The sequence below is a fragment of the Nostoc sp. genome (assembly GCF_036916975.1).
Classification (GTDB): domain Bacteria; phylum Cyanobacteriota; class Cyanobacteriia; order Cyanobacteriales; family Nostocaceae; genus Nostoc.
The window spans coordinates 1-57671 of record NZ_JBALFF010000094.1; the positions used below are offsets into that span (position 1 = coordinate 1).

A 57671-nucleotide genomic window follows, 5' to 3' on the forward strand; every position below is an offset into this window, starting at 1 on the left:
AAACCATCAAGCTATAAAGCTCTTTGCTTCAGGCACTTATTCAATATAACCAACCTACCTTAATCTGTCAACTATTTTTCCCAAATATTTTGGGATGGCTTTTTCGTCTGCTGAAATTGCCCACAGTGCGGGGTTCTAGGCAACAATGGTTTATGCACTGTGCCAAGTCAGGAAGGAGCAAGGGTGAATTTTCAGTCCGTTATTGCTTTATTGCATCAGTTTTGGGGCGATCGCGGTTGTCTCATCGCCCAGCCCTACGATATTGAGAAGGGGGCTGGTACTAAGAATCCGCAGACATTTTTAAGAGCTTTGGGGCCGGAACCGTGGGCTGTTGCCTACGTTGAACCATGCCGTCGCCCGACAGATGGGCGCTACGGCGAAAATCCCAATCGCTTCCAACACTATTATCAGTACCAAGTTCTGATTAAGCCGTCGCCAGATAATATTCAGGAGATTTATCTGGATTCGTTAAGGGCTTTAGATGTTCGTCCTGAAGACCACGATATTCGGTTTGTAGAGGATAACTGGGAAGATGCGACGGTCGGAGCTTGGGGCACTGGCTGGGAAGTATGGTTAGATGGAATGGAAATTACTCAATTTACCTACTTCCAACAGTGTGGGGGTATTGATTGCCGTCCGGTGTCGATTGAGATTACTTATGGGTTAGAGCGGCTGACAATGTATCTCCAGCAAGTAGAGGCAATTACTAAGATTCATTGGACGGACAACATTAGTTATGGTGATATTTATCTTCAGGGAGAGATTGAGCAGTGTACTTACAACTTTGAAGCGTCAAATCCTCAGTTACTACTGACATTATTTAATTTGTATGAGCAAGAAGCTACCCAATTGACGGAGCGAGGATTGGTCTTGCCTAGCTTAGATTATGTAATGAAGTGTTCACACACGTTTAATCTGCTGGATGCTAGAGGTGTTATATCGGTGACGGAGAGAACTCGCTATATTGCCAGGATTCGCCATTTGGCTAGAAAGGTGGCTCATTTATATATTGAGCAAAGGGAGAAGTTGGGTTTTCCTTTGCTAAAAGATACTGTGAGTTCAACAGTAAGCCCAATATCCTAAAGGGTGCGGATAAATAAACTAAGTACAGCTTTGGCTAAAATCGTAGCGTTTTTTAACGCAAAGGGACGCAGAGGAAAGCGCAGAGGTTCGCAGAGTTTTTTTAGAGGATTCGCTAAGATCTTGCAAAATTTTGTACTAAGTATAAATTTGTGTAAAATGTTAACATTTTTACACGCAGAGTCTTGCCAAATTAAATTCGCTACGAGTTTGTGTTCTGTTTATCCATGCTGCGCTGAGGTTTAAGGTAGGTATATCTTTCACTATTATACGGCTTTTGCTAAAGGACAGAAATACGGTTAAATATTGAGTCTAAAAGATTAAAGCTACAAGGATAAGGCTCGCCTGTGCGGGCTTTATTTGTACTTGATAGGCTATATTTCACCACAAGGATAAAAATTTTTCGCTGTTGCTGATTACAGAGATGAAAAACTCACGCAGAGGCGCTCCAAGCGCAGATAATAAAAGTTTGGAATATATTATTTTTCAATTTCATAGCCAAATTCAACAATGTTGATTTTTCTCTATTGCAGCCATAGCTATTTTTAAGTCATCTGCAAATTCGGGTTGTCAGGTGCTTTTACAAAAAATCTTATGATTCAAACCAGTGGTGTAATTATTTGTCTTGGCTACATTTTTGGGTTGCTGTTTACAGCAGTTCCTTGGGGTGGTGTGTGGGTTTTGCTTCTGGGGATAGTGGGAGCAATGATCTTCAGAAGACGCACTCTCTTGCGACAATTTGCTCAGAAATCTGAAAATGCTGGAAGCAAAACAAAGGCGGTGCCTAATACCTGGCAAACTATTCCCCATCCTCGAATATGGTTAGCTGCTGGCTTGGTGGGATTATTGGCAACTATATATTTTCAATGGCGTGTGCCGCAACCAGATGCAAAAGATATTAGTCAGTTCGTCCCGGCGGGAAATAGCAGTAATCAAGAGCAACTTGTAATTGTTCGTGGCGAAGTGGCGAGTAATCCCCGCTTAACTCGCAGTCAACGAGGACAATTTTGGTTGGAAGTGACTCAGCTAGATGAGGTTAAAAATGAAAAGGGTTCAGCAGATGTCTCAAAAGGGGTGACAGGGAAATTGTATGTGACAGTGCCTATTCTTCAAGCTACTGGGTTATACCCTAGTCAACAAATTGCTGTGACTGGGATTTTGTACAAACCAAAGGCGGCTTCCAATCCTGGTGGTTTCGATTTTCAAAAGTTTCTCAAGCAAGAAGGAACGTTCGCGGGTTTGATTGGGCGACAAATAAATGTTTTGGATCAGGAACGTAAATGGGGATGGTGGCAAATCCGGGAACGAATTGTCCGATCGCAAGTTCGTTGGTTGGGTATCCCAGAAGGACCTCTTGTCAGTGCAATGGTTTTAGGTAGCAAAGCTGTTGATTTACCTTACGATATCCGCGATTTGTTTGTACAAGCCGGATTAGCTCATGCTTTAGCAGCTTCCGGGTTCCAAACTTCTTTGATTTTGAGTGTGATCTTACAGTTAACAAGGCGTGCAAAAAAAGCAACCCAATTTACCATTGGTTTTTTGGCTTTAATTATTTTTCTGAGTTTAACTGGTTTTCAACCTGCGGTTCTCAGAGCCGTAATTATGGGTTTTGCAGCATTAGTTGGTTTGCTATTAAAAAGGAAGGTAAAACAGTTCGGATCATTACTATTAGCGGCAACTTTATTATTAGTGTTTAATCCTCTATGGATTTGGGATTTAGGTTTTCAATTGAGTTTTTTAGCAACACTGGGATTAATCGTAACAGTACCCGCATTGGTCAATCGTCTAGCATGGCTTCCACCTGCGATCGCAGCTTTGATTGCTGTTCCCCTAGCTGCCACTATTTGGACTTTACCTGTGCAACTTTTTGTCTTTGGGGTTGTACCATCTTATAGTTTGTTGTTGAATGTGGTTAGTACTCCATTAATTTCGATTATTAGTATAGGTGGAATCATCAGCGCTTTAGTAGGTTTAATTTGGACTCAGGCTGGAAGTTTTTTAGCTGCGGTATTACATTACCCGACTGATTGGCTAATTAAGCTAGTGGAATTTTTTAGTAAGCTGCCAGGAAATTCTGTTGCTGTAGGGAGTATATCTACTTGGCAGCTTTTGGCGATTTATCTACTGATTATGATGGTTTGGCTAGTTCCTTGGTGGCAAAAGCGGTGGTGGTTTGCTAATTTGATTGCGATTGCTTTAGTATTCATCCCCCTTTGGCATTCTAAAAATACATTGTTTAGGATAACTGTATTAGAATCTGGTACGGAACCAATTGTAGTTGTTGAAGATAGAGGTACTGTAACTGTAATTAATAGTGGCGATGAAGGTACAGGACGCTTCACAATTCTACCGTTTTTGCAGCAGCAGGGTGTAAATCAAATTAATTGGGCGATCGCAACTCATTTCCAAGGCAATGAAAGTAATGCTTGGTTGGAATTACTGCAACGTTTACCTATCAAAAACTTTTATGAATATTCCCCTAAACCAGAAAATTCCATTGCGACTCAGGCAATCCAACAAGAACTACAAAAGTATCAAGGAGCTTACCAAGCGTTAGAAGTTGGTCAAGCTGTGAAAACCGGTTCAATAGTGGCGCAATTAATCAACGATCAATTACCTATTTTACAATTGCAAATTTTAGAGCAAAATTGGTTATTAGTAGGTAATATCAAGTCTCAAGAGGTACAAAAACTAGTTAAGAGTGGTAATTTACCTCGTCCCCAAGTGTTATGGTGCGCCCCTCAGTCATTAAAAGATTTAGTTATTGCTCTGCAACCACAAGTAGCGATCGCTTCTTCTGCCAACTTTGATACAAAAGCTTTATCGGAACTAAATCAAAGCCAAACCAAACTATTTTTTACAGGACGAGATGGGGCTATTCAATGGACGCCTAACGGTGAGTTTGAGGCATTTATTGAAGCTACAGAAAATAAGTCTTCTGTCTTATAAGAAACTCAAAACCAAGTAAATTTAAAAAAATAATATTTATTTTTAAGCAAGACTAACTAAAGATAGATGTATAGTCATTCGCAAGGAAGTAACCTCTCAAAAGCTCTGATAAAGGTCATTTTACTAGTTTTACAATATTGCTGAACATATTCCCGATATAGTCCAAATAGTCCATTAGATGCTTGCTGGCATGAAAGTTTTCGGTACTTTATAGTTCCATATATTTGTGGAGAAAGATTTGACTTAGAACAACTAAAACAAATTTTAGATCCCAAGCGCCAGGGTTATGCGATTGGCAACCCACGATCGCCAACGTCTATTGCGAGAATTAGGCGATCGCGGTATCTTTGACGCAGAAGCATTTAAACGACTTAAGTTAGCAGCTGTTCTCTTAATGACAGCGATGGGTATACCAATGCTGTGGATGGGAGAAGAGTTTGGCGAATATCAGCAAAAAAGCGAAGATGTAACTAAGCCACATAATATTAATTGGTCTTTGTTGTCAGGAGCGGATCTACTACCAGAGCATACTGATGGCTCCTGATTTACTTAGTCTCCTAGAGTGCAATGCGTAGGAGCAAAGATGATTCTACATCCACCTTGATGGCTGTGATATTATGGGAGACTGCTACATACATTTAGAAAAACTAGAAATTGAATCGATCATGGCTCTGACGCAACTGCGGAAACAAGAAATAATTTCCAACTACCAAGTTCACGAAACCGACACTGGGTCGGCCGATGTCCAAGTTGCCATGCTAACTGAGCGCATTAACCGCCTCAGCGAACATCTCCAGGCAAATAAAAAAGACCATTCTTCCCGGCGGGGACTGTTAAAGCTAATTGGTCAGCGCAAGCGTCTTCTAGCTTATATATCGCAGGAAAGCCGGGAAAAGTATCAAGCTTTGATTGCTCGTCTCGGTATTCGTGGATAGGAATTACCGCTTATGTCTGCTGAAGAATCTGAACGCAGTCGCTTGCCCTTTGAACCAAACAAAAAGCGCCGTAAACCAGCACAGCCACAAGAATCTGGCAAACAGGCTGATAGAAAACGGTCTTACACAAAACAAGAAATGGCTATTCCCCAAGTAGTCAGCCAGCGCATGATCCGCCGGGTAGCTGGGTTCTGTGGTGTACCAACAGCTTTGGGCATTAGCGTCCTGGTTGTCAGCTATCTGCTTGCTATCTATTCTAAAGTCCAACTACCTCCCATCGCCGTGTTATTGGTGAACATGGGATTATTTGGTTTGGGGGTTTTAGGGATAACTTATGGCGTTCTTTCTGCCTCTTGGGATGAAGAAAGAGTCGGAAGTTTGCTGGGTTTGGGTGAGTTCAACACCAATTGGGGACGAATGGTGGCAGTTTGGCGCGAAAGTCGGCAGAAAAACTCATAATTAACGGCGCTCAGGTATTAGATAACTGCGGTATTGGGTAAATGAAGAAGTGAATGTTGAAGTTGAAATTTTATAACTTCAACATTGCTAATTAAAATGATTTAATATTTTTTATACCCTGTATCCAGTTTTTAAGCAGTAAAAATACTGACTGAGCGCTATCTTTTGTAAATAAATTTTGTTTTTAAGTATTCGTAATTAGACTAATAAGTAACAATAAAATTAGTCAATTTACAGAAAATTTTACTCAATTAATAATCAGGAACTTTTTACATGATTATAGTAATGAAAAGTGGTTCTCCAGAGGCGGAAATAAACCGCATTGATGAAGAACTAACTAGCTGGGGGCTAACTCCAGAAAAAATTGTTGGTCAACACAAAGTAGTTATTGGTTTAGTAGGTGAAACCGCCAGCTTAGATCCACTACAAATTCAGGAACTTAGCCCCTGGATTGAGCAAGTGTTGCGGGTAGAGCAGCCTTACAAACGAGCCAGCCGCCAGTACCGCCACGGCGAAGCTTCGGAAGTCGTGGTTAATACTCCTAATGGAGCGGTGGTATTTGGTGAACACCAGCCTTTGGTAGTGGTTGCTGGCCCTTGCTCCGTAGAAAATGAAGAAATGATTGTGGAGACAGCGCGGCGCGTCAAAGCGGCTGGAGCTACATTCTTACGCGGCGGGGCATACAAACCCCGGACTTCACCTTACGCCTTCCAAGGACACGGCGAGAGTGCTTTGGATTTGTTGGCGATGGCGCGGGAAGTGAGTGGACTAGGTATTATTACAGAAGTGATGGATGCTGCTGACCTGGATAAAATTGCGGAAATTGCTGATGTAATCCAGGTGGGGGCAAGGAATATGCAGAATTTCTCATTGCTCAAAAAAGTGGGAGCGCAGCCGAAACCAGTTCTGTTGAAGCGGGGAATGGCAGCTACTATTGAAGATTGGTTGATGGCAGCAGAGTATATTCTGGCATCTGGCAATCCTAATGTAATTTTGTGTGAACGGGGAATACGCACTTTTGACCGTCAGTATACGCGAAATACACTGGATTTATCAGTAGTGCCAGTGTTGCGAAAGCTGACTCACCTACCAATTATGATTGACCCCAGCCACGGCGTAGGGTGGTCTGAGTTTGTGCCTTCAATGGCAATGGCTGCTTTGGCAGCTGGCACAGATTCCCTGATGATAGAGGTTCACCCCAACCCTGCCAAAGCTTTATCCGACGGGCCGCAATCTCTCACACCAGATCGTTTCGATAGCTTGATGCAAGAATTAGCAGTGATTGGTAAGGCGGTGGGACGCTGGCAGCAACCAGCAGTGGCTCTAGCTTAAAATTCAGTTGCAACTTTGCGATCGCCTATCTCAGCATACTAGAAGCGATCGCCTAACTGTCCGTCTGATCTAATACCAATTCACAAAAATCCTGATACATATAGATTTCTCGTAGGGGCATGGCATTGCCATGCCCTTATTTCTACTCAAAACGGTTCACCACAGCGATTACTGTACTTGTGTGGGGAAAGCACCAGGTCGTACAGCTATGTTAAGACTTTGCCCATTGCGACGTAATTCCATACGTAAATCGCCCCCGACTTGGCTATTTTCTACTGCTTTTTGAACACTGCTGGCATCTGTGACTGCTTGTCCGCCAAGCTTTTGGATCACATCCCCAGCCCGTATCCCTGCTTTAGCAGCTGGTGAATTTGGCACAACTTTTACAACTAATACACCTTTATCTTCATTCACACTCAAACCGCTATTGGGATCTGAGTTGATATTTTGTTTTAGCTGAGGCGTTAACCCTACCATCTGAATTCCCAGATAAGGATGTTCTACTTTGCCTGTAGCTATTAGTTGACTGGAAATGCGTTGGGCTGTGTTGATAGGAATAGCAAAGCCTAATCCTTGTGCGCCTTGAATAATGGCTGTATTCATGGCAATTACCTCACCACGGTAATTTAGCAGAGGTCCACCGGAGTTACCGGGATTAATCGCTGCATCGGTTTGAATATACTCTACTCGCTTATCAGGAGCGCCGATTAGATCGCTATTACGCCCGGTAGCACTGATGATTCCGGTAGTTACTGTATTATCTAATCCAAGGGGGTTGCCGATAGCGATCGCCCATTCTCCGGGTAGGAGTTTATCTGAGTTACCCAAAGCTACTATCGGTAGATTGTCCGCCTGAATCTTGACAACAGCAACATCGGTCAACTCATCTTTTCCTAACACCTTACCTTTAAAGGTACGCCCATCCTTGAGGGTTACTGTTACTGTATCAGCACCATCGACTACGTGAGCATTGGTGAGAATACGACCATCAGCACTAATAATAAAACCTGAACCAGTACCCCGTTCTACCCGATTTTGTGGTTGTTCTGGTATTTGAGAGCCAAAAAAGTGTTGAAAAAATGGATCGTTGTTAAATCCATCTGGTATCTGGGTTTTTACGGTTCGTGAAGAGTCAATCCGCACTACAGCAGGTCCCACCTTTTGCACCACCTGGGTAACAAAGTTAGGATCTGTGGTAGCTGCTAATGGAGGAGCAGCATTTACTGGACTCACTGCCAAATTAGATGCACTTTCAGACACCTGCTGAGGGTGTCCAGCCATATAGCCGCCTGCCAATGTCATACCTGATCCCAGCAGCACCAGCGATAGAGAGGCGGCAGCCTTTTTCCAGGGTGCTCGATTACGGTATGTGGCTTCAGCAGTGTTATGTGAAATGCTATTTGATGGGTGTTCTCTGTCGCGAGATTCGTTTTGCATTGCTGTCTGGAAGGATATTTAGATGTATTACTAATGTAGATATAATTTGTGACAGTTTTGTTGCGCAGGTATTGCGTTGTTGTGAAAACTTTGGTATTTTACTGAACCGTATTTGAATTATAGTCATTCGTAGAGGCGCACAGCGCTGCGTGTTCTATGAATATGCCTGAAGGAATAAAAATGGCACAGGGGAAAATCTTACTTAAACCTGGCACTTTATGGACAAGTGTTAAAGAACGGACTGAACATGCTTTGCAATGCGGGGCGTTACTCTCGATTCCGACAGAATTTGAATTTGTTGAACAGGATGGCGTGGGCTTTTTGGTGCGGATTTTGTCTAACCTGAATCGCAAAAAAGCAGCTAAGGAGAACCAGGAAAAACAATCTGCTACTTCTGGTGAAGAGTTTAATCCTTTTTTGCCCTACGAACAAGATTTATTTGTGGCGGATATTTCTGATACCCATGTATGTATCTTGAATAAATTCAATGTTGTTGATTATCACCTGCTAATCATCACCCGCGCCTTTGAGGAACAGGAAAGTTTGCTGACTCTGGAAGATTTTACAGCTATGTGGGCATGTTTAGCTGATTTCGATGGTTTAGTTTTTTACAACAGTGGTAAAACCGCAGGTGCGAGTCAGCGACACAAGCACTTGCAATTAGTGCCACTACCACTTGCACCTTCTGGGCCGCAGATACCTATTGAACCTCTGCTAACAGCAGCACAATTTCAGGAATCGATACCTTCTGGTGCGTCCGCTATGCCAACGGTGGGCTTTACCAACGCAATACCAAAACTTCCTTTTGTACACGCTTTCGCACCATTAAATCCCGATTGGGTGCAGTCGCCATTGGCAGGGGGAGAAGCAACTTTGGAAGTTTATCGGACTTTGCTACATTCTGTGGGAACTGGTGCTTACAATCTGCTAGCGACACGAGAATGGATGTTAATCGTACCGCGATCGCAGGAGCATTTCCAGTCTATCTCTGTGAATTCATTAGGATTCGCTGGTGCTTTACTAGTGCGGAATGCAGCAGAAATGGAGATTCTCAAAGCCCAAAAACCGATGACTATCCTCAAGAGCGTTGCTGTATGCTAAGTTGATGCAATATATACGAAGATATTTGGATCAAATTATATACCTGACTCCGAAACGCAGATATCAAATTTTTTAGGCAATACGCTTGCGTTGAAAAACGTAGACGCTCTCGCGTTTGCGTCTCGTGATGAAAAAGGGGCTGGGAATAACCAGGAGAATAATAACTCAGTACTCCTAACTCAGCACCGACTAAACCATAGCTATTAGCTAACAGCACTTAGCACTTCTGAATGCGGTTATGATTAAAGAGGATAGCATCCAGGCTGGGAGAATAACTTTTTAGCCAAGATACTTTTTGGATTGTAAGCTACTTTTTGAAATCACTTTTATAATGGATATTACTGAACTCTTTGAATTTTCAATTGGATGATGGCGATCGCACCATACCGATCATTATTTAGTATTCACCCACTTTGAGCAAGTGCTTTCTAATACTAACATTGAGACTCTATCCGTCGATGAGTCGGCGGTGGTAGAAATCTGTCTGGATAAATCTAGATAAAGGTATGGATATTGAAACCCACAAGCAAATATCGCGGCCAGCCCCTGGTCTTTGGCAGTTTGAAAAACGGGAAAGTTTTGTTGATGAATTATGTGCGGTGAGCGCTTTATGTCGATTCAGCTTGAATCTGTTAAATCTAAAATGTTACCTCCACAAGCTGAAAAAAAGATGCGCTGCTGGATTCGCAGTCGCCACTTGATTTGTTCGGGTAACTTTTTTATCTTCGAGACATTAGAATATACCACCATTGAAAGATTCTCTCAATGTGTGGCTTCTTTAGGAGGAACAGTAATATCCGTTGAACCCATTAATAAAATTTGGATGGGCGATCATCGTCAAGTCATTTTATATCAGGCAAAAGCTAGTTTGCATACGCCTCATCATACTTTGAAACAATACTGGATAAAATCTGGTAGTGGATACACCAAATTTGATGAGCGTGTTTGAGAGTTACTATCCTGCGGAAATCTTTCTGACAGGCGTCTATACTACAATTCAAAATTAAGTTTTGAATTTTAAATACTCCCTAAGGGGGTTGACGGCTAATTGTTAATGTCTAATTGCTAATTTTTTTATAATGATTAGCTGTTGGTTATTAACAGTTAGCCGTCTAAGTTTGTTAGAGAATATAACTAAAAAATTTTCCAAAACTTGATAAATTAATGTTAGTTGTAAACGACAAACGTTTTAGTACAAGTTAAAAATCTAGCGTAGTTTACCGCCGTAGGCATCGCATGAGATAATTCTATAAAGTGCGTAGACGCGTAGCACCTTATCGCCAAACATCGTCTCAAAGTTTCACCAACTCCAAATCGCGTTTTGCCCGTTGGATGGCTCCCTCTTTTAACTGTTCTCTTAGATTGATTAAGGCTTTCTGAGCAATATAATATTGTACAGCTTCGTTAATGAATTGACTGCGATCGCGTAGCGTCTCCTCTGAAAAATCGCCTTTTTCAATAACTTGATCAATTAGTTCAATTGTCTCATCTGGCAAAGTGATGTTAATCAGATTTAATTTTCTCAAAGCCTTATGTGGTTTGAGTCCTGGTGTATTTAACTCTGATTCAGGCTCGTCAATATTTAGATGCGTTTGCCCTGTCATCAGGTTGACAAGTCAACATTTTGTAGAAGGAAATTCCGAACATTTGAAATGAAATAATCAAAGTAATTATATTCTTTACCTCTATAGAAAATCACAGTGCAACTAGCTTTAATTTCATCCAAAAAAGTTGTCACCTCTTTATAATTTTCAACCCCTAGAACACACCAGTTTATTCTAGACAGTAGAATATGATGAGCATCATCATGTTCCCGCAACTTAGATATAGATAAACTAGAGATGTTATGATAATTATTGACAAAAATGGGATTGCTGATTCTACTTAATACAGCAGTCAAATTAATATCAATATTTCTTTGGACGGTTGTTATGTGGACAACATAAATTAATTCCTGCTCAATTACTTCATAAGGAAATATATTCTCTTGTAATCCAAGTATATGATCTTCATAATACTGTTGAATTTGAAGAATATTTAGAGTTTTCAACTCTTGGTATATATTTTTGACGTAAGATCCATCTTGATTTCTCCAGGCAATACAATTACTGAATGAACGATTTATGAAAATTGGTGGTTTATTAACATCTGGTATTTCTATCGTGTCGAAACTGAAGCATGGTAAATCAATTAAATCATTAACTAAAACCTTGAGATGAAACTTCTTGTAAAGACTATCAAAAATAATTGATTTGTTATTGATAAACTTTAATCCAAATTCATCGAATAGACTTTCTGCAAATTCATAATGAGAGAATCCAGCCATATACGTGATAAAGTTGCTTTCAGAATTAGATAAATTGTCTCTTTCTTTCAATGCTTCTTTTAAAGCTCCAATTGTAGGTTTTTGACACTTGTTAGTGATATCTAAAAAGCTATTCATTATTTTCCTCTACCCTGTGGTAAGTTGGGATGCGATCGCACTGAGAGGATTGCCAAGTAATTTTATTTGGTAATATAGCGCTTCTCGTTTACCTGAAATACATCCGTAGGGGTACGGCAGTGCCGTGTTCCTACACCCCGCGATATAATGTTGTACCGCTTCTGAATGGGAACCGCTATATCTTTACTTACGCACTCTACAAATGCATTGTGATGTGAATTAACGATCTTGAGGAAGTTTTCAGGCTTTTCTTAATTATCGTGCGATGCCTACGGCGGTAAACTACGCAAATAGGCCATGCTGTAGGGAAGATTGCTGTGCGCTTACCAAAAATGTGGTTTTTAAATTACGCATATTTGCGATTTATTATCAATGCGTAAGTCCTATAACTAATAACTTTAAGAAACCTGATTAAAGAGAGCAACGTCTACAAAAATAACCATTCAATCCATTATGAAACCTTTACTAAAACAAACTTTTAACTTCTTTTGGGGTTCACTAACTGCTAAAACTTTCGCAGGTGCTACTGCGATTATATTGTTATGCGCTTTTATGACTAAACCAGTAGTTGCTGAAGTCCCAAGGTTTACCGATGTTGACGCTGATGTTTATGCCAAAGAGATTCAAGAGGCTGTTCAGAAAGGGCTTATTGCAGGCTTTACTTCTAATAATACCTTTCGTCCCACGTTAGGACTGACACGGGAACAGATGATGTCGATGGTAATAAACGCGCTTAGTAAGATACCTGCCAGCCCTTTGACTGTGCCACATGATCCACCAGCAGCAGCAGCAAACTTATTGAAAGTGACCAGCCAGCCTTTCCCAGATGTAAAGGTAACTCGTTGGAGTGCTGCAATGATTGAGTGGGCAAAAGATAACGGGATTATGCAAGGCTATTCTGATGGCACTTTTCGTCCTACGCAAATAGTAACCCGTGCTGAGTTGATGGCGGTATTGCGTAAAGCCGTTCAGTACGCCGAAGACGGGGGAGGAGGTTCAGGTATGATAAACTTGCAGCAGGCGATCGCATTCAGTGATATATCTAATCATTGGGCGCACAAGCAAATTATAGAAATGTCTGCCTACTGTGGTGTTGCAACTCCCGTCAATGAAACTGGAAATGCCTTTTATCCTAATCTTGGGACACAGCGCAATTATGCAGCAGCAGCCACATTACGGATGCTCAACTGTCTTAGGAGGTAAGACCAATTCTGCGTTGTTTAATGTATTAAAAGTAGCCCAGTTTTAAAGTAAATATTTAATAGTAAGGTGCGTTAAGACAGAATTTAACCGAGTACCGTGGGTTTAAATCCCCCGGTTCAAAAAATAAGCAAGTTTTGGGTCGGGGACTGCGAATGCAAAGTTGCTCCTCTACAGCGCTCCGCGCATCCTGCGGCGGGGGAAACCCCAAGACCGCACTTTGCGCTAAATCCCCGTCACAAAACTTAATTACGAATTACGAATTACGAATTACGAATTACGAATTATTTTAACGCACCCTCATTTATTACAATTTCAACTTTTCACCGCGAATCGAATAATCTAACAACTCCATCGGGTGAATAACTGAAATCTTTTTACCTTGTAATTGCAAATGCTTCGTAATTTGCAAAGTACACCCCGGATTAGCAGAAGCAATTAACTCAGCACCAGTATTCAACAAATTCTGCACTTTTTGCCGACCCAATTCTTCAGAAACTTCCGGTTGCAGCATATTATAAACTCCAGCACTGCCACAACACAAAGCTGCATCTATTGGTTCTCTCAACTTCACCCCTGGAATTTGCCGCAACACCTGACGCGGTTGCACACTAATCTTTTGTCCATGCAATAAATGACAAGCATCTTGATAAACTAAATTCAAAGGTTGATCAGTCAGTGGTGAAAGTTTTGCTGTTAAGCCAACAGTTGCTAAAAATTCTTGAGCATCTTTAACTTTAGCTGCAAAATCCTTCGCCTTTTCCCGATATTCTGGGTCACTTTCTAAAATGTGACCGTATTCCTTCAAAGTATGACCGCAACCAGCAGCATTGATAATTACAAAATCGACATTTGTGTTAGCAAAACTATCAATCATCTGCCTTGCTAAAGCTTTCGCCTGTTCTGTTTGTCCTTGGTGTTCGGGAAGCGCCGCACAACAACCTTGAGATTTCGGAATCACAACTTCACAACCATTCGCTGTTAAAACCCGCACAGTTGCTTCATTCACTGGGGAAAAAAACAGCCGTTGCACGCAACCCAAAATCATCCCAACTCGGTAGCGCTTTTCACCTTTAGCGGGAATCACAGTAGGCAAATTATCCTGAAAAGATTTGAGAGTAATTTCTGGCAGAATAGATTCCATTGCTGCCAAACGGGGCGATATTTTATTGAGTAAACCCGTAGCGCGAAAAAATTTAGCGAATCCCAACTTTTGATAAACCAACAACGGAACTAGTAAAATCCGTAAAAGGTTGGGATAGGGAAACAGAGAAAATATCAGTTGACGAAAAAATTGATCTGGTAAACTGCGGGGATAATTCCGTTCAACTTGGTGACGAGTTGCAGAAATTAACTTGTCATACTGCACACCAGAAGGACAAGTACTCACACAAGCAAGACACCCCAAACAAGAATCAAAATGTTCTACAGTTGCCGTATTTAGAGCAATCTCACCCTCATTAATTGCATCCATTAAATAGATACGTCCTCTAGGAGAATCCATCTCCTTACCCAGCACCCGATAACTCGGACAAGTCGAGAGACAAAATCCACAATGTACACAACTATCAATTAACTTTGGGTCAGGCGGATGATTAACATCAAACCCCTTCAAATTCTTTAAACTAGCTGTATTATTAACAGAATTTTCTGAAACTTGCATATTTTTACCTTTCCCCTCTCTATCTCAGCGTTCTCTGTGTCTCTGCGGTTAGTTAAAACTAAATTCCACCCACAAACCGACCAGGACTTAAAATATTCTTACTATCAAACTGTTCCTTAATACGCCGCATCAACGGCAAACCATTGCCCGTGTAGCCCCAAACATCTATTTGTTCTTTAACCGCCATTGGTGCTGACAAGATTGTTAAAAAACCACTATGAGCTTGAGTGCGATCACGCACTTTCAAAACTTGATTTTTACTCTCTAATTGTAACAAACCTAAACCACTACTAATATGAATTAAACCTAACTCCACCTGAGTCAAAATCTCCACGGCAGCAGTAGGTAACACTCCTATTTTGCAGGTAATTACTGATTCTGTAGCAGTAGTATGTATTCGTTCTTGCAATCTCTGCCATAGATTAGCTTCATCACCATCGGCAAAAATTGCCCCATCTAAACCCAACTTTTGCCCTACTTCCAAAACTCTGTTTGATTGTTCCTTAACACTCTCACTAATACTTTGAAAGCGAGCAATTAATCCCAGTCCTTCACCCAAACCTAAGCTAGACACCAATTTAGTCGATAGCAAATCAGCCTGAACTGGTGTTAAAGCTGAACCTCGAAGGATATCAGCCGCTTGAGATACAGCCTCAGCTTTACCCGTTAGTACTACCGTCCCCGATGTCTCTGATAGTGGATACAAGCGAAAAGTTAGTTGACTAATAAAGCCTAATGTGCCATAACACCCAGTAAGCAACTTCATCAAGTCATATCCGGCAACATTTTTAACTACTCTTCCCCCAGCTTTAGCGATTTGTCCATCAGCACGCACAAAAGTAATACCTAGTAACTGGTCGCGCACACTACCATAGCGTTGCCGCAGCGAACCTGTATCACCTGTGGCAACAATACCGCCAATAGTTGCCGATTCTGGTGCAGTGGGGTCAAGGGCGAGAAATTGCCGCGACTTTACCAAAAGCGTTTGCAAATCACAGAATTTCATCCCAGCTTCTACCGTGACAGTCAAATCGCCAACAGCGTGTTCAATCAGTTGATTGATGCGTTCTGTACTGACTACAACATCAATGCTTTTGGCTAAACCACCCCAGTTGAGTTTACTGCCACTACCACAGGGGAGGACGCGCCAGTTATTTGTGTAAGCTGTGGCGATAACTGTGGCTAGCTGTTCTTGGGTGCGAGGATAGACAATACAACTGGGAAGTTTCCCAGAAGCTACAGCCTGTTGGATACGTTTTTGCTGATTGAGTTCGATATTTTCCCAAAGGCAAACAGCATTTTCTTCGCCGACAATAGATGCAAAATCAGAAGCGCAGACGGCTTGCGGCCTGTCGTTAGACATTGCTTTCATTGAGTTTATTTTTTTTATGCCCTACATCTAATTTACTGGCTAACCTGACCAAAAAAGCACATTGCCATTAATCTACGGTGGTTTTAATATAGGGAGCGATGCTTACGGCGGGTTGCGCCAACGCTAGCTTGTAATCAGCGCTCACTGCTAGCCAAACTAAAATAAAGTTGTTTTTCAAGCGATCGCTTAGATAAAAAGCTAACAATTACCGACTCTTCTGGTAAAAAGTTGAGCTTTGTTAAAACTGAATAAAGTTTATGATGCTCTTGTATTAAGAGCGATCGCGCTTAGGTTGGATAAGTGTAATACCTTATGCAATCTATAATTTTGGGAATTTGTTTATAAGCTTTGAAATTACCAGAAAAAAATAGTAGATGAGTGGAATTTCCTCATCTACTACAGCTAGAGTTAGGAGAAAGTTGGCATATTTACAATATATTTTATGTAAATAAGCATAAATAACACTAGTATTAAATGAATAGACTAGATAAGTCTAGGTATAGTCTATTGATTTAAATCTCGCTCTAAAAGTGTAATTTCTGAGAATAAATTTGTGTTGCTTTAATTAATTTTAAAAAAAGGTAGCAGAGGGGTATAAATTACCCATCCGCTACGAGTAAACGGAGGTATAAACTTGACTATTTAATTGGCATGAACCAATTCTTGAGGCGCTGCGGCATCATATTCTACAGCTTTCACAAATTCTTTGAGAACGTCTTTGAGTCTTTGCTCAATTTCCTCATCTAACAGGACGCTGTGATCGGCTTGTCGTTGAACTTGTTTGTCTACCGCATAAATAGTAGCTAGGATATGCCGCGCTCCTAATTCAGATAACACAGGTTTGAGTGCATATTCAATTGCCAATAAATGAGCGATCGTCCCACCAAGAGCAATTGGTAACACGGGTTTACCTGTCAATGATTTTTGTGGCAGCAAATCTAGAAATGTTTTTAGTACTCCTGTGTAAGCAGCTTTGTAGATTGGGGTGGCAATAATTACACCATCTGCCTTTGCTAATAAAGCTTTTGGCTGTTCTAAAGCAGGGCTATCGTAACGTCCAAAAACTAAATCTTCAGCAGGCAAATCTCGAACTGAAATAATGTCTACATGCAAGCCTTCTTGTTGTAAAAGCTTGGCAGTGTATTCGACAAAACCGTAAGTTCTAGATGGATGGGTTGGACTACCTGCGATCGCTAGAATATGAGTCATTGAATTAAACTCCCAATTTCTAAAATGGGTTGACTATGTTTTGTGGTTTTGGTCTTCATAGCTGATGCTGTATTGACCTGATCACTCAGACGTTTGTAGGGACGGCGCAAACTCATACTCTCTACTTAAGCAGGATCGACATTAACTTGATCCACGTCAATACCTTGATTTCGCAATATCTCAGTGAGAAAATCTCCTGATGCTGTCATCATGCCACATTCGGTATGATTAATAACGATGATTTCTTTGGTGCCAAAAAACTGTGTAGTTAACATCGCTGACCGAATAGCATCATCCGTCACTAAGCCCCCGGCATTACGGAAAATATGAGCATCTCCTTCACCAATTCCTAATGCTTTTTCTACAGGTAAACGTTCGTCCATGCAAGCCAGCACCCACAAGCGTTTATTATTAGGTATCCCTAACTGACGACGCAATGCCCATGCTTCTTTTTCTGAGATTTTTTGGTCAATTTCCTCGTGCAACATGGCTGGTAATTTTCTAGTTCTTAATTACTAGGATATGGACGTTGCTCTTTCTTGATGCTGTTGCTTAGGGAAATCTTCATTTGCCACAATCTCGCCAAATGGACTTAAGACATGTTGCTTCTCTACTGCTGGCAGATTCTCTAAGGGCAAATGGGGAAATAGAAGTTCTGCAACTCGATAAGCTTCCTCTAGGTGGGGATAGCCAGAGAGAATAAAGGACTCAATACCCAAAGAAGCATATTCCAACATCCTGGCAGCTACGGTTTGGGGATCGCCGACTAAGGCCGTTCCCGCACCACCCCGTACCAAACCAACTCCCGCCCACAGGTTCGGGCTTATCTCTAATGACTCACGATTACCGTGGTGTAACTGAGTCATTCGGCGTTGTCCAACTGAATCCATCCGGGCATAAGCTTTTTGGGCTTTAGCTATTGCTTCCTCATCTACATACTTAATCAATTGATTCGCCGCATCCCAAGCCTCACTCTCGGTTTCCCGCACAATCACATGTAGGCGAATCCCAAACCGCAAAGTTCGGCCTTCTAGTTGTGCAAGTCTGCGAACTGATTCAATCTTCTCGGCTACTTGCGCCGGTGGTTCGCCCCAAGTTAGATAGACATCTACATGCTTGGCAGCAATTTTTTGAGCAACAGCAGAGGAACCGCCAAACCACAAGGGGGGATATGGCTTCTGGACGGGTGGAAACAGCAGTTTACCATCTTGGATATTAAGGTAGTCGCCCTGATAATTGGCTTGTTCTCCACTAGCGATCGCTCGCCATACTGTCAAAAATTCATCTGTTAATTCATAGCGCTGATCGTGATCCAAATGCAAGCCATCCCCCGCTAACTCTACGGGATCGCCACCTGTCACCACATTAATCAGCAAGCGTCCTTCAGAAACGCGATCAAAAGTCGCCGCCATCCGCGCTGCTACCCCAGGTGATACTAAGCCGGGACGAATCGCCACCAAAAAACGCATCCGTCGCGTTAGTGATACCAGCGAAGATGCTACAATCCAAGCATCTTCGCAAGAGCGGCCTGTAGGTAGCAATGCCCCTGTATAACCAAGGTCATCCACCGCTTGGGCTATCTGCCGGAGATAGGGAAAGCTTACTGCCCGACCACCTGTAGCTGTTCCAAGGTAACGTCCGTCGCCATGAGTTGGGATGAACCATAGTAGCTGCATGAATCCTGTCCTTCTAAACTACGGTAATTCTATCGAATTACCGTTCTTTATTTGTAATTTTTACAGTATCACATATTCCACTTAACCAAGCAAGAACTTTTTTAGAAAACTCCGGTATCCTTATCAAACCAATGTATATTAAGCGGTGTTCAATAAGATAGCGATCGCAAAAGTCCCTATGCCGCTACCAATGCGCTGAGTCGTACAATTCAAGGTTGATGAAGATGATAATTGACAAATAAATAACTAGTTAGTTATTATTTGTCTATGGCTAGAACTCCAACCATCACCCACTCTCAAATCCTTGAGGCTGCCCGTGCAGTCTTCCTTGAACGGGGATTCAGTGCCACCACGACGGATGTTGCAAATCGTGCAGGTATCTCAAGTGCCAGCATCTTCAAGCACTTTCCAACCAAAGAAGCCTTGTTCTTCGCTGCAATGTCTGAAACACCCCGCGATCGCATTTGGGCAACAGAACTCGCAACTGAAATTGGCCATGGTGACACTCGCTCTGACCTTCTAAAAATCGCATTAAGGATTGCATCTTACTCAGGTGAGTTGCTGCCACGAATGATGCTGGCGTGGTCAGTACGACAACCTGGTGAGATCGTCATACCGCCCGGAATAGAACCCGACTTCGCCGCGCTCACTGCATACATCGGGCGTGAGATGGCGCTCGGACGCATTGTGCGAGGCGACCCGACCATTCCGGCTATGACTATGCTGCATACCGTTGTCGGTTTCACCATGAGCCAAACTTTGCAAAACAATGCTGTTCACCTTGACACAAGCAGCTTTCTTGAGGATTTTATCAATTTGCTATGGCGAGGGCTTGATCCTAACGTACAAACAGCACGATGATTTTTTTGGAAAGTTAATAACTAACTGATTAGTTATTAACTTTGCTTCTATAAAACGCCCTTGAACTTTCATCAGATCCTTACTCAACTCTAAAGAGCAACCATCATGACTACAACCCACCAGAACATTTCTCTTGAACAAGTTGATATGAGCTCACCTAGTTTCAGAGCCAATCCGTTCCCGACTTTCAAACGCTGGCGAGATAGCCGATCCATCGTTCCAGTTCAAGCGTTTGGGGAACGCGCCTGGATCATCACCCGCTACGACGAAGTGCTGGCTGCTCTCGCAGACGAACGCCTCGTCAAAGACCGTAGTAATGCTCAAGATCCCAATAAAAAGCAACAAAAAATGTGGATACCGGGATTCCTCAAGCCCCTCAAGAGCAATATGCTCGACTCGGACATACCTGATCACACCCGCTTGCGTTCTCTGGTGCATCAGGCGTTCATGCCACGACTGATCACGCAAATGCAAACCCGTATTCATCGCCTCGCACACGAACTAATCGATCGCGTCCAAGCCAAAGGCGAAATGGATTTAATTCAGGACTTTGCGTTGCCAATTCCAATGGTTGTAATCAGCGAAATGCTTGGTGTTGCAGAACAGGATCGCGCAGCCTTTCATCGTTGGTCAAACGTCATGGTCAAAGTCAGTAAACCCATTGACGGTATTCTTGCTATCCCCAGCCTGTACCAACTTGTTAGCTTTCTACGCCAACTTTTGGACGAACATCGCCTAAATCCGCAAGATGACTTAACCAGCGCTCTGCTGCAAGCTGAATCAGAAGGCTCGAGATTATCCGAAGACGAATTAATTGGCATGATTGCGCTCTTGCTAACTGCTGGTCATGAAACTACAGTTAATTTAATTGGTAATGGTGTGTTGGCATTACTAACGCACCCAGCAGAACTTGAGCGCTTACGTAACGAACCTGCACTGATGAAATCCGCAGTCGAAGAAATTGTGCGCTACACACCTCCAGTATTGTTCGCCACAACACGCTATGCCCGTGAAGACCTGGTGATAGCTGGCACACTGATTCCCAAAGGTGAGTTAGTGCTTGCTGCACTTGGATCGGCTAACCATGATGAATCAAAATTTTCAAATCCAGAAACCCTAATACTAGATCGACAAAACAATAAACACGTCGGTTTTGGGTCTGGTATACATCACTGCCTTGGCGCACCTCTGGCACGGCTTGAGTCTAACATTGCGTTTCAAGTGCTGTTTGAGCGTTTGCCAAATATTCGACTCGCTATCAATCCCGAAAATCTGCGTTGGAATTCTAGTCTGATTATTCGAGGCGTGAAAGCAATTCCTGTCAAGTTCTAAATTGACCTACTATACTCAGTTTATCAGGACTAATTCAGAGCGTAGACGCAAAGCGGCTTGTCGTCACACATCGCTGATTATAGTTATTAATGTAGGGAATCCCGTACTAAAGTTGATTGCCCAGTTAACCTAAAAATAGAAAATAATAAATATATGGACAAACGATATTTTTTACAGGCTAGTGCAGTAATAGTCGGCACAGCATTATTATCAAGGTATATCAATTGGGGGTCAGAAGCGATGACAACTTCTAATAGTGGATTTGAAATTACCAAACCTGAAGAAGAGTGGCGCACGATTTTAACGCCAGAACAGTTTAATGTATTGCGTAAACACGGGACTGAACGCCCTCACACCAGCCCATTGGACAAGGAATACGACAATGGGACTTATTATTGTGCTGCGTGTAAACTGCCACTGTTTACATCTGATACCAAATTTAATAGTGGTACTGGCTGGCCTAGCTTTTTTAACCCGATTGAAGGTGCGATCGCTACTACTGTAGATCGGTCATTGTTTATGACCAGAACTGAAGTGCATTGTAGTCGCTGTGGTAGCCATCTGGGTCATGTTTTTGACGACGGACCTGCACCCACAGGCAAGCGCTATTGCATGAATGGGGTTTCATTGAAGTTTACTCCTGCCTAATTTAGTTGCGACGCCGAATAGCCCGTCGTAGACATCGCACGCACTAACCTAAATTATGAAATTTGGAGGCTTGACCAAGGGTGAATAGATTGTTGACAATAACTTCTCCTACTCAATGCTACTGGACGAAGTATTGTCAATTTAAAGAAATACAACTCTTGGTCTTCGCTAAAGTTATTTACCTAAATATTTCTATTTGTTTGGCTCGTTTTTCTCCTTTTTGTCTTTGGGATCTTTTTTAGGTTTTTTAACCTCTTTATTACTTTTTCTTTCCTTCGACATTAGCGTTCTCCAATTAGATTACTTAGTGAAAGCTTCCAAATTCTGCCGTCAGGAAATCAGGAGATGACTTACCTGATATTTTTTAAGGCAAAAAAGAAAGTATCAAACATAAATGCCACTAACTACTATGATACGGTGTTGTTTGATTATCGGGGTTAATCCAAAATTTAAAATCCAAAATCCAAAATCCTTTGACTATTGTTCCAACAACTTCATCCTCTGCCACCAAAGATTTAGCGGATAATAGACCACAGGTGCCCACAGACTACTAAGAATGGCAGAAGCTAGGGCGACACGCCGGTAATATGTCCAAATATCTGTTACCTTGCGCTCATTCCCCATCAAAGTTAATTGCAACCCAAAAATAGTTTCTGCCAAAACTGCCATAACAAAGACAATTACAGCAATCGAAATAAAATCTTCTTCGATAAAACGCTGTTTTTGGAGCAGAGCAGTTAAAATTCCTACTACACCTAAACTAAGGGCATGAGTAGGGTTAGGTGATGTCATTGAATCTTGAAGTAGCCCCAGAATTATACCTGCCAATGCTCCGGCAAAGACTGTGCGCTTCACACTCCAAGCTACCACCCAAATTAACAGCCAGTTAGGGGCAATTCCCAATAATTCCATACCCGGTAGGCGGGTTGGCAATAACAGTAAACATAACAGTACAGAACTAGCCGTCACCATCCAACCCAACAACTGACGGACACCGGGATGCCAACGAGAAAGTGACTGGATTCGGAATTTCGATTTTCGCTCTGACGATTTTGGCGAGTTCTGCCTGCTACCACCAAATGCAGGAATCTTCATTTTTCTATGGATTTTTTGAAAAATTTACTTAGACTTTTGGGTTTCCGACTCTTGGTTTTCTGGCTTTGGATAAACAGCTACCCAATCAAGAGAGCGGATTGGCGGAAAAAGCTCAATTTTCGCTACTGATGCCGGAAGTTTCTTTAAATCCAGCGACTTGATTCGTCCTACTGCCAAACCAGATGGGAATTTTTGACTATAAGTAGATGTGGAAATTAAATCTCCTACCTTGACATTTGGGACTTTTTCATAAAACTCCAGCACAGCTTCTGCTGAAGAATCCCCACGCAAAACGCCTTTAGCTGCTGTGCGGCTAACTGATACACCTACTTGACTTTTAAGATCGCTAATTAACAACACGCGGCTAGTATTGGGAGTTACACTCTCCACTAAACCCACTAATCCGCCTTCTGCCTTGACTATGAAGCCTTCCTGAATCCCTGCATTCGCACCGCGATTGAGGGTAACTTGTTGCCACCACTGGTCAGCACTACGTCCTACTACCCGCGCTGGAATTGGGCGTGATGCCAATGGCTCTTTTTCCACATAGCCTAATAAATTTTGTAGCTTGGTATTTTGACTTTCCAAATCTACTATCCGGATTTGCAATTCCAATATCCGCGCATCCCTAAGACGTTCTTCTGGAGTTGGCCCTGACTGCAACATCTCTAACGGACGGGTAATTGCCTGGTATGTCTCAAGCACCAATTCACCTTGAGTTTGTCGCAATATCCAAGCACTACCAACTACTAGCGCTATCAACCCCATTTGTAACCCTTTATGATCCCACCAACGCCGTATTGTAACCATATATACCTTTGTATACTTAAATAATTAAGTTCTACTTGGATTCTATTTATATAAAACCCAAATAGAACTCAAATAGAACTTAAGTCTGATATTTTTTTTTGCTACATATTGCGAGAGCTTTCAGTAACAACTCGTTCTAACTGTTTAAAGTTTTCTAACACACGACCTGTTCCCAACACAACACAGCAGAGAGGATCGGCGGCAATGTGGGTGACAATCCCCGTTTCATGGCTAATTAAGGTATCTATGCCTTTGAGCAAAGCACCACCACCTGCTAACATAATACCTCTGTCAATAATGTCTGCTGCCAGTTCTGGAGGTGTACGTTCTAGTGTCCGCTTCACAGCTTCTATAATTACTGATAGCGGTTCCAACATACTTTCACGGATTTCTGGGGCTTTGATTGTTACAGTTCGCGGAAGACCAGAAAGCAAATGTAAGCCTCGGATTTCCATCACGGCGTCATTATCATCATTAGTAGGATAGGCAGAACCCATCCGAATCTTGATGTCCTCGGCAGTGCGTTCACCAATGACTAAGTTATGAACTTTCTTAATATACTGAAGGATGGATTCAGTCAGTTCATCCCCAGCAATGCGTACTGATTCGCTAATCACTGTACCCTGAAGACTCAACACTGCAACTTCTGTTGTCCCACCACCAATATCGATGATCATGTTACCAGTGGGTTCAGCAACAGGTAGTCCTGCACCAATGGCAGCAGCTACAGGTTCATCGATTAAATAAACTTTTCTTGCTCCTGCTTGGTGCGCTGCATCCATCACTGCTCGCCTTTCTACTCCTGTGACACCACTGGGAATACCAATGACAATCCGGGGTAAAATTAAAGATTTGCCTTCATTTACACGCTGAATAAAGCTTTTGAGCATTAGCTCGGCTATCTCGAAATCAGCAATTACACCATCGCGCAAGGGGCGGAGGGCAATCACATTTCCAGGTGTACGACCGAGCATTTTTTTGGCTTCTTCTCCTACTGCCAGTGCTACCTTTTCGTTGACATCTATAGCAACTACAGAAGGCTCTTGCAGTACAATACCTTTACCAGATACATAAACGAGGGTGTTAGCGGTACCGAGGTCGATACCCATATCCCATGATGTGCGAAAGTTCCTAAAAATACCCACGCGTCTCTAAGCCCCCTGTATGCGATACTTCTTGACTACTACCGAAAGAGTTAATTCGATTATGTTTATATCCTGAGTTGAGTAAACTAGACTATATTTTTATATGATTCCCAGGAATATTTACTATGTTTCACTTGTCTGTTTTTTGATACTTTATGGTTAGCTTAGTATATCCGTATACTTTTATGTGTTTCTCCTAGTAGTATGTATAATTTTTCAAGTCAACTATATTGTTAACTGTTTAACACATTATTTTCAAGTGTTTCACAATTCGCTATGATGAAAGTCTAAATTGCTAAGTACACATGTACTAAAAGGTAACGCACATGAGTATCAATCTTGTCACCCTAGTCGGTCGTGTAGGCGGCGACCCAGAGATTAAGTATTTTGAGTCTGGTAGTGTTAAGTGTAGATTGACACTAGCGGTAAAAAGGCGATCGCGCAACAGTGATCAACCTGACTGGTTCGAGTTAGAACTATGGGGAAAGACAGCAGAGTTTGCAAAGAATTATGTCCAAAAAGGTAAACAAATTGCCGTTAAAGGTTCGTTGAAGTTTGAGGCTTGGAGCGATCGCCAAACAGGGGTTAGCCGCTCTAAACCGGTTATTCTAGTAGACCAAGTGGACTTATTGGGTTCTAGGCAAGATGGAGATGGAGCAACGGGAGATATGTCTCCAGAACATTATTAATCTGTCATTAGGCATTAGTCCAAAGTCCAAAAACAAATGACCAATGACAAATGACTAATAACTAATTTGCAGCGTCACCGATGCTTCTACTTGCTGCTCACCACCAACGACAGGCGTGGAAGCATCAGCTACTTTGGCAGCCTCAACCCTTAAAAACATCGGTGGTGGAGGCGCACTGGCATTATTAACTTGAATGCTCACTACTTCTTTGGATTTGAAACCCAAGGCACTGAAAACAGCATCAGCTTGCTGCTGGGCATCTTGGGTGGCTTTTTTTAATGCTTGTTTTTGAGCAGATGCGATCGCTCCATCATTAGCAACAAAACTAATACCATTAATTTCTGTTGCACCCGCTTTTACTGCATCATCTAGTAATGTACCAGCTTTATCGGTAGGAATGCGAAAACTCACAGTGTTATTGGCAGCATAGCCTGTAATCCTCTGCACATTATTCGTGTAGCTATAAACTGGATTAAGTCGGATACCAGTAGTTTGTAATTTTTCAACATTTTGGCTCTTGAGGAACGCAACTAGAGCCGATGACCTGCGGGCGGCTTCTTGCTGTACCTCTTGGGCTGTTTTCCCCTGAATCTCCACTCCTAAACTGACTTGCGCCAGAGTTGTAGGTATTGTTTCTACCCCGCGACCACTGACACTAAGGGTTCGCCACAATTTCTCTTTTTCTTGTGCCAATGTAGGCAATGTAAAATTTACACATAATAGCATTGCTAAAGGCAGTATTTTCCACAAGTTTCTCTGGGGAAACTGAGAACCGGGTAAAGCGGTAGTCATAAGATTTGCACTCCTCAAAGTATCCACAGATGTTTTTAATAAACGTATACAAGTAAGTGGGTCAAATTAAATATAAAACCTCACCCTCAATCCCTCTCCTTATTAAGGAGAGGGAAGCCGGAGGCAGGGTGAGGTTTTATCTTATGTTTAATTACGCCTACCTACTTAGCAATCTTTTGGTGGCTGTTAAAAGTCAACAGTCACCACAAGTTTTTCACAACTCAAGTGCGATCGCTAGATCCGATTTGTATGTTCTTACTTTGACACTGCCATAATCAAAATCTGAAATGGTTACATTTTTGGAAACTAAAAAAATTACACCAGTACTTTCTCAAGCTAGTTTTAAGGGTTTGTAGTACTAAAGTGTTTAAAAATCAAGAACTGAAGTCCTAACTACGAACTTTACACAAATTAATTTAAAGAAGTTGCCAATAGCATTTCCATAGGATGTTTTTCAGAAACGCGTCAAAATCAAAGAGAAGGATTTTCAGAGAACCCATGCATTTGTTAGATCCAATCAGCTTCTCTTTTCCTCTGCTGGCTACCGCAACACAAGCCGCAGACAATTCAATGGTAGTAGCAGCAGTGTTACTAAGCTTAGTAGTCGTTTATCTCGCCAGCAAAGCTGGTGGAGAGTTATCAAACAAAGTGGGTTTACCGCCCGTCTTAGGCGAACTTCTAGGTGGCGTGGTAGTTGGCATCTCTGTTTTCCACCTTTTAGTGTTTCCAGAAAGCGGCACAGACAGTTCTAACTCTTTAATCATGTCCTTCCTTCAAATCACTGCTGGTTTAACCCCTGAAGCGACTCCAGCCGTGTTTGCAGCGCAATCTGAGGTCATTTCCGTTTTGGCAGAATTGGGTGTGATCATCCTGCTGTTTGAAATCGGCTTGGAATCGAACTTAAAAGATTTAATGGCAGTTGGTATCCAAGCCACCGTCGTTGCAGTAGTGGGGGTAACAGTACCCTTTGTAGCTGGCACTGTGGGATTGATGACTTTGTTTGGAATTGCTGCTGTACCCGCAATTTTTGCAGGGGCGGCTTTGACTGCCACTAGTATTGGGATTACTTCTAAGGTGCTGTCAGAGTTGGGGCGACTCAATTCTAAAGAAGGGCAGATTATTTTGGGTGCTGCCGTAATTGACGATGTTTTGGGAATCATCGTTTTAGCGGTAGTTGCCAGTTTAGCTAAAGATGGCGTGGTGGATGTCAGCAAAGTCATTTATTTGATTATTAGCGCCACTGGTTTTATTTTGGGAGCAATTCTACTAGGGAATGTTTTCAATAAATCTTTTGTGGCGATCGCTGATAAACTCAAAACACGCGGTGGACTGGTAATCCCAGCATTCATCTTCGCTTTTGCTATGGCATACCTTGCTGCCGTCATCCACTTAGAAACAATTTTAGGAGCTTTTGCGGCGGGTTTAGTTCTAGAAGAGACAGATAAGCGCAAAGAACTGCAAACCCAAGTCTGCCCCATTGCCGATATCTTAGTGCCAATTTTCTTTGTGACTGTTGGGGCAAAAACCGATTTGGGAGTTTTAAACCCAGCAATTCCCGATAACCGGGAAGGTCTAATTATGGCAATTTTCCTGATTACAGTAGCCATTCTCGGTAAAGTAATCACAGGCTTAAGCGTGTTTGGTCAACCAGAAATCAACCGTTTAGCGATCGGTGTAGGGATGATTCCTAGAGGGGAAGTCGGATTAGTATTTGCTGCTGTCGGTGCAGCCAGTGGCGCTCTCTCGAAACCATTAGGGGCGGCAATCATCATGATGGTTATCTTGACAACCTTTTTAGCTCCTCCTTTGTTACGATTTGTATTTCCAGACCCAAAAACTGTGGATTCAGGTTCAGACCAACTGATTTTAGATGGTTCCTCTGGAACCTCGTTGTTAATTGAACCGCCTCAGTTGAGGGTGCCAGCATCAAATGACAGTAACAACTTGGAAGTAACCCCAGAATCGAGCGATCGCTAATCTTTGGGAATGGGGAATAGGGAGAAACTTGTTGAATAATTCCCCCTCATCCCCCTCATCCCTAGTTATGCAGTGGAAACTTCTCTCTTTAAATTTCCGTCCCATCTGATTGTAGAATAATCGTCTGTTTATAATTTCTACCAGCATTCGGAATGTTATTTATTTCCAGTCTCCCTTGCCTTGTGAGCCTTTATTTGAAAATTTTCCAGGTAATTGGGGAGTAACACCCATAAATTTTGGTAGATTCTCTCAAAGGAATGGGAATTATCTATTTAGTAGATTGATGGCGAAAAACAAAAAACAGTTATCAGTGAACAGTTATCAATTATTAGTTTTCTAGCTTCCTTGGGAGTCAGAATTTCTACCTCTAAAGGTGGAAAATTTCACATGAGGATTTAGACCCAAACATGAAACCTGATAACTGATTTAAGCGCGTCTTTATACCAGCTTAAAAAATCAAAAAAGGTATCAGAGGTCAAGTTTAGGTAATGACAGTGTGATGATTTACCAATGAGTTGAGATATTGACTGCTCCCATGAACGTGAATTAGGAGAAAGGACTGTGAAATTACACTGGTTACTACCCAGCACTATTGGAACTATCTTCATGCTATCGTCGCCAGTAATGGCTGCGAGACTTGAATCTTGGCGCTTTGATGCCAATCAAAACAGGCTGGAAATTAATACTGTAGGAGCAGTTCAACCCCAAGCACAACTAATTTTCAACCCAACTCGGCTGGTAATTGATTTGCCAGGAACCACATTTGGGCGTCCGCAGCTAACCCAACAGGTAGCCAGAGGAATTCGCTCGATCCGGGTTGGGCAGTTTGAGGAACAAACAACCCGGATCGTTATCGAACTGACTCCTGGTTATACTTTAGACCCAAAGCGAGTGCAATTTGTAGGTACAACTAGCGATCGCTGGATAGTGCAATTACCTAAACCAGAAGTCAATAGAGTAGCTTCTTCTCCCAGAACTGCTTACGCTGTTGTTACCCCAGACTCTGAGCCGCAACCTGGTATTTCAAGGGTTGCCACTACTACAAGGGGGGCGACTCAAATTGAGAACTTACAAGTAACAGGCGATGGGTTGTTCATTCGCACCAGTGGTGGAAATCCTCCGATTCGGGTAATTCGGAGCCGCGATCGCGCTAGCATCTTTATGGATATCTCTGACGCATCTTTATCACCACGTCTAGCCCAACAGAATAATATCCCTGTTAACAGACATGGTGTTAGCCGCGTCGAATTTACCCAACTACAAAGCCAACCTCCTGGCGTTCGCCTAACTTTGCGGGTAGATAAAAATAGCCCCGACTGGCAAGCAACTAATAGTAACAGTGGTGGATTAGTAGTTCTACCTAGTCGCGTTGTCAGATTGCTGGGAAATAATAATTCTGACAATCAGCCACAACCACCCTCCTTTCCCAGTAGACCATCTGCTAACAACTCGGCAGCAACAATTGAGTCTGTACAACTGGCTGATAATAACAGACAACTGCTAATTAGAGGCAACCAAACTTTATCTGCCACGGGAACCTGGGATAGATCCTTGGGTGTGTTCCGTGTCACAATTACCAATGCCAAGTTAGCTCCTAGAGTCACAGGCCCGACTTTTGCTCGCAATAGCCCCATTCTCCGGGTACGCGTGCAACCACAAGAACCTAACACAGTCGTTGTTTTAGTTCAACCAGCCCCCGGAGTGCAACTTGGGCAACCCCAGCAAATTGGCGACCAGCTTTTGGTATCAATACAAACTTCTCGGCGAGTTGTCGCCCTCCCCGGAAGACCCCTTTTTGCTTTACCTGGGCTACCACCGCCAAACCGAGGCCCATTCCCAGACCTAAACAATCCCAATCCCCAGCCCCTAACACAACCACAGCGCCGAGTTAGCAATGGGCGAGTGGTAGTGATTATTGACCCAGGACATGGTGGCAAAGACTCTGGAGCGCTTGGCATTGGGGGAGCGCGCGAAAAGGATGTTATCTTGCCTATTGGTAAGAAACTTGCTGAGATTTTGCAGCAACATGGCGTACAAGTAATTATGACCAGGGATTCTGACTATTTTGTTACCCTTCCAGGACGGGTGCAATTAGCAGAAAGGGCTAATGCTGATGTGTTTGTTAGCATCCACGCTAATTCCGCAGGTGCAAGTCGTCCCGATGTTAATGGCTTGGAAGTATATTATTACGATAGTGGTCTGAATCTAGCTCGCATTGTCCGCAGTAGCATTCTTCAAAGTATTAGTACTATCAAAGACAGGGGAGTGCGGCGAGCCAGATTTTATGTCCTCAGAAAAAGTTCTATGCCCTCGATTCTCGTGGAAACGGGTTACATGACTGGTCGAGAGGATATGGCTAGGCTCAGAACCTCAGCTTACCAAAATCAAATGGCAGAAGCGATCGCTCGTGGCGTTCTTCAGTATTTAAAGAGAAGATAAATGATTTAGTCGAAATTATTGAGTAAATACATGTAATCTTTACCATTTTTATCCAATTTAGTAGTAAATAATTTAAGTATTTTTGCGGCGGGATAGAAGTAGCTTCTTTGTTATTGTCATCTGATGATTTGCAAGGCAAGCAGTTTTGGATTTTAGATTTTGGATTTTAGATTAACCCCACCGATAAAGGGATAGGGTTGAGAATTTTAAATTTTCGATAATGAAATTATTTCACGGCATAAGGGGTGTTATTGTATCAAAGCGTTAGTTTGCCATCAACCAAAAATAAAAAAATCTAAAATTAGGAATCTAAAATCTAAAATTGACAGTCAAATTTATATAGGCTCATGGCATGGCAAAATCAAAAGAGCGTGCTATATTTTACGCCATTAGCTGTGTCTTAATAACAGCGCAAAACTCAAGTGTGCGCGGTGACGGTGTGAGGATTTGCCAATATGTTGAGATGTTGACGGCTCCCATGAATGTGAATTAGGAGAAAGGACTGTGAAATTACACTGGTTACTATCCAGTACTATTGGAACTATCTTCATGCTGTCGTCGCCGGCAATGGCCGCGAGACTCCAATCTTGGCGTTTTGATACCAACCAAAATCGTCTGGAAATTAATACTTCGGGGAATGTTCAACCCCAAGCACAATTAATTTTTAACCCCACTCGTTTGGTAATTGATTTGCCAGGAACCACATTTGGGCGTCCGCAGCTAACCCAATCGGTGGGTGGTGCAATTCGCGCTATCCGTGTTGGGCAGTTTGACGAACAAACAACGCGCATAGTCGTTGAACTGACTCCTGGTTATACTCTTGACCCCAAGGGAGTAAAATTTGTTGGCACAACTGGCGAATCCCCTGCGGGGACACTTCGTGAACGCTGGATGGTACAATTACCTACGCCAGTAGCTGAAAATGTCCCCTCAAATACTGGGGGGCAACAAGAACAAGCTATAGCAACAAAGACTTCACCGAGAACATTTCCACCACTGTTCCCCCAAAGAGATATTTACAATGTGGTGACAGCAAACCCTATCAATCCGCCTAAAAACGGAATGCTTGCCGCCAGAGTTACTCAAATTCAGAGCTTACAAGTCACAGGCGATGGTTTTTTCATCCGCACCAATGGTGGTAATCCTCAGATTCAGGTAAATCATAGCAACGATCAAACGGCAGTTAACATCGATATTACTGGCGCTACTTTATCACCAAATCTAGGGCAGCGCGATTTGCCGATTAATCGCTATGGTGTCAACCGCATTCAGTTCAGCCAACTACAAACAAGCCCATCTGTTGTTCGCATAACTTTACAGGTGGACGAAAATAGTCAAAATTGGCGAGCAACCACTAGCAGTATTGGTGGTTTTGTAGTTCTTCCCAGTCGTGGCGTTGCTCAGTTGCCTGGAAGTCCACGCCCAATACCATCTACTAACACCTCACTTGCTACCATTCAGTCTGTGCAATTGGCTGGTAATGGCACACAACTGCTGATTAGAGGCGACCAAGCTTTATCTGCTATAGGAGGCTGGGATAGAACTTCTGGTTTGTTCCGTATCACCATCAACAATGCTCGGTTAGCTCCCAAAGTTACAGGCCCAACTTTTAATGTTAATAGCCCCATCCTGCGGGTTCGCCTGCAACCACAAGAATCTAATACTGTCGTCGTCTTGGTTCAACCAGCAGCCGGAGTCCAAATTGGGGAACTCAATCAGGTTGGCGACCAACTTTTGGCTTTAGAATTACAACGCTCTGGTAGCGTCACACCTGCGATTGGTTTACCTCCTCTGCCATCGCCAAACCTAAGTCAATTCCCAAACCCCACAGATAATTCCCGTCCTATCTCCCAGCCACAGCCGCGTCCCTCAGTTCCCAGAGGGAAATTACTAGTTGTGATTGACCCAGGACATGGTGGAAAAGACTCAGGTGCCCCAGGTCTAGGCGGACTTTTAGAAAAGGACGTAATTCTGCCTATTGGTAAAAGGATAGCAGCAATTTTAGAGCAAAATGGTGTACAGGCAGTACTCACACGGGATGCTGACTTTTTCGTAGAACTTCAGGGACGCGTAGAAATTGCCGAGCGAGTTAATGCGACTGCCTTTGTCAGCATTCACGCTAATTCCGTTGATAATCGCCCTGATGTTAACGGGTTAGAAGTATATTATTATGATAGCGGTTATGCTCTGGCTGAAGTTGTTCGCAATACCATCCTCCAAAACATCAGCACAATCAAAGACCGGGGAACCCGCAAAGCCAGATTCTACGTTCTTAGAAAAAGCTCTATGCCATCGATTTTAGTAGAAACAGGTTATATGACTGGTCGAGAAGACAATCCCAGATTGGGAACACCAGAGTATCAAAATCAGATGGCAGAAGCGATCGCTCGTGGCATTCTAAAATTCTTAAACCGCTAATATAGGATAAATTACTAATTAAAAGGTGGTATTTAGACTTTTTTAGCATCCAGAATTTAGTGGTCAAATTGTACATTGTCTGCTAAATTCTGTATTTTAAATCCCAAAACCTAAATTTATATCTGCCTGTGTATTCATCTTCGATCTTTGAAGCGAATCTTGACAATTTTTCTGAGCAAGAACCCCAACGGGCCCCAATTGGCATATTTGACAGTGGTGTGGGTGGACTAACGGTATTGCGACAACTATATCGGCAACTCCCCAATGAATCAATTATTTACTTTGGGGATACAGCTAGACTTCCTTACGGAATTCGTTCCCAAACAGAAATTTTACAATTCACGCGTGAAATTCTTACCTGGCTACAACAGCAGCAGGTAAAAATGGTGATTATGGCTTGTAACACCAGTTCTGCCTTAGCCCTAGAAACCGTGCGTCAGGAATTCAACATACCCATTTTGGGAGTAATCCTACCAGGTGCAAAAGCTGCCGTGCAGCAAGGAAAGCGGATTGGCGTAATTGCCACTCCCGCTACGGCTAAAAGTAATGCTTATAAGCACGCTATCCTCGAAATTGCTCCAGATGTCCAAGTCTGGCAAGTTGGATGTCCAGAGTTTGTCCCACTCATCGAGCAAAACCGGATTCATGACCCCTACACTGTTGAAGTAGCAAGAGCCTACCTAGAGCCTTTATTAGAGCAGGAAATTGACACCTTAGTTCACGGCTGTACCCATTATCCCCACCTTACACCAGTATTGCGATCGCTCCTCCCCTCTCATGTCCAACTGGTTGACCCAGCTGTTCATGTCGTAGCAGCTTGTTCTCAAGAGCTAGACTTGCTAGGCTTAAAAAATACTCACCTCCCACTGCCAACTCGCTTCGCCGTTAGCGGATGTCCAAAACAGTTTTCCCAGTCAGGAGTACAGTGGCTAGGTTATACCCCAATTGTTGAAGAGGTTTGCTTAACTGATACCGCTATTTCCCAACTCCAATAAAACTAATTAGTCCTTAGTCCTTTAATCAAAACAAATGACCAAAGACTAAGGACAAATGACAAATGACAAATGACTATTGACTATTAACTGATATCTCCTGCTTATGTTTTCCTTCGGTAGATGAAGGAAAACTTGTCGGAACAGTTTTGGTACCTGTTCGCTTTGCCAGTGCTAACAACAGGTAAACTGTGAACAAATATCCAGACGCTAAAATAAAAATCATCATAGGTATACTTCCGTAAATCATTGTTCTACTAGCACCTTTCTAAATCAATATAAAATTAGTAGAACCTCAGCCAAGCAAGTGCTTTCTTCATGGCTGGAGTTTCCTATGGTAAAATTACCTATAGAGATAAAATTCTCTACAGACAAATAATTTATTCTCTAATGCGACTTCTTGCAGACCATAGATCCCATAGCAGTTAGATTACTAAAAGGCAATCTAAAACTATGATTCTTTGCGGTCTACTTGATCTGCTTTATTTTTGATCACATTGCTGTGAAAGGAGCAATGCTTGCGCTCAACGTGCGCTGAAGACGTGTAGCGGCTTCCCATAGGGATATCGCATAGCTCCAAACCAGGAGTTTCGCGGATCGTAGGAAAAATTAAAGGAATTATTTCCTTAATTTTAAGCTACGACTAATTATTTTAGACTTACATCACCAACCAAGTAAAATCACTTAGTAGTTGATTTACTTTTAGAGTGTGAATATCTGAAAAATTTAAAATTCCTATATTTTAGCGTAACACAACGACTTTACATTTTGAGCTTCTTCGACTGCTAAATTTCAAATTTTTTGAATAGCTGCACTTCAATCCTGAAGAAATTTAGTCTGAGTCATTGGCGACTTATTTAAACCACATCCCTTTTGTCAATAGGCAATATTGCTTAATTTTTCTGTGAAACTGTGGCGGGAAAAGCGTACAGGGAAACTACTTAACATAATTCTAGCTTATATTTATTTACGTATCCTTGTAACTCATCTTTTAAGTTACTTTAAACCTCAACCACGAAAATTTAAGCATAATTGCTTATTGACAAACACACCATTAACCTTAACTATCACCTATAGAAAGAATGAAAATGGGATTACCTGATGAAAACTTTGCGCTGGCACAGGGTTATCTTAAAATAAGTGTAGGATATGTAAACTTTCGTAACCAAAGTCAGAGTCCGCCCATCCATGACCCCAGCCACCTCCCTGTTTACCCCTGTGGAAGCAGACCTGCGACTACTAGCAGATAACCTAAAACAGCTAGTTGGAAATCGCCACCCCATTCTGTTTGCAGCAGCCGAACATTTATTCGGTGCTGGGGGAAAGCGTATCAGGCCAGCAATTGTCCTGCTAATATCGCGGGCAACAATGTTAGAACAAGAGATTACACCGCGTCATCGCCGCCTAGCTGAGATTACAGAAATGATTCACACAGCTAGCTTGGTACATGACGATGTGGTAGATGAATCAGACGTGAGGCGAGGCGTTCCTACCGTTCATAGTTTGTTCGGTAATCGCATTGCCATATTAGCAGGAGATTTTCTTTTTGCCCAATCGTCCTGGTATTTAGCAAACTTGGACAATTTGGAAGTGGTGAAACTGCTCTCAGAAGTAATTATGGATCTAGCTACTGGCGAGATTCAGCAGGGACTGAATCGTTTTGATGCGAGTATCTCTATTGAAACTTACATTGAGAAGAGTTATTACAAAACAGCTTCGTTAATCGCCAACAGTTCTAAAGCTGCTGGGTTACTGAGTGAAGTGTCACGAGAAACTGTTGAGCATCTATATAGCTACGGTCGTCATTTTGGTATAGCATTTCAAATTGTTGACGACATTCTAGATTTCACCAGTACAACAGATACTTTGGGTAAACCAGTAGGGTCGGATCTTAAAAGTGGTAATCTGACAGCACCCGTTTTATTTGCTTTAGCCCAAAAACCATCTTTGGAAGTGCTGATTGAGCGAGAGTTTGCTCAAGAGGGGGATTTAGAGCAAGCACTAGCACTAATTCAAGATAGTCAAGGCATACAGCAGGCGCGAGAGTTAGCTGCTCACCATGCTAAGTTAGCAATTGAACATCTTGCAGTTCTCTCACCCTCAGAATCGCACCAGGCATTGATTAACATAGCTGAGTACACACTGAGCCGTCTTTTTTAAATCATTTACCAGCTAACTGGTATCTTAGAGGACTTTAAACCCCAAGCGAAACCTTCCACCTGTTCTTAGGTGGGGAAATTTTGCTTAATGGTCAGCTAAAATTTGAAAAATGTTCACTGATAACTGTTTGTTAACCAATTTTAGATTAAGCGGAAAATTAAAGCGATCGCTTGCTTCTTTAAAGAACTAGAAGGTTGATAACTGGCATTAATTTATTTTGATCAAAAACTTTTTCAAACAAATTTGAGATTTAAAATTTTGGATGTGGGATTGTATATAAAAAATCCCACATCCAAGTTTTTTCTATGCAATATCAGGGGGTATCTGTTTAGGCGATCGCTGTTGTCGTAGCTGTTTCTGCATGAGTTTTTCTAGTTCAGTTCGGCGAATTTCAACGGTATGAGTGGTCTTACCCGGCGTCTCCAAAAAAATGATGCTATCTACGGGTTCTAATGCCACCAATCGGAACAAAATATGGGTGACAGGGATAATTTTAGCTAGCATTTGAGGGTCAAGCCCAGCAGGGGAAATTAGAGAGACATCCTGTATGGTAGGGAAAGCGTAAACAACGCGCTTTTCCAATCCTGGATTAGTAAGATTGCTCAATGTAGTTAAAACCCACCTTGACTCTGAATTTTGGAGAACATAGTACTGGGAGTGACGTAATTTTTGAGCGATCGCTCTAAGAGCAGGAGCAATTGCTGCAATCAGATTTGGTGTCATACCATCGCGGGGTGCATTGTCAATCAGCAATTGAATTTGTGCTTCTAAATCCATAATGGCTTGTATACGGCTCCTGGGTAATGGCAATAACATCTATCAAAGTGTGAACAATCCCATCGAAGTTGGGAATAATAAAATCATCCACATTCTCAATGTAGGATTGGTCTGCGTTTAGCTTATACGTAAAATCAAAAAAGCCAATACCCACAAGTCCTACAGGTTGTATTTAAATACTTAGGGTCTTTTGAAAACTGAGACTATGAATTCAGCCGCAACCGCAACTATTCCATCTGCAAATATTCTGGGAGAAAATTCTAAAGGCGTGGAGGTGATCTTTCAACTCCTGTCTACGGAGTTTCAACAATCAACCAAAGCTTCGGAACAAAATTGCCACGATGTAGCAAGACGTATTACCACCGAAGTTTATCGGATTTGCCATGAAAGCAAACGTATTCAAGCTTCTGGCTCTGTAGAAAGCTCGGCCATGACCCTGGCTCGGCATCGGCTACAACAGTGTCTTAGGTACTATCAGTTGGGTTCCAATCGGGGCAGGGTAGAATTACACAGTACTCTGAGTGCAATTATTTATCGATACATTAATCCGCCTCAGAAGCAATTGAGTTATCAAGGGCGACTGACTATAATTGAAGATTTTTTACAAAGTTTTTATCTGGAGGCATTAAACGCTTTCCGGCGAGAAAATCAACTCGGTGCTACTTATCGCCCTCAGACGCTTCTAGAATTGTCCGAGTACATGGCATTTACCGAACGCTACGGCAAACGACGCATTCCCTTACCAGGCCGTCAGCAGCAGCTAATTATTTTACGGGCGCAAACTTTTTCTCAACAGCAGCCCCCAGAAACCAGTGTAGATATAGAACAAGCCGCAGAAGGCAGCAATAATGAAGGCGATGGTTGTTGGGAAGAACCAGCAGTGCATCAATTACGCTCCACAATGGCAACGCAAGCCGAACCTGAACCTGAAGAAGATACTTTGCGTTCTGTTGTAGTTACAGAGTTAATGAATTATCTCGAAGAACGGCAACAATCTGACTGTGCTGATTACTTCTCTCTCCGCCTCCAGGATTTATCTGCACAGGAAATTGAGTCGATTTTAGGTTTAACCCCTCGTCAGAGAGATTACTTACAGCAGCGCTTCAAGTATCATTTGATCCGGTTTGCTTTATTACACCGTTGGGAATTGGTTCACGAGTGGCTGGAAGCTTCTTTGCACACCAATTTGGGCTTAACTCCCCAGCAATGGCAAGTATATACAACACAACTGGACAATAAGCAACGGTCTTTATTAGAGTTGAAGCAACAAGGACAAGCCGATGAAAAAATTGCAAAAACTTTAGGGCTGTCAATGGCACAACTTCAAAAACGATGGTTTAAGATTCTTGAGCAAGCTTGGGAAATTCGTAACTCATTAGTGTCCGGATCAGGTGCATCTACTCATGAATAGTGACTCAGAATCCTTACAATCTCAGTGTCTCGGTTGGTTATTGACAGATGATGTCAAAAATAACGATCGATCTGTAGAATGTGAGGAAAATGACGGGGTAAAAAACCTCCACAATGAAGCCACTGCTTCAAAAAGCAGTGAGCCAAAATTGGGAGGAACACCTCAGACCTTTCAATTGGGAGAAATTCCTACTGTGCTAGATCGTTTTCAAGTTGTCCTTAAGAATCGCTTACAAAGCCAAGCCCAAGAACACCCACCTTTATTTCCTTGGGAAACACAATTAATCGACTATCCCGATTTTGTTGATGAGCCGTCAATGACGCTCGTTCCTACCTGGGGGTGGATGGTACAACAGTCGAAGCTGAACCTACCGCGTCCGTTACCGGAGAGAGTTTTCCAACAATTGCTAGAAAAATGTCAATCAATGGTGACATCTTCAGTACCTCTGGGAGCAAAATTAGTTCAAGTGGTGGAGAGCTTTTTTCCCAACGAGTCTCAAGCACTAAACGATATCGCGGGATTGGTGCTAAGAAGTACTTATCGTTCTGTAAGTACTCTGGAGACAATGCCCAATATTCAGAGCGATTATTCAGATTTACAACCGCGTCAACAAATGGCTTTGTCGTTGCTGGCGGCTAAACAACTGTTGGAAAATCTGACTCTACCACTTTCAGCAACTAGTCCGCTGGTAGAAAGACAATGGCTAACCACTGTCGGTAATTTGAACATCAGGGTAGAGTATCAGTCTGTAAATAAACTTACGAAGTTACTTGTTCAGGCTGAGTTACCTGTTAAAGGAACTTTGACACTTCGCACAAGTGGAACTTTAGCAATGGCTACATCTTCAACTCCGGGATACTTAAGTGTAGAGTTAGGTTGCGAACAACTTAACCCAACTTATACTCTGGAAGTTGAGTTTCCTGAAATAGACGAACAGTCGCTTTTGTTTGTGATTAATCCCACTGTGTAACCTTAATTGCCACCGCTAGTACGTAATGCCGAATATCTTAAGGTAACTATTGCCTTAGGGCTTTTTCTGTCTCTAGATACTACTAGCAGCAGGGTGCTTACTTATACTTAAGGGTGATTACAGGTAAGCAGTGGGTTTAATGTCACCCTCCACCCCATAATTGATTTTTTGTAGGTACTCGTTAGTCTACTGGGTTATTAGTAAAGCCTGGGGAACGAGTTAGTTTCTTATGTTGTGCTGATTTCGCCTTTATTTTACCAAGCCACCAATTTTTCACAACAAATTTATTCGATTGGGTTGTTTTTTTATACAAAATTATGTTTGTGACTGAGACTCATGTTCTAGTCCGTTTTAACGGACTTTAGCTATGAGCCTGGAACTTTAGTTCTGGGCGGGTTATGTATAGAATGAAATAGCCCTAAAACTCCTGGGAGGATTTTAACTTTTAAAGATGCGTGAAGACAGGATAAGAAAGCTTCTTCTAACGGGAATACTTTAAAGTAGGGCGAACAGTTTCGTCCTCAGTATTGTTTCCGTGGAATTTTCACTTAGACGCGAAATGCTTAACTTATCCAAGATGAATCGGTTTTGGCGTGTCCCTGTAGGTAATTTCTGGCGGCAAAATTCGCAACGATCGCCTTTAATAGAAGTAGAAGATTCAATTTCCTTGCGGGTGCTGGTGCTAGCGTTGGTTGTTTTGGGAATTGTGGCGACGGATATCGCTGCCGAAACTTCATTCAGCTTTTGGGCATTACCTCTGAGTGTATTGGGTGCAATTTGGAGTTACTATCGTCGCGGCGATCGCAATGTTGCAGTTAAGTTTTGTATCGCTATGGGAATGTTAGTGGCACTAGGTGCTTTCTTTGGGCGATTAGTGGGGGAGTTGAATGATACACGGTTGGGTTTGGCAGAGTTATTAATTCAACTCCAGGTGTTGCATAGCTTTGATACACCCCGCCGCAAAAATTTGGGCTATTCGATTGTTATAGGACTGATTTTATTAGGTGTAGCTGGAACGTTAAGTCAGACTTTAGCATTTGCACCTGTGTTGCTGTTATTTTTAGCGATCGCTCTGCCAACTTTAGTATTAGATTATCGCTCCCGCTTGGGTTTGCAGCCATTAAAAATAAAAAATGAAAAATTAAATCAGAAGAATTCCTTAACTTTTAATTTGAAATTTTTAATTCTGAATTTTTTCGTAATTGTCGGTCTGGGACTGGCAATTTTTGCTGTTTTACCCAGATTTCCTGGCTATCAGTTACGGAATTTTCCTGTAAGTTCTGCGATTCCACTAAAAGGTAATTTCACAGGAACTAGTATTATTAATCCCGGTTATGTTCGCCAAGGTAAAGCTGATAATCAAGGCACTGGTACGGGACAAAATCAAACTGGTCAACCAGGTAAAGTAGATAATAACTTTTATTATGGTTTTAATAGCCAAATTAACCAAAACCTGCGGGGCGAGATGAAACCGAAAGTTGTAATGCGGGTGCGATCGCAAGCTGAGGGTTTTTGGCGAGTTCTAGGATTTGACCGTTATACGGGTAAGGGATGGGAAGTTTCCCGTAATGAAGATGTTACAACCATCAAGCGATCGCCTTGGTCTTACCAAATCTTTCTAAATCGACCTCTAATTACTGCTAAAACTCAAGACATAGTACAAACTTATACAGTGGTGGCGGATTTGCCTAACCTAATTCCGGCGATGGCTTATCCTAAAGAGATTTACTTTCCCACACCAATGATCGCGGTTGATACAGAAAATGGGTTGCGATCGCCTGTGGAATTATCAGAAGGACTCACCTACACAGTAATTTCTGAAGTACCATACCGCGATCGGACTAAATTAGGTGAAGCTTCTACTAAATACCCGCAAGATATTAAACAGCATTATCTGCAAATTCCTCCCGAAATTGCCGAAAAAGTCCGACAACGTACCGAAGAAATTCTTGCTAACTACAATCGAGAAGGGGTAACAAAGTCTTCTAAAAGCCTAAATTCAGCGTCTGAAAAGGCTCTCTACTTAGCTCAATACCTTAAGCAACACTATTCTATTCCCCAAAATGCCTTAGATTTGCCTTATTTGACAGAAAAAGATGACTTAGTAGAAGCTTTTTTATTCAAATATAAAGGCGGTTATCCAGACCACTTCTCAACAGTTCTGACGGTAATGTTGCGTTCCATTGGTATCCCGGCGCGGTTAGTAGCAGGGTTTAGTGCAGGAGAATTTAATCCCTTTACAGGGTTATATGTTGTCCGTAATACTGATGCTTATGCGATGACGGAAGTATATTTTCCTAAATATGGCTGGTTTGCCTTTGACCCGATTCCCAATCATCCTCTGATACCTCCATCAGTAGAAGATACTCAGACTTTTAGTGTGTTGCGTCAATTGTGGCATTGGGTTGCTGGGTGGTTGCCTTCTCCAGTGACAGGTTTGTTGAATAATGTATTTGAGACAATATTTAAGTGGGTGATTGGAGCGATCGCTTGGTTTTTAGGTTTATTCTCTCAAGGTTGGTTTGGCGTATTAACTGGCTTAATTTTGGCAACTACAGCAGCTTTCTTCGGTTGGCTGGGTTGGGGACAGTGGCGAGAGTGGCGCAATCGTCGATGGTTAAAGAAATTGCCAGCGATGGAGAGTCTTTATCAACAAATGTTGCAATGGACAACCCAAAAAGGTTTAGGTAAGCATCCAGCCCAAACACCTTTAGAGTATGCCAAAGGATCATATCAACATCATGCCCCAGCGACTGCTGAGGTTATAGATGAGATTAGCCAAGCCTATGTTAGTTGGCGTTATGGTGGTCATGCTCCTAACTTGCAGCGACTGCGACAAAGATGGCAAGAACTGAAAAAGACTGCTAAGTAACTTAATTCCTAGTAGAGCGCAAAATTTTCAGCTTATCTCTTTTGAGAGAATATCCACTTATTTCGACAGACCTAATTAGACAAATAATTTAGATGCCTAAGAAGAAGTTTGAAGATATTCCCTTTCCTCCTTTAGTCAGCATGGATACGGATACTCCAGTTTCTATAGAGCAAGTTTCAAACATTTTGAGGGAGCGACAAAAGGGAGCTAGTATCTGTATTCGTAGTACAGAGGGACACACTAATCGAGGCGGGTACTTCTTTCATGTCCTGCCTACAGACAGTGATTTAAGCAAATGCGAGTTATACAACTTTGAGAAAACGTTAGTTGCTACATTACCTTTAGAACAGATAACCCTCTTCATCAATCATTGTTCCGGCTTGGAGTTCAACGAGTGGGTATTTCAATTCTGCCAATCAGTTGTTAATTTCCGGCTTGACCCAGCTGAACCTGAATCTGCTGAACTTGAATCTACTGAGTCAGATCCTACGGACTTTGATTCGCTTGAATAAGCCGCTTTGGTTTTTTTCCTGTTCGCTTCAATGTCAATTTTCCTTTTTTATACTCAAATTCTCTCCAAGCATATTTATCTGTAAGTAAGTAAACTTTGCTGACTGGTAGCTGGCTGAGAACTAAATTTTGTTTTTTCTGTGTTGAAACAGCAGAGCTTAATAAGAAGCAAACCTCACCTGACTGCCAACCAACTCGCTGATTTTCGTAAAGGACGGCAACAACCTCAGTAGATCCAGAAAGCCCAGGTAAAAATAAATGAGCCAAAGTATCTAAAGCTGCTTTGATCACTCCATTTTTAAAGGCAAGATAGTCTGCAATAGTACGGTGAACTAGATCCGACTTAGGTGGTTCATATTTAAAGCCCTCTTGCCATATCCGTAGAAGCTTACCATAATTGCCCTCTTCCTCGTTATATGTGCTGTCTTTGCAATTGACAGCATATCTAAGATCAAAGCCTTGCAATCCATTACCCAAATCTTTAGGGGGACAATTGAGCCAGTACCAGTCGCGCAGTAAAGCAAGTGAAGATGCATGGAAAGCATACGCATGATGAATGAAGGGCGCTCGATCCCAGGTGACATCTTCAGGGTCATACCTCCAGTCCCAAGCAAAAACAATCACAAAGTCGGTTAGAGGATGAATGTCTTTTCTTAAAGTATCAAAGTTAGCAGACTTTTCTTCAGCAATGGTTTGAAGGCATTTAACCTCAACCCGAAGACCGCGATCGCCTGAAGATGTACGAACTTCTAAATCAGGGAAACGGTTAGCGACAACGTAACTCCAGAAAATATCTTCAATCTGGTGATCTTCAAGAATGCGAGTTGCCAAACGCGCTAATTCATATTCGATGATTAGACTCACGCGATTGCGTACATCAGTAAGGTTTCTCTCATTTTCTGGAATTTTCTCGCCAGCATATATACCAAGCCTACGCCTAACATCAATTTCATTCAGCCTTTTAAGAACTTCTGGCAGGAAGAAGTCGGTTAACCAACACAATGTATCTAAAGGGTTGGACTCCCCCCTTAGAAAGGTTTTCAGGCTTTCAGAAGTGAGTGCCATTTCTTTATTCTCAATGGACATAAAAGATGTTGTCTTTGGGCTTCCAATAAAAGAATAAATCAGTGCTTGTACTGACGATGTGAGCATTAATTGAGAGCGGTCTAAAAAGCTTCCAATATCCGATTTGAGGTTCTCTACTTTTTGGTGCTGACTCAAATACTGACGGCGAATTTCCTCTTGAACATCTTTAGGTGGAACCGGAATCATTACTTGCAACAATTCTTTTGAGTTAATTCTTGGACGGCCAATACCTGCTACCAAATGCATAATTTGCCCATAAACAAAGTCTGACCTAAGTAAAACGCTGAGTATAATAGGGTCAATTAGATATGTGCCATCAGATGCTTTATTGACAGTAAAAACTGAACATTCCGACGAGACAAAACCTGGTTCTGCAAAACTCATTAATGCAACCTTTCGCAGGTTAGGACGCATTTTTGCAAAAACGATATCACCAGGTTGGTACATCTTGACTGAGCTTTTCAATGAGTCAGCTAGAGTTGGAACTTGTTCAAATTGTCCAGTATTTGATTCAATATTTGCCAACCCTGTATATCGAATAATTGCGCCAGAGAGTTCTTTGCATGGAGAAATAGAGACATTCCTTTCTGCACAAATATCGGCTAAACGTTTTAATGGATAAATACAAGTAGCAATTAATTGTTGGCTTTTTTTTCTAGATGGGTGATGATACTGGAAATCTATTCTATACCCATTTGTCTCTTTGTCAAAGTTAGAATAAACATCAGCAAGATATATATTTTGTGATTTATAAACTTGACCTTCTTTCAGGTATTTTTCCCAAGCATTTAATATAGAGGGAAGATCGCTATTAAGATAATTTTTTCCATCCTCGTCGTAACCAATGTCTTCATCGCCACTTGTTTTACGTCCAACTTTATCTGCTCTAGCAAAAAATACTGGAAGATTGCTATTCTCAGCAGATGTTTTTTTAGACATTATCAAAATGGAGGCATTCACGGTAGCATAAGGCATGAATGCAGTTTCAGGCAGACTGATAACAGCTTTTAGATCAAAGTTTTTGATAATAAACTGTCTTACATCAGTTGCGTGAGACAAATTTAAAACACCTTCGTCAAGAATTATAGCAAGTGTACCCTTTTTACGTAAAAGAGCATGGCAACGTTCAATAAAGAGAATTCCACGCCGACGAGATGACTTGCCTAATCCTAATTCAAATGTTTCTAAAACATCAGACTCAGTAAAATCGCTGCCAAATGGTGGGTTAGTTATTATCGCATCGAAAGATGAAAAAAATTGTTTGGCTTGATTACCAAGAGTCCCCCCAGCAGGAAGAAACACTGTACGAATATTTTTTGCTCCGTGAAGAAGCATATTAATTCCCGAAACCCAAGAGAGCCGCTCGTCAATCTCAATACTTGTAAGGGATGAATAATTTATTTGATGCCTTGCAATGCTAGAGAGAAATCCACCCGTCCCAGATGCTGGATCACAGATATCACCTTTAATATAAGGCTGGCAAGCCCAAACAATAAAATCAACAATATGAGGCGGTGTGAAAAATTGTTGATGATCGGCTTTGTCAAAAGTATTACGAACAATTTCTTCGTAAGCCAATCCTTTGACATCAAATTGTGTAGATGTGAAATTGAACGATTGAAGGGCTAAGACACATTTCATGATTGCACTATCAGAGCAATCAAGTTCACTAAACCGTTTTGGAATAAGGTTGCTGTGCTGGTATGCAAGATGCTGATAGTATTTTCGGACGACGCAGGGATTTACAGGAAGCTCAGAAGGGGAGAAGGGTGTGGATGCTTCACTGTTGTAAGTTTTATCAGATATAATCTTGGCGAAGACTAGTTTAGTGATTTCGTCAAAGCGGCTGATGATATTGCTCTGGCTATCATTGTCACGGAGAATGTCATGAAGCCGAGATACCAGTAGGCGAATACTTCTTAAGTCGAACACATCTGACGACATGAAACCTGTCTTGTCTGAAAATAGCTTCAGGTGTTGTTGAAGTTCCTTGGGCGAGGCAGTTTCAACAGAGTTAACATCGTGCAGAGCTTTGTTCGACAAGAATTTAGACATGGCAAAACATTATAAAACCTTATTATGGGTTGAAATTCTCGAAACTATTAGCAAGCTATTTAGAGTAATTGCTGGGATCGAAGTAGATTAAAACTCTGAAGATTACCTTACAGATTTTTATCATATTTTTTTTGTCGCAATCCTAAATTTACATTCTATATTGTCTATTGTCTGTAAACAGTTGTCAATTGCCTTTAGACAACTTACACTAAAATTATGATTTGAAGTTAAGCCCATAACAGTAGTGCAAGTTAAACGAGTAGTAGAAGTGGTGCAGGACTTCCCAGATATTGGAAAGCGGATAAAACAGGCAAGGGAGAGAGATGAACGGTCTCTCTCACAAATTTGCCGAGAGGCTGGTATTAGTCGCGCCTATTGGTATCAATTAGAGGCTGAAAACTTGAGAGCGCCGGCAACAGAAGGAATCATCCGTAAGATTGAAGCAGTTCTAAATGTTGACTTAGGAGTGAAATTTAAAGAATAGTTTAAGATGGCAATCCTTCCGTTATTGGCTGTTAAAGCAATCGAGAGAGAAATGTTGCTTAATTTGAGTGAAAATCTACAAATGCGATCGCTTCCACTTCAATTAAAACAGGCGATCGCAATTAGTGAAATACAATATAATTTAAGCGAATTTACTTGCATTAGCTGTTATTTTGAATTTCGTCTAACTTGGCACGCACTGCCTGGATATCCTGCCACATCAACCATTTCGGCGCACCTCTTTCTTTTGAAGGGTTACGCAGCAAGTAGGAAGGATGAAAAATTGGCATACATAAACGTCCTTCCCACTCTAGCCACTGTCCGCGAATTTTCGTAATTCCGCGCTTATCGCCTGTGATGCCTTTGACAGCAGTTGCACCTGTTAACAAAATTATTTTGGGGTCAACTAGGCGAATTTGTTCTAGTAAGTAGGGTAAACAAGCTGCGACTTCTAAAGGTGTAGGAACTCTATTATCTGGTGGACGACATTTATTTATATTGGCAATATATACATCATGTTCAGTAGTCAGATTTACGGATGCCAGAATTTTTTCCAACAACTGCCCCGATCTGCCTACAAATGGTAAGCCTGTTTCGTCTTCATTTTGACCAGGGGCTTCTCCTATAAGCATAATTGGGGCTTTGAGATTACCGCGTCCGACGACAGCATGAGTTCGAGTGTCTCCCAAGGCACAACGGTGGCAGCGATCGCAATGCTGTGTCAACTCCGAAATGTCAGAATAAGTTCCCGGAGCGATCGCAATTTTAGCGTCTGTGGGAATCAGTTCTCGTTGGTTAAGGGTTGAGTCGTCGAAGAGGCTGAGTTGGGTTTCGCTGCTCATGAAAATTATGATTTTGGTATCAGCACCATTTGTCTTATTTGAGTTAAATACTGCTCTGGTTAGAGATTTATCAGAATAAATAGACTTTTGCTGAATACTTAATTATTTATACAAATCTTATTGTATCAGTTAACTTGAGACAAAATTCAGTCATCATAAAAGCAGTACCGTCTTAACATGCTGGGGGGAAACCATGTCACATACCCCGCTTTTCGCCGATCGCACCCATGCGGGTGAGGAATTGGCGCGAGTGATTCATGATGTTTTGACTCAGCAAACTATTGATTCTGGGGTAAAGCCTGTACCAATTGTTTATGCTTTGCCAAGAGGGGGTGTACCAGTAGCAGCACCAATAGCACGTCTTTTGGATTGTCCGTTGACAATTGTTGTGGCGAAAAAGATTAGCCATCCAGAAAACCCAGAGTTAGCAATTGGTGCAGTGACTAGTTATGGAAATGTTCTTTGGAGCGAGCAAAAGCTATTTCGCCCTAAACATGATGCGCGATGGCAAGAAGTAGCTTTAAATAAAGCGATAAACCAAGCTAAGTCTCTTGAGGCTCTATTAATTCCTGCTTGTTTGCAGGTGAATGCAGAGAATGCGACGCTGATCTTAGTTGATGATGGCATTGCTACAGGTATGACAATAGCAGTAGCGGCAACTGCTCTCAAAACGCTTTCTCCAGCAGCAGTTTGGCTATGTACTCCAGTAGCACCACAAACATTGCTACCCTGGTTAGAACAGTGGGGCGATCGCACCATTGTTTTGCAAACACCGGAACCCTTTTGGAGTGTAAGTAATTTTTACGCCCAATTTCCCCAAGTAGATACATTAGAAGTTCTCGCGTATCTCCAGCAACAAAAGACAATGGGATAAATTGACTTCTGCGGGTAATTTTAAATTATTAACTAATTATTAACTCTTAATTATTCCTTTCCCTCTCTTGCTTTTTAACGATTTTTGGACGTTTTTCTCAAAAGAGCTAATGGCATCAGCAAGTTTTGTGGCTCTTGTCTTTATCTCCATTCCGAATTACGTTCGTCCTAGTGCCGAGGCTCTATTACGAACTTGTACTGAGCGACTTGTGCCAAGCACTCGAAAAAGCGGACATGGAACCGTTGCCGAGGTAAGTCGAAGTATTACAAATTATTTAAATATGTTCCTTGCTGATATTGCATAGCTTTGGCATAATCACCCAAGGCGTAGCAAGCAGTTTTCAGACGATCGAGAGCTTCTTCTTCACTGCGCCGATCTTTGATACTTCTAGCTAACAGCAAACGTTCTTCATAATACTTAATGGCTTTGTTATAGTCACCCAAAGCTTCACAAGCAACTCCTAAATTACCTAAAGACTGTTCTTCGCTACGATTGTCTTGAATTTCTCTAGCTAATTGCAACCGCTCTTCATGATACTTAATGGCTGTAGCATAATCACCTAAGGCATAACAAGCATTTCCAAGATTCTTTAGCACCTGAGAAGCACTGCGAACATGTTTTAAGGAGTATGCTAGTATTACACACTCCTCATAATAGGCGATCGCTTTTGGGTAATTGTCCAAAGCATACCAAGCATTACCCAAATTCTTGAGTACCTGTTCCTCGCCCCAGTGATCTTTGAGTTCCCGGACAATTTCTAGGCTTTGCTGCTGATACTCAATTGCCTGCGTAAAGTTGCCCGAAGCTTTATATACCAATCCCAAATTATTCAGTGCTGCTACTTGACTACGCTTGTCTTGCAGCTGTCGCGTTATTTTTAAACATTTTTCCAAAAATTCAATAGCCTTTTTATGGTCATTTAGATGACGGTATGCATTCCCTAAATGGGAAAGTGCTTGCATCTGCAATGCTAAATCTGAGGTGTTATTCACCAAACATAAACACTGTTCGGAGTAAGATATAGCCCCTTTGTAGTCTCCAGCAGTGTAACTTACCAATCCTAAAAAAGAAAGTGCCTGTGCCTGTTTTTGCAAATCCCCAACGGACTGAAACAGCCCCAAGGATTTTTGTAAGGACTTCAACGCCGCTATTAATTCACCAGCTTGCTGCTGTTGAATTCCTTGCCGTAGTAGCTTAGAAGCTTCCGATATGTCGTCACTTTCCGGTATAGGTAGTGTTTCTGCTTGTGAACCAGAGTCAAATTCATGGGTAATTGTATTACGCTTCACTGATTTTAAGTATGTTATGGGTAATTGCAGGGAACTGTATTTTTCGATCTGTGATTCCATTCACCTTTAGACATCAACCCTTTCCTGTTAAGTCTGGTGCTAAATCTAGTATTCCCAAAACCACGATGTATCTTTCATCAGGTTGGTTTAGCGGTTTAGCAGGGGTGAGAGTCTATCAATGAAGCGATCGCTTCGCTATTGAATCGTTAATCGAGGCTTTCAGATTAAGTAACTAGCTTAAAAAAAGTATAAAATTTTACTCATATCCAGCTTCCCTCTCCTTTATAAGGAGAGGGATTGAGGGTGAGGTTTGATTTTATTTAACATTTCTATTATCAACATCTGCGCTGTATGTATGGTGCAGGATCTCTCGCACCTCCATTAAAATTTTTCCTAGCATGTTTTTACCACTACCATCGGCTCCGCAACCCCAGTAAAAATCGATGGGCGAGTTTTCAACAATTTCTGCATTGCCTGTGGAAAGTAAGATATCCCTGATATCTGTATGAGTTTGAAATTTAGCTTGCACAGCTTCCCGCATGATGTCGTCTTTAACTTGTTCCCAATCTTCCCGTAGGGGACGGGTTCTCTCACGCCCCATTTTTGCCGCATCTTTAGGTGTTTTAACTAGACGAATTTGTTCTACATGAGGTGTACCCACAAACTTTTGTGCTTGAAAGTAGTGTTCGCTAGTTGACCAATACAATCCATCTAATTCAAAGCCGTGGGGCGAAAAGTTAGAGAAACAGCCATATTCTTCACGAGTGCTATAAAAGTAGATTGTCAAAGAATTTGATACCACTTTTAATTTAGTTAATTTGTAAGGGCTGAAGCCTTTACTAAAAGCAAGTTTAAGTAATTTTATATTCCGTAACTAAACCTTATCTAAGTTGAGAACCGTAGTTTTCACCCTCTCCCTAAATCCCTCTCCCAAATGCTTGAGAGGGAGTTTGAAATTCTGGCTCCCCGAATCCCAGATTTGGGATTCGGGGTTGGCGGATGAGGGCAAATCCTTTTTATCATGGAAGAACTATAGGTTTCAAGATAGACGTGGTTTAATTTGATTTATTATTGTCTACTTACCTAGTTTTAGAAGTTTGCTGAAGTCAAGATAAAGAATATTAATAATAAATCCTCCCTTTCCTCCTAAAAATGCGGGGCTATGTCCGCTATTTCTGAGAGTATTTGGGAGGATATTCAAGAAATAAATGTCAGTAATCTACAAGTATTAACTATTGACTCAATTTAAACACACTTGCTAAAAGTTAAGTGTTGATTTACCCAACAGCTACAGACACATTTGCCACAGAACCATTATTTAGGATAGGCTGACGGGTTTTCAAGTCAAATTTGAAGCCATGTGGCAAAATATGAAGCTTTGCACCGCAAATCGCCAAAGACTCATCCTTCAAAATTTCGCCCATATTGTTGTATGTAGCCTCTGATTCATCAACAATCGTAACCGCACCTGCACCAATAATTTCAATTTGGTTATCTGTCACCACCATAGCAGTATTTTCGTCAATACCGAATCCCAAAACAGCAGGCTGTAGTATCAAAGCTGAAATTAAGCGTCCCAAGCGTCCGCGTTGGGAAAAATGTTGGTCAATTACCACTCCTGGTAGAAAACCAAGACCTGGACCCATTTCAACAGTTTCAATCCGAGGATGTGTTTCTGAGTCGCCTTCCACAATCATTACGTCTGGCATCACGGCGGCTCCGGCACTTGTGCCTGCGATAACTATACCTTCAGAGAACCGTTGATGAATCGCCGTATCTATTTCGGTGCCCTTGAGGATGTTAGTGATGCGAGCTTGATCTCCCCCAGTAAAAAATACCCCAGTTGCTTTATTAATTGCTTCCAATGCGGTAGATGAAGATGCATCTTCGCGGGTTTCTGTATCAATAATGCGAGCATTCTCGGCTCCCAACCGCTCAAATACTCTAATATAATTTTCTCCCACTTCTCTTGGTAATTCTGTCGCCGCCGTCATAATTACAATGTACGCCTTCGTACCGCCAGCGCGGCGCACAAAGTCGCGCAGAATTTGGCAATCTCCTTCCTTGTCTTCAGCGCCCCCGATAATTACTAGCTGCCGTTTGGGATTAGTTTCTACCATGATGCCCTCTGATTTTGAGTTAATAAATTTTACTAAACCATGACAATTCCAACTATCAAATCATCCCTTTGGTAGATTACCTGATAGAAGGTGTATTATAATTTGCGTAGACGCAAAGCAGCTTGTCGTTAGACATCGCAACGAAACCAAAAGATTTTTCCAAAAAATTACATGAAAAATAACTATCCTCATTAACGTTTCTTGACTTAATAAAACCCACAGCACCAACTGCCTCTAGAGCGATTTTCTAGAGGCATCACTAATTGCCGATTGAAAATTTGTCGGGCAATTATTAAATGATTGGTATTAACTCTAGCTGGGTGCAATTAGAGGATGTTTGAAAAGTCATTTTGTCGGTATTAAAAGTTATAGATCCCTCTAAATACCCCTATAAAAAGGGGAACTTTAATTCCGGTTGTCCTCTTTTTAAGGGGAGCGGGCGAGGTCTTGCGGTCTCCCAAAATGGAGAGACTAACGTGGGTGTAGGGGGGGATCTAAAAGTGCCTATAGTCACAGTGAAATACTTTTCAAACAACCTCTTAGATATCTGATGGTAAGTCCTAATGAATGTCACTTTTGTAAAGCAAGTTAGTTAAGAAAAAACGTGCTTGTTCTAGTGGCAGATGCCTGGGTTTGCCTTGGTAGACAATTTGATACTCATTCATCTCTGGGCCATCACCATGCCCAGAGATCAGCTTTTGGTGAAAAGCTTCTTCAGCAAGTTCTCGAATTTCGTCTCTTAGAGCAGCTTCTGTGCTATTCATACTTTGCTGTCTTTTCAATACCGCACATCTATTTATACAAATTATTGGCTCGTGTTGCACCTTTCAAAGGTTATATCTTTGACTAGTCATGAGGATGAATTGACCGTATTTTTTTCTTTGCTGAGGTTGCCCTGGGTTAATTATGCCTTGAGGTAGTTGAAAATGCTTACTAATAGGGTTAATGTAGGTTCTGATTAGAGCAATGAATTTGCCATCATTATTTAATGTGAATCAATTTACAATCAAGAAGTCTGAGTAACCAGAACTCAGCATTTAAATTTCAGGGTGTTTAGCCAGAGGTTCGTAATCAATGGTTCTACAAAAAAGCAGTGATTTAGTCCGCATTAATGCTAGAAGAACGGATGTATTCGATATTTTCAACTTCAAGCATTATATTGGGCCTAACCCCTATTTAGATATAGGGGCGCTAGTATTTGACTTTGCTCTAGTTGAGTCTAGAGAGCCTTTGCCCATTGAAGATTATATTGCAAGGATTGGCGATCGCTATCCAAATCTGGGCAGTCAAAGCTACGAATCTTACGCTCATCTATTTGCCCAAGTTGTGTCCGAAGTCGGAAAACTTGACATGGACTTGCACCTTAACCGTTGGAGTGTCAAGCCATATCCAGATTTTGTGCGGATTAGCGTCCAATCACTGCATGAACGCACAACTAGAGAGGTAGCTTATTTTGTTTGGGATTGGTTTGAAGCCATTACCCAAGACGAAGACTTTACCTTTGATGAACAATTGGTGAGGCTGCAAAATAAATTCCGCGCCTCTGTCTATGGTGGCCCCACCGTTTACGCCCTATTGCGAACAGCCTACGAAAAAGGTATTCCCGCCTTTTATTTGTGGGAAGAAGGATTAATGCAATACGGATTAGGAAAAAAACATGTCCGGGGGGTAGCAACAACATTTAACTGTGATAGCCATCTAGATTCGGAGTTTACGACTCGCAAAGATGACTGTAAGGCATTCTTGAAAACTTTGGGTTTCCCAGTCCCTGAAGGCGATATCGTCTTTTCTGAAAAAGATGCCTTGGCGGCAGCAAGAAAAATTGGCTACCCAGTGGCAGTTAAGCCAGTGGTAGGCCACAAAGGAATTGGCGTTACGGCTGACGTGCAAGACTCAAAAGAACTTGCAGTTGCTTATAATAGGGCATTGGCAGCGATTCCCGAAGATCAGCTAACTCGGATAATTGTTGAGAAAAGTATTTCTGGATCAGATTTTCGCTTGTTGTGTGTCAATGGCAGATTTGTCGCCGCCACAGAACGCCGTCCAGCCTCGGTTGTTGGTGATGGCTATTTAACCCTTGCAGAATTAATCCGCCTAGAGAACCGGAAACCTGCACGTTTAGACACGCCTACCTCGCCGATGAGTAAAATTCAGATAGATGAAGCGATGGAACTCTACCTAGAGGAACAGCGCTTATCATTGGACAGCGTGATTGAGAAGGGGCGCACTGTTTACCTGCGTAAAGTCGCTAATCTTTCAGCCGGAGGTATGAGCATTGATGCAACCCAGACAGTTCATGATGACAATATTATCTTGGCGCAAGATATTGCTCAACACTTCCAGTTGACTTGCCTTGGTATTGATGTGATTACGAAAAGTCTCTCAGAATCTTGGAAATCCAGTAATTTTGCTATCTTGGAAATCAACGCTGCACCAGGTGTTTTAATGCATCTTAAACCTTCTGAAGGTGAAAGCGTTGATGTGCCTTCTTATATCTTAGAAACCTTTTTTGAGTCAGGTACAGATTCTAGGATACCGATTATTACCTTTAATAAAATCTCAGTTGAAGAACTGCAAGCAACGATTGACCATATCCTTTTGCAAAATCCCAACTGGAGAATAGGCGCTGTTTGTCGTGATGCAGTTTTTGTGAATCGCTCCAAAAAAGTATTAAGCAAAAATTACAACAGCAACGTCCAAACTTTGCTACGTCATCCAAAACTTGATTTGCTGATTGCCGAGTATGCGGAAGATATTGTAAATGAAGAGGGGATGTTTTACCGCAGTAGTAATATGGTAGTTTTGGATAATCCCACGGAAACTGAGATGATCTTGGTACGGGATGTGTTTGATGATTCGACTGTGGTGATTAGAAAAGGTAACCATATTTCTATCCGTCGCAAAGGATTGATTGAAGATTATACTTTGGGTGAAGATGAACCATTTACGCGGGTTTATTTGAAAGAGACTGGAGCAATTTTGTGAGCTAAGTTGTGAGGTACAAGAACCCCACCCCCAACCCCCTCCCCGCTTTTTGAGAGGGGGCTATGATGTACTTCATCTGATTAGGAAATGGTATATATCTCGGATAACTTTTACTAAGTCGGGAATATGGACAGGGAAAATTTTCACAAATGAGATAGGATAAGCTGTGAGTTTCAGGTAGCTGAAAATTGCTATTTATCCGAATTCATCGATTTTCTAGAAGTTTAAAATATCTAATGATTCTTCTATTTCTAAATCTAATATTATTTCTCGTGTATCTTTGAGTGCTTCTAGCTTACCTTGTTGACGATAGATATCTGCCGCTTTTTGAAAATCTTCAATTGCTCCCTGTTTATCTGCTATTTCTAAACGGATATTGCCACGATTATAATAAGCATCTGCATAATTTGAATTAATCTGGATTGCTTGAGTATAATCTTCAATTGCTGCTTCAAAATCTCCTAAATCTGAACGAGCATTACCACGGTTATAATAAGCATCTGCATAATTAGGATTAATCTGGATTGCCTGAGTATAATCTTCAATAGCTCCTTCAAAATCTCCTAAATCTGAACGAGCATTACCACGTTTTTTATAAGCTATGGCATCTTTAGGATTAATTTTAATTGCTTGGGGAAATCCCGGTTGAGAGCCTAATAAATAACGAGAAATGCCACGGTTTTTATAAGCATCAGCATAATGGGGATTAATTTTAATAGCCTGAGTATAATCTTCAATTGCTCCTTGGTTATCTCCTACATGAGAACGAGCTTCAGCCCGATTTTTATAAGCTACGGCAACATTAGGATTAATTCTGATAGCTTGGGTATAATCATTAATTGCTTCTTCTAATCTTCCCAGTTGAGACAAAGCTAGACCTCGTTTATTGTAAGATTTAGCATCATGAAGATTCATCTGGATTGCCTGAGAATAGTCTGCGATCGCAGCTTCATAATCTCCTACTTGATAGTAAGCTAAACCTCGTTTATAATATAAATCAACCTCAGTAGATTTAACTTTTAACGCTTGATTATAGTTAGCGATCGCATTTGAATATTCTCCTTTCTCAAAACATTCATCACCTAATTTTACACAAAGTATATTTAAATCTTCATTACTATATTCGGGTTGTAAATAAGATTTACTTAACTGATTAATAGTTGACTTAACTCCAATTTTCTGCTTCGGGAGATATTTGTAAATTGGTGGTTGTTGCTTAGAAGAATTTATAGAAGATTCTAACTGTTCTAGATAACACCATAAACCGCCACCATAGAGTAATTGTTCTATCCCAAAGGAAATTTTACCAGTTTTCAACTTAATCATCCGGGTTGGGAGAAAGCCAGCCAAAAAAAGGTGATACTCAGATTGTGCTTCACTCACATCTTCTTGAATCAAAATGCAAACTACAACTGCATTTTTTTCAACCTCTTCAGAACTAATTGACCATCTAACTCTATCAATACTACCGTGACGAGATTTCACCTCAATACCAATAGATGGGTCAGAAGTCAAGGTAAAATCTATATTGCCATCGCCACCAAATCGCTTTTCATAATCGACTTCGGTAATAAAATCAGCTAAACGTTCTTTGACAACTTCCTCACCCAACTTTCCTTTGAGATAGCTAATAAAAACATCACGAACTGGCGAAACACGCTTATATTTCTCAGCCATCAGCCAGCAAAATTCTCGTAATGCCTTTAACCTTTCTCCAGAGATTATAGTTAATTCACTATATTGACCTTCTGTTTCACAATGAAGCAGACAACCAGATGTTAACCTTTTAATAAAATCAGACTGTAGCGATCGCAGTAGTATAATCCAATCCATTTATGTTTCTGCGAATCTTTTGATGAGATTATTCTATTAAAATATCCATTCGCCGTAAACCTTTTAATTAGCTTGTGTGATATTCCCAAAAATTGTTTACTATTTGGCAATAATTCTTAATTTAAGTTAACATACTCCCGATAGTGGATTAAGTGAACAGTCAACAGTTATCAGTTATCACGGTTTGGTGTCTCTTATTTGACCACAACTGAAACACACCACTTTTTAGAATTGGGGGACTCTGACTCCCAATTGACTTACAATTTTTAACTGATAACTGATATTTGGTTTCCATGTGGGGCGATCGCTACCTAAGATGGCTAGACTAGCTATAGACTTTGAGGAGTTGAGGAAGTGCGATCGCTCTTAATAATACATGAAATATTAGCTAACCACCAACATCGCAAATGACCCAAAATCAAAACCCCAACCCACAGCCTCTCACCAACTCCAGTCCCCCCTCCTCGCAAGCGGGGAGGGGGTTAGGGGGTGGGGTTCCGGGATACCCTTGGCAAACCCCATACGAACTTTGGAAAAAACTTAAGCCATTAGCGCGACAAATGCGTTGTGAACCAACTCCAGCAGAAAAGCTACTTTGGGAGAAGTTGAGACACAAGCAACTTTTGGGTTTCAAGTTCCGCCGTCAGCAAACAATTGACCGTTTTATCGTCGATTTTTACTGTAATGAAGCGCGGTTAGTGGTGGAAGTGGATGGCGAAATTCACGACTACACCCAACAGGAAGATGCGATACGTCAAGAATTTTTGGAGAGTTTGGGGTTGCAGGTTGTGCGATTTAGAAATGAGGATTTTCTGGAGAGGATGGAGGGGGTGTTGCAGGATATTGCTGCTTGTTTGCAGAGATAGAACCCCACCCCCAACCCCCTCCCCGCTTGCGAGGAGGGGGCTAATTATGTGGGTTTTGGTGGTGTGTGCGATCGCTTTTGGTGAGTAAGTGCGATCGCACCTTTTAGATAGACAATAATCGAAGATTCAGTTTATTAAAACTTTATAATATTTTAACTATACTTAAATATTTTTACTTACTACGCTGTTGTATTTTAATTACAGAGAAACAATTTAATAGTTGTAGAGTAGTCTCAAGATAAAAATATCTTTAAGATTAAATTAGTCTGTCTAATTTTTCAATTGTATAAAAGGTTTAAGTATGGCTAGTAAGCAGATGATCGAAGAATTAGCTAAAGAAGCATGTTGTTGGACTAAAGCATAATTGTTGAAGGCGCTTGGCGAACGTAAAGATATCACTACAAAGGAACAAGCTTATACTTACCTTCAGCATTATGCTGGATATGAGTTGAAACATTTACGGCAATCACTACCTGGACACAAA

Annotated in this window: 51 protein-coding genes and 1 pseudogene (1 of these 52 running past the window's edge); 30 read left to right on the forward strand and 22 right to left on the reverse strand. The window is 41.7% G+C overall.

Annotation, left to right across the window (positions count from 1 at the left end):
• The first annotated feature begins 183 nt into the window (after positions 1–183).
• From glyQ to aroF, 6 genes are all read left to right on the forward strand, one after another.
• Positions 184–1083, forward strand: coding sequence for a glycine--tRNA ligase subunit alpha (glyQ, locus tag V7K73_RS23530; protein WP_334883664.1), 900 nt, complete (start codon positions 184–186; stop codon positions 1081–1083).
• Between the two features lie 591 nt (positions 1084–1674).
• A complete protein-coding gene (locus V7K73_RS23535; protein WP_334883554.1) occupies positions 1675–4029 on the forward strand; it encodes a ComEC/Rec2 family competence protein in 2355 nt (784 codons plus the stop codon).
• Between the two features lie 286 nt (positions 4030–4315).
• On the forward strand, positions 4316–4573 hold the full coding sequence (locus V7K73_RS23540; RefSeq protein ID WP_334883556.1) for an alpha-amylase family glycosyl hydrolase: 258 nt from the start codon (positions 4316–4318) through the stop codon (positions 4571–4573).
• A 121-nt stretch (positions 4574–4694) separates the two neighbouring features.
• Positions 4695–4964 carry a 30S ribosomal protein S15 gene (rpsO, locus tag V7K73_RS23545; protein ID WP_041565894.1) on the forward strand — a complete coding sequence of 90 codons (270 nt, stop codon included), beginning with the start codon at positions 4695–4697 and terminating at the stop codon, positions 4962–4964.
• A 12-nt stretch (positions 4965–4976) separates the two neighbouring features.
• Positions 4977–5423: a PAM68 family protein gene (locus V7K73_RS23550; protein ID WP_334883558.1), complete on the forward strand. Its 447-nt coding sequence runs from the start codon at positions 4977–4979 to the stop codon at positions 5421–5423.
• Positions 5424–5696: 273 nt separating this feature from the next.
• Entirely contained in the window at positions 5697–6755 is a 1059-nt protein-coding gene (gene aroF, locus V7K73_RS23555) for a 3-deoxy-7-phosphoheptulonate synthase (protein WP_334883560.1), read from the forward strand.
• 168 nt (positions 6756–6923) lie between these two features.
• Here aroF and V7K73_RS23560 read toward each other — a convergent pair whose 3' ends face one another.
• On the reverse strand, positions 6924–8192 hold the full coding sequence (locus tag V7K73_RS23560; protein ID WP_334883562.1) for an HhoA/HhoB/HtrA family serine endopeptidase: 1269 nt from the start codon (positions 8190–8192) through the stop codon (positions 6924–6926).
• Positions 8193–8372: 180 nt separating this feature from the next.
• On the opposite strand from V7K73_RS23560, the gene V7K73_RS23565 reads away from it, so the two are divergent.
• The 3 genes from V7K73_RS23565 to V7K73_RS23570 all read left to right on the forward strand — a co-directional run bounded on the left by V7K73_RS23565 (position 8373) and on the right by V7K73_RS23570 (position 10242).
• Entirely contained in the window at positions 8373–9293 is a 921-nt protein-coding gene (locus V7K73_RS23565) for an ATP adenylyltransferase family protein (RefSeq protein ID WP_334883666.1), read from the forward strand.
• A gap of 421 nt (positions 9294–9714) precedes the next feature.
• On the forward strand, positions 9715–9795 hold the full coding sequence (locus tag V7K73_RS29945) for a hypothetical protein (RefSeq protein ID WP_442936788.1): 81 nt from the start codon (positions 9715–9717) through the stop codon (positions 9793–9795).
• Between the two features lie 108 nt (positions 9796–9903).
• On the forward strand, positions 9904–10242 hold the full coding sequence (locus tag V7K73_RS23570; RefSeq protein WP_334883564.1) for a CpeR family transcriptional regulator: 339 nt from the start codon (positions 9904–9906) through the stop codon (positions 10240–10242).
• 343 nt (positions 10243–10585) lie between these two features.
• On the opposite strand, the gene V7K73_RS23575 is transcribed toward V7K73_RS23570, so the two are convergent.
• Positions 10586–10897, reverse strand: coding sequence for a ribbon-helix-helix domain-containing protein (locus V7K73_RS23575; RefSeq protein WP_334883566.1), 312 nt, complete (start codon positions 10895–10897; stop codon positions 10586–10588).
• Positions 10897–11736, reverse strand: a complete 840-nt coding sequence (locus V7K73_RS23580; protein WP_334883568.1) for a hypothetical protein — start codon at positions 11734–11736, stop codon at positions 10897–10899. The genes V7K73_RS23575 and V7K73_RS23580 overlap by 1 nt, the downstream gene beginning before the upstream one ends.
• A 453-nt stretch (positions 11737–12189) precedes the next feature.
• Between V7K73_RS23580 and V7K73_RS23585 the strand changes: the two genes are divergently transcribed.
• A complete protein-coding gene (locus tag V7K73_RS23585; RefSeq protein WP_334883570.1) occupies positions 12190–12939 on the forward strand; it encodes an S-layer homology domain-containing protein in 750 nt (249 codons plus the stop codon).
• 304 nt (positions 12940–13243) lie between these two features.
• Here the strand turns inward: V7K73_RS23585 and V7K73_RS23590 are convergent, their stop codons facing one another.
• From V7K73_RS23590 to ssuD, 6 genes are all read right to left on the reverse strand, one after another.
• Complete coding sequence (locus tag V7K73_RS23590) at positions 13244–14599, reverse strand: (Fe-S)-binding protein (RefSeq protein WP_334883572.1); 1356 nt, start codon at positions 14597–14599, stop codon at positions 13244–13246.
• A gap of 58 nt (positions 14600–14657) precedes the next feature.
• Entirely contained in the window at positions 14658–15971 is a 1314-nt protein-coding gene (locus V7K73_RS23595) for an FAD-binding oxidoreductase (RefSeq protein ID WP_334883573.1), read from the reverse strand.
• 67 nt (positions 15972–16038) lie between these two features.
• A complete protein-coding gene (locus tag V7K73_RS23600; RefSeq protein WP_334883575.1) occupies positions 16039–16176 on the reverse strand; it encodes a hypothetical protein in 138 nt (45 codons plus the stop codon).
• Positions 16177–16613: 437 nt separating this feature from the next.
• Positions 16614–17180 carry an NADPH-dependent FMN reductase gene (gene ssuE, locus V7K73_RS23605; RefSeq protein WP_334883577.1) on the reverse strand — a complete coding sequence of 189 codons (567 nt, stop codon included), beginning with the start codon at positions 17178–17180 and terminating at the stop codon, positions 16614–16616.
• A 125-nt stretch (positions 17181–17305) separates the two neighbouring features.
• The gene (locus tag V7K73_RS23610) at positions 17306–17668 is read right to left on the reverse strand and encodes a beta-class carbonic anhydrase (RefSeq protein WP_334883579.1); all 363 of its coding nucleotides are present in this window, start codon (positions 17666–17668) and stop codon (positions 17306–17308) included.
• A 27-nt stretch (positions 17669–17695) separates the two neighbouring features.
• On the reverse strand, positions 17696–18856 hold the full coding sequence (ssuD, locus tag V7K73_RS23615) for an FMNH2-dependent alkanesulfonate monooxygenase (protein ID WP_334883581.1): 1161 nt from the start codon (positions 18854–18856) through the stop codon (positions 17696–17698).
• A gap of 267 nt (positions 18857–19123) precedes the next feature.
• Between ssuD and V7K73_RS23620 the strand changes: the two genes are divergently transcribed.
• From V7K73_RS23620 to msrB, 3 genes are all read left to right on the forward strand, one after another.
• The gene (locus V7K73_RS23620; protein WP_334883582.1) at positions 19124–19717 is read left to right on the forward strand and encodes a TetR/AcrR family transcriptional regulator; all 594 of its coding nucleotides are present in this window, start codon (positions 19124–19126) and stop codon (positions 19715–19717) included.
• 105 nt (positions 19718–19822) lie between these two features.
• Complete coding sequence (locus tag V7K73_RS23625; RefSeq protein ID WP_334883584.1) at positions 19823–21049, forward strand: cytochrome P450 family protein; 1227 nt, start codon at positions 19823–19825, stop codon at positions 21047–21049.
• Between the two features lie 153 nt (positions 21050–21202).
• Positions 21203–21697 carry a peptide-methionine (R)-S-oxide reductase MsrB gene (gene msrB / locus V7K73_RS23630; RefSeq protein WP_334883586.1) on the forward strand — a complete coding sequence of 165 codons (495 nt, stop codon included), beginning with the start codon at positions 21203–21205 and terminating at the stop codon, positions 21695–21697.
• 477 nt (positions 21698–22174) lie between these two features.
• Here the strand turns inward: msrB and mreD are convergent, their stop codons facing one another.
• From mreD to V7K73_RS23645, 3 genes are all read right to left on the reverse strand, one after another.
• The gene (gene mreD, locus V7K73_RS23635) at positions 22175–22792 is read right to left on the reverse strand and encodes a rod shape-determining protein MreD (RefSeq protein ID WP_334883588.1); all 618 of its coding nucleotides are present in this window, start codon (positions 22790–22792) and stop codon (positions 22175–22177) included.
• A 24-nt stretch (positions 22793–22816) separates the two neighbouring features.
• Positions 22817–23602 (reverse strand): rod shape-determining protein MreC, encoded by a 786-nt coding sequence (gene mreC, locus V7K73_RS23640; protein ID WP_334883590.1) that lies wholly within the window; start codon positions 23600–23602, stop codon positions 22817–22819.
• 101 nt (positions 23603–23703) lie between these two features.
• Positions 23704–24711, reverse strand: a complete 1008-nt coding sequence (locus V7K73_RS23645) for a rod shape-determining protein (RefSeq protein WP_334883668.1) — start codon at positions 24709–24711, stop codon at positions 23704–23706.
• 362 nt (positions 24712–25073) lie between these two features.
• Between V7K73_RS23645 and V7K73_RS23650 the strand changes: the two genes are divergently transcribed.
• Positions 25074–25436, forward strand: a complete 363-nt coding sequence (locus V7K73_RS23650) for a single-stranded DNA-binding protein (RefSeq protein ID WP_334883592.1) — start codon at positions 25074–25076, stop codon at positions 25434–25436.
• A gap of 54 nt (positions 25437–25490) precedes the next feature.
• Here the strand turns inward: V7K73_RS23650 and V7K73_RS23655 are convergent, their stop codons facing one another.
• Positions 25491–26228: an SIMPL domain-containing protein gene (locus tag V7K73_RS23655; protein WP_334883593.1), complete on the reverse strand. Its 738-nt coding sequence runs from the start codon at positions 26226–26228 to the stop codon at positions 25491–25493.
• A 143-nt stretch (positions 26229–26371) separates the two neighbouring features.
• Between V7K73_RS23655 and V7K73_RS23660 the strand changes: the two genes are divergently transcribed.
• From V7K73_RS23660 to murI, 5 genes are all read left to right on the forward strand, one after another.
• The gene (locus V7K73_RS23660; RefSeq protein ID WP_334883594.1) at positions 26372–26503 is read left to right on the forward strand and encodes a hypothetical protein; all 132 of its coding nucleotides are present in this window, start codon (positions 26372–26374) and stop codon (positions 26501–26503) included.
• A 223-nt stretch (positions 26504–26726) separates the two neighbouring features.
• Complete coding sequence (locus V7K73_RS23665) at positions 26727–28205, forward strand: cation:proton antiporter (protein WP_334883596.1); 1479 nt, start codon at positions 26727–26729, stop codon at positions 28203–28205.
• A gap of 561 nt (positions 28206–28766) precedes the next feature.
• Positions 28767–30644, forward strand: coding sequence for an N-acetylmuramoyl-L-alanine amidase (locus V7K73_RS23670; protein ID WP_334883597.1), 1878 nt, complete (start codon positions 28767–28769; stop codon positions 30642–30644).
• A gap of 504 nt (positions 30645–31148) precedes the next feature.
• A complete protein-coding gene (locus V7K73_RS23675) occupies positions 31149–33062 on the forward strand; it encodes an N-acetylmuramoyl-L-alanine amidase (protein ID WP_334883598.1) in 1914 nt (637 codons plus the stop codon).
• A 128-nt stretch (positions 33063–33190) separates the two neighbouring features.
• Positions 33191–34057, forward strand: coding sequence for a glutamate racemase (gene murI, locus V7K73_RS23680; protein WP_334883599.1), 867 nt, complete (start codon positions 33191–33193; stop codon positions 34055–34057).
• 73 nt (positions 34058–34130) lie between these two features.
• On the opposite strand, the gene V7K73_RS23685 is transcribed toward murI, so the two are convergent.
• Positions 34131–34283 (reverse strand): hypothetical protein, encoded by a 153-nt coding sequence (locus V7K73_RS23685; RefSeq protein WP_289800153.1) that lies wholly within the window; start codon positions 34281–34283, stop codon positions 34131–34133.
• A 959-nt stretch (positions 34284–35242) separates the two neighbouring features.
• On the opposite strand from V7K73_RS23685, the gene sds reads away from it, so the two are divergent.
• The gene (gene sds / locus V7K73_RS23690) at positions 35243–36214 is read left to right on the forward strand and encodes a solanesyl diphosphate synthase (RefSeq protein ID WP_334883601.1); all 972 of its coding nucleotides are present in this window, start codon (positions 35243–35245) and stop codon (positions 36212–36214) included.
• 303 nt (positions 36215–36517) lie between these two features.
• Here sds and V7K73_RS23695 read toward each other — a convergent pair whose 3' ends face one another.
• Complete coding sequence (locus tag V7K73_RS23695; protein WP_334883670.1) at positions 36518–36991, reverse strand: hypothetical protein; 474 nt, start codon at positions 36989–36991, stop codon at positions 36518–36520.
• Between the two features lie 205 nt (positions 36992–37196).
• On the opposite strand from V7K73_RS23695, the gene hetZ reads away from it, so the two are divergent.
• From hetZ to V7K73_RS23715, 4 genes are all read left to right on the forward strand, one after another.
• On the forward strand, positions 37197–38402 hold the full coding sequence (gene hetZ / locus V7K73_RS23700) for a heterocyst differentiation protein HetZ (RefSeq protein WP_334883603.1): 1206 nt from the start codon (positions 37197–37199) through the stop codon (positions 38400–38402).
• A complete protein-coding gene (locus tag V7K73_RS23705) occupies positions 38395–39372 on the forward strand; it encodes a PatU (protein ID WP_334883605.1) in 978 nt (325 codons plus the stop codon). The genes hetZ and V7K73_RS23705 overlap by 8 nt, the downstream gene beginning before the upstream one ends.
• A 577-nt stretch (positions 39373–39949) precedes the next feature.
• The gene (locus V7K73_RS23710; RefSeq protein WP_334883607.1) at positions 39950–42244 is read left to right on the forward strand and encodes a DUF3488 and transglutaminase-like domain-containing protein; all 2295 of its coding nucleotides are present in this window, start codon (positions 39950–39952) and stop codon (positions 42242–42244) included.
• Positions 42245–42336: 92 nt separating this feature from the next.
• Positions 42337–42756: a hypothetical protein gene (locus V7K73_RS23715; RefSeq protein WP_334883609.1), complete on the forward strand. Its 420-nt coding sequence runs from the start codon at positions 42337–42339 to the stop codon at positions 42754–42756.
• Here the strand turns inward: V7K73_RS23715 and V7K73_RS23720 are convergent.
• Positions 42731–45895 carry an N-6 DNA methylase gene (locus V7K73_RS23720; protein WP_334883611.1) on the reverse strand — a complete coding sequence of 1055 codons (3165 nt, stop codon included), beginning with the start codon at positions 45893–45895 and terminating at the stop codon, positions 42731–42733. The two genes, V7K73_RS23715 and V7K73_RS23720, sit on opposite strands and share 26 nt — an antisense overlap.
• Before the next feature lie 244 nt (positions 45896–46139).
• On the opposite strand from V7K73_RS23720, the gene V7K73_RS23725 reads away from it, so the two are divergent.
• Positions 46140–46379 (forward strand): helix-turn-helix domain-containing protein, encoded by a 240-nt coding sequence (locus tag V7K73_RS23725; RefSeq protein ID WP_334883613.1) that lies wholly within the window; start codon positions 46140–46142, stop codon positions 46377–46379.
• Between the two features lie 160 nt (positions 46380–46539).
• Here V7K73_RS23725 and V7K73_RS23730 read toward each other — a convergent pair whose 3' ends face one another.
• The gene (locus tag V7K73_RS23730) at positions 46540–47220 is read right to left on the reverse strand and encodes a uracil-DNA glycosylase (protein WP_334883615.1); all 681 of its coding nucleotides are present in this window, start codon (positions 47218–47220) and stop codon (positions 46540–46542) included.
• Between the two features lie 193 nt (positions 47221–47413).
• Between V7K73_RS23730 and V7K73_RS23735 the strand changes: the two genes are divergently transcribed.
• Positions 47414–48094: a phosphoribosyltransferase gene (locus V7K73_RS23735; RefSeq protein ID WP_334883617.1), complete on the forward strand. Its 681-nt coding sequence runs from the start codon at positions 47414–47416 to the stop codon at positions 48092–48094.
• A 263-nt stretch (positions 48095–48357) separates the two neighbouring features.
• Here V7K73_RS23735 and V7K73_RS23740 read toward each other — a convergent pair.
• A pseudogene (locus V7K73_RS23740) lies at positions 48358–49457 on the reverse strand (tetratricopeptide repeat protein).
• Here V7K73_RS23740 and V7K73_RS23745 point away from each other — a divergent pair.
• On the forward strand, positions 49434–49565 hold the full coding sequence (locus V7K73_RS23745; protein ID WP_334883677.1) for a hypothetical protein: 132 nt from the start codon (positions 49434–49436) through the stop codon (positions 49563–49565). The pseudogene V7K73_RS23740 and the gene V7K73_RS23745 sit on opposite strands and share 24 nt — an antisense overlap.
• Positions 49566–49699: 134 nt before the next feature.
• On the opposite strand, the gene V7K73_RS23750 is transcribed toward V7K73_RS23745, so the two are convergent.
• From V7K73_RS23750 to V7K73_RS23760, 3 genes are all read right to left on the reverse strand, one after another.
• Positions 49700–50170 (reverse strand): NADAR family protein, encoded by a 471-nt coding sequence (locus V7K73_RS23750; RefSeq protein WP_334883672.1) that lies wholly within the window; start codon positions 50168–50170, stop codon positions 49700–49702.
• Between the two features lie 490 nt (positions 50171–50660).
• Positions 50661–51503, reverse strand: coding sequence for a cyanophycinase (locus V7K73_RS23755; protein ID WP_334883619.1), 843 nt, complete (start codon positions 51501–51503; stop codon positions 50661–50663).
• Between the two features lie 560 nt (positions 51504–52063).
• A complete protein-coding gene (locus V7K73_RS23760; RefSeq protein WP_334883621.1) occupies positions 52064–52267 on the reverse strand; it encodes a hypothetical protein in 204 nt (67 codons plus the stop codon).
• A 310-nt stretch (positions 52268–52577) separates the two neighbouring features.
• Between V7K73_RS23760 and V7K73_RS23765 the strand changes: the two genes are divergently transcribed.
• On the forward strand, positions 52578–54488 hold the full coding sequence (locus V7K73_RS23765) for an ATP-binding protein (RefSeq protein ID WP_334883623.1): 1911 nt from the start codon (positions 52578–52580) through the stop codon (positions 54486–54488).
• 216 nt (positions 54489–54704) lie between these two features.
• Here V7K73_RS23765 and V7K73_RS23770 read toward each other — a convergent pair whose 3' ends face one another.
• On the reverse strand, positions 54705–56321 hold the full coding sequence (locus V7K73_RS23770) for a tetratricopeptide repeat protein (protein WP_334883625.1): 1617 nt from the start codon (positions 56319–56321) through the stop codon (positions 54705–54707).
• 407 nt (positions 56322–56728) lie between these two features.
• Here V7K73_RS23770 and V7K73_RS23775 point away from each other — a divergent pair, with 407 nt between their 5' ends.
• On the forward strand, positions 56729–57187 hold the full coding sequence (locus V7K73_RS23775) for an endonuclease domain-containing protein (RefSeq protein ID WP_334883627.1): 459 nt from the start codon (positions 56729–56731) through the stop codon (positions 57185–57187).
• A gap of 364 nt (positions 57188–57551) precedes the next feature.
• Positions 57552–57671, forward strand: the 5' portion of a protein-coding gene (locus V7K73_RS23780; RefSeq protein WP_334883628.1) for a hypothetical protein. 177 nt of this gene lie beyond the right edge of the window; 120 of the gene's 297 nt are visible here — the first part of the coding sequence; its start codon is at positions 57552–57554; the stop codon falls past the right edge of the window.

Excerpts from the sequence above, each read along its gene's own strand:
- V7K73_RS23535 (WP_334883554.1), top strand. The coding sequence starts at position 1,675 with ATGATTCAAACCAGTGGTGTAATTATTTGTCTTGGCTACATTTTTGGG.
- V7K73_RS23540 (WP_334883556.1), top strand. The coding sequence starts at position 4,316 with ATGCGATTGGCAACCCACGATCGCCAACGTCTATTGCGAGAATTAGGC.
- rpsO (WP_041565894.1), top strand. The coding sequence starts at position 4,695 with ATGGCTCTGACGCAACTGCGGAAACAAGAAATAATTTCCAACTACCAA.
- V7K73_RS23550 (WP_334883558.1), top strand. The coding sequence starts at position 4,977 with ATGTCTGCTGAAGAATCTGAACGCAGTCGCTTGCCCTTTGAACCAAAC.
- aroF (WP_334883560.1), top strand. The coding sequence starts at position 5,697 with ATGATTATAGTAATGAAAAGTGGTTCTCCAGAGGCGGAAATAAACCGC.
- V7K73_RS23560 (WP_334883562.1), bottom strand. The coding sequence starts at position 8,192 with ATGCAAAACGAATCTCGCGACAGAGAACACCCATCAAATAGCATTTCA.
- V7K73_RS23565 (WP_334883666.1), top strand. The coding sequence starts at position 8,373 with ATGGCACAGGGGAAAATCTTACTTAAACCTGGCACTTTATGGACAAGT.
- V7K73_RS23570 (WP_334883564.1), top strand. The coding sequence starts at position 9,904 with ATGTCGATTCAGCTTGAATCTGTTAAATCTAAAATGTTACCTCCACAA.
- V7K73_RS23575 (WP_334883566.1), bottom strand. The coding sequence starts at position 10,897 with ATGACAGGGCAAACGCATCTAAATATTGACGAGCCTGAATCAGAGTTA.
- V7K73_RS23580 (WP_334883568.1), bottom strand. The coding sequence starts at position 11,736 with ATGAATAGCTTTTTAGATATCACTAACAAGTGTCAAAAACCTACAATT.
- V7K73_RS23585 (WP_334883570.1), top strand. The coding sequence starts at position 12,190 with ATGAAACCTTTACTAAAACAAACTTTTAACTTCTTTTGGGGTTCACTA.
- V7K73_RS23590 (WP_334883572.1), bottom strand. The coding sequence starts at position 14,599 with ATGCAAGTTTCAGAAAATTCTGTTAATAATACAGCTAGTTTAAAGAAT.
- V7K73_RS23595 (WP_334883573.1), bottom strand. The coding sequence starts at position 15,971 with ATGAAAGCAATGTCTAACGACAGGCCGCAAGCCGTCTGCGCTTCTGAT.
- ssuE (WP_334883577.1), bottom strand. The coding sequence starts at position 17,180 with ATGACTCATATTCTAGCGATCGCAGGTAGTCCAACCCATCCATCTAGA.
- V7K73_RS23610 (WP_334883579.1), bottom strand. The coding sequence starts at position 17,668 with ATGTTGCACGAGGAAATTGACCAAAAAATCTCAGAAAAAGAAGCATGG.
- ssuD (WP_334883581.1), bottom strand. The coding sequence starts at position 18,856 with ATGCAGCTACTATGGTTCATCCCAACTCATGGCGACGGACGTTACCTT.
- V7K73_RS23620 (WP_334883582.1), top strand. The coding sequence starts at position 19,124 with ATGGCTAGAACTCCAACCATCACCCACTCTCAAATCCTTGAGGCTGCC.
- V7K73_RS23625 (WP_334883584.1), top strand. The coding sequence starts at position 19,823 with ATGACTACAACCCACCAGAACATTTCTCTTGAACAAGTTGATATGAGC.
- msrB (WP_334883586.1), top strand. The coding sequence starts at position 21,203 with ATGGACAAACGATATTTTTTACAGGCTAGTGCAGTAATAGTCGGCACA.
- mreD (WP_334883588.1), bottom strand. The coding sequence starts at position 22,792 with ATGAAGATTCCTGCATTTGGTGGTAGCAGGCAGAACTCGCCAAAATCG.
- mreC (WP_334883590.1), bottom strand. The coding sequence starts at position 23,602 with ATGGTTACAATACGGCGTTGGTGGGATCATAAAGGGTTACAAATGGGG.
- V7K73_RS23645 (WP_334883668.1), bottom strand. The coding sequence starts at position 24,711 with ATGGGTATCGACCTCGGTACCGCTAACACCCTCGTTTATGTATCTGGT.
- V7K73_RS23650 (WP_334883592.1), top strand. The coding sequence starts at position 25,074 with ATGAGTATCAATCTTGTCACCCTAGTCGGTCGTGTAGGCGGCGACCCA.
- V7K73_RS23655 (WP_334883593.1), bottom strand. The coding sequence starts at position 26,228 with ATGACTACCGCTTTACCCGGTTCTCAGTTTCCCCAGAGAAACTTGTGG.
- V7K73_RS23660 (WP_334883594.1), top strand. The coding sequence starts at position 26,372 with ATGTTTAATTACGCCTACCTACTTAGCAATCTTTTGGTGGCTGTTAAA.
- V7K73_RS23665 (WP_334883596.1), top strand. The coding sequence starts at position 26,727 with ATGCATTTGTTAGATCCAATCAGCTTCTCTTTTCCTCTGCTGGCTACC.
- V7K73_RS23685 (WP_289800153.1), bottom strand. The coding sequence starts at position 34,283 with ATGATGATTTTTATTTTAGCGTCTGGATATTTGTTCACAGTTTACCTG.
- sds (WP_334883601.1), top strand. The coding sequence starts at position 35,243 with ATGACCCCAGCCACCTCCCTGTTTACCCCTGTGGAAGCAGACCTGCGA.
- V7K73_RS23695 (WP_334883670.1), bottom strand. The coding sequence starts at position 36,991 with ATGGATTTAGAAGCACAAATTCAATTGCTGATTGACAATGCACCCCGC.
- hetZ (WP_334883603.1), top strand. The coding sequence starts at position 37,197 with ATGAATTCAGCCGCAACCGCAACTATTCCATCTGCAAATATTCTGGGA.
- V7K73_RS23705 (WP_334883605.1), top strand. The coding sequence starts at position 38,395 with ATGAATAGTGACTCAGAATCCTTACAATCTCAGTGTCTCGGTTGGTTA.
- V7K73_RS23710 (WP_334883607.1), top strand. The coding sequence starts at position 39,950 with ATGAATCGGTTTTGGCGTGTCCCTGTAGGTAATTTCTGGCGGCAAAAT.
- V7K73_RS23715 (WP_334883609.1), top strand. The coding sequence starts at position 42,337 with ATGCCTAAGAAGAAGTTTGAAGATATTCCCTTTCCTCCTTTAGTCAGC.
- V7K73_RS23720 (WP_334883611.1), bottom strand. The coding sequence starts at position 45,895 with ATGTCTAAATTCTTGTCGAACAAAGCTCTGCACGATGTTAACTCTGTT.
- V7K73_RS23730 (WP_334883615.1), bottom strand. The coding sequence starts at position 47,220 with ATGAGCAGCGAAACCCAACTCAGCCTCTTCGACGACTCAACCCTTAAC.
- V7K73_RS23735 (WP_334883617.1), top strand. The coding sequence starts at position 47,414 with ATGTCACATACCCCGCTTTTCGCCGATCGCACCCATGCGGGTGAGGAA.
- V7K73_RS23755 (WP_334883619.1), bottom strand. The coding sequence starts at position 51,503 with ATGGTAGAAACTAATCCCAAACGGCAGCTAGTAATTATCGGGGGCGCT.
- V7K73_RS23760 (WP_334883621.1), bottom strand. The coding sequence starts at position 52,267 with ATGAATAGCACAGAAGCTGCTCTAAGAGACGAAATTCGAGAACTTGCT.
- V7K73_RS23765 (WP_334883623.1), top strand. The coding sequence starts at position 52,578 with ATGGTTCTACAAAAAAGCAGTGATTTAGTCCGCATTAATGCTAGAAGA.
- V7K73_RS23770 (WP_334883625.1), bottom strand. The coding sequence starts at position 56,321 with ATGGATTGGATTATACTACTGCGATCGCTACAGTCTGATTTTATTAAA.
- V7K73_RS23775 (WP_334883627.1), top strand. The coding sequence starts at position 56,729 with ATGACCCAAAATCAAAACCCCAACCCACAGCCTCTCACCAACTCCAGT.